The sequence below is a fragment of the Streptomyces sp. NPDC002232 genome, assembly GCF_042890295.1.
Taxonomy (GTDB): domain Bacteria; phylum Actinomycetota; class Actinomycetes; order Streptomycetales; family Streptomycetaceae; genus Streptomyces.
Window position 1 is genome coordinate 224,314 of sequence record NZ_JBIARV010000008.1, and the last position, 55,244, is coordinate 279,557.

At 73.1% G+C, this 55,244-nt stretch carries 49 protein-coding genes and 1 tRNA gene (2 of these 50 only partly in view); 25 read left to right on the forward strand and 25 right to left on the reverse strand.

Going from position 1 to position 55,244, the window contains the following annotated elements:
* The 3 genes from galE to ACFYXU_RS34905 form a co-directional block, all read left to right on the forward strand.
* On the forward strand, window positions 1-296 hold the final stretch of the coding sequence (galE, locus tag ACFYXU_RS34895) for a UDP-glucose 4-epimerase GalE (RefSeq protein WP_389408808.1). 694 nt of this gene lie to the left of the window's left edge; 296 of the gene's 990 nt are visible here — the last part of the coding sequence; its start codon lies off the left edge, out of view; the stop codon is at window positions 294-296.
* Window positions 293-1,432, forward strand: coding sequence for a galactokinase (galK, locus tag ACFYXU_RS34900; RefSeq protein ID WP_389408807.1), 1,140 nt, complete (start codon window positions 293-295; stop codon window positions 1,430-1,432). Before galE ends, galK begins: the two co-directional genes overlap by 4 nt.
* Window positions 1,433-1,672: 240 nt before the next feature.
* Window positions 1,673-2,446: a LuxR C-terminal-related transcriptional regulator gene (locus ACFYXU_RS34905; RefSeq protein ID WP_376508278.1), complete on the forward strand. Its 774-nt coding sequence runs from the start codon at window positions 1,673-1,675 to the stop codon at window positions 2,444-2,446.
* Here ACFYXU_RS34905 and ACFYXU_RS34910 read toward each other — a convergent pair.
* Window positions 2,405-2,902, reverse strand: coding sequence for a MarR family transcriptional regulator (locus ACFYXU_RS34910; protein WP_329853265.1), 498 nt, complete (start codon window positions 2,900-2,902; stop codon window positions 2,405-2,407). The genes ACFYXU_RS34905 and ACFYXU_RS34910 overlap by 42 nt on opposite strands.
* Window positions 2,903-3,065: 163 nt before the next feature.
* Here ACFYXU_RS34910 and ACFYXU_RS34915 point away from each other — a divergent pair, with 163 nt between their 5' ends.
* The gene (locus tag ACFYXU_RS34915; protein WP_389461617.1) at window positions 3,066-3,899 is read left to right on the forward strand and encodes a trans-aconitate 2-methyltransferase; all 834 of its coding nucleotides are present in this window, start codon (window positions 3,066-3,068) and stop codon (window positions 3,897-3,899) included.
* Between the two features lie 59 nt (window positions 3,900-3,958).
* On the opposite strand, the gene ACFYXU_RS34920 is transcribed toward ACFYXU_RS34915, so the two are convergent.
* The 4 genes from ACFYXU_RS34920 to ACFYXU_RS34935 form a co-directional block, all read right to left on the reverse strand.
* A complete protein-coding gene (locus ACFYXU_RS34920) occupies window positions 3,959-5,659 on the reverse strand; it encodes a VCBS repeat-containing protein (protein ID WP_329853268.1) in 1,701 nt (566 codons plus the stop codon).
* 208 nt (window positions 5,660-5,867) lie between these two features.
* The gene (locus ACFYXU_RS34925; RefSeq protein WP_376513480.1) at window positions 5,868-7,586 is read right to left on the reverse strand and encodes an FG-GAP repeat domain-containing protein; all 1,719 of its coding nucleotides are present in this window, start codon (window positions 7,584-7,586) and stop codon (window positions 5,868-5,870) included.
* A gap of 198 nt (window positions 7,587-7,784) precedes the next feature.
* Entirely contained in the window at window positions 7,785-8,474 is a 690-nt protein-coding gene (locus tag ACFYXU_RS34930) for a TetR/AcrR family transcriptional regulator (protein ID WP_329853409.1), read from the reverse strand.
* On the reverse strand, window positions 8,474-9,457 hold the full coding sequence (locus ACFYXU_RS34935; RefSeq protein WP_361394816.1) for a fatty acid desaturase: 984 nt from the start codon (window positions 9,455-9,457) through the stop codon (window positions 8,474-8,476). Before ACFYXU_RS34935 ends, ACFYXU_RS34930 begins: the two co-directional genes overlap by 1 nt.
* A gap of 238 nt (window positions 9,458-9,695) precedes the next feature.
* Here ACFYXU_RS34935 and ppc point away from each other — a divergent pair, with 238 nt between their 5' ends.
* Entirely contained in the window at window positions 9,696-12,425 is a 2,730-nt protein-coding gene (ppc, locus tag ACFYXU_RS34940; protein ID WP_329853272.1) for a phosphoenolpyruvate carboxylase, read from the forward strand.
* Window positions 12,426-12,488: 63 nt separating this feature from the next.
* Here the strand turns inward: ppc and ACFYXU_RS34945 are convergent, their stop codons facing one another.
* The 7 genes from ACFYXU_RS34945 to ACFYXU_RS34975 all read right to left on the reverse strand — a co-directional run bounded on the left by ACFYXU_RS34945 (window position 12,489) and on the right by ACFYXU_RS34975 (window position 17,933).
* The gene (locus ACFYXU_RS34945; protein ID WP_376513477.1) at window positions 12,489-12,932 is read right to left on the reverse strand and encodes a hypothetical protein; all 444 of its coding nucleotides are present in this window, start codon (window positions 12,930-12,932) and stop codon (window positions 12,489-12,491) included.
* A gap of 40 nt (window positions 12,933-12,972) precedes the next feature.
* Window positions 12,973-13,569: an aminoacyl-tRNA hydrolase gene (gene pth / locus ACFYXU_RS34950; protein ID WP_329853275.1), complete on the reverse strand. Its 597-nt coding sequence runs from the start codon at window positions 13,567-13,569 to the stop codon at window positions 12,973-12,975.
* Window positions 13,570-13,668: 99 nt separating this feature from the next.
* Entirely contained in the window at window positions 13,669-14,262 is a 594-nt protein-coding gene (locus ACFYXU_RS34955) for a 50S ribosomal protein L25/general stress protein Ctc (RefSeq protein ID WP_376513475.1), read from the reverse strand.
* A 238-nt stretch (window positions 14,263-14,500) separates the two neighbouring features.
* Window positions 14,501-15,475: a ribose-phosphate diphosphokinase gene (locus ACFYXU_RS34960; protein WP_141302919.1), complete on the reverse strand. Its 975-nt coding sequence runs from the start codon at window positions 15,473-15,475 to the stop codon at window positions 14,501-14,503.
* Window positions 15,476-15,596: 121 nt separating this feature from the next.
* Window positions 15,597-17,042: a bifunctional UDP-N-acetylglucosamine diphosphorylase/glucosamine-1-phosphate N-acetyltransferase GlmU gene (gene glmU / locus ACFYXU_RS34965; protein WP_361394826.1), complete on the reverse strand. Its 1,446-nt coding sequence runs from the start codon at window positions 17,040-17,042 to the stop codon at window positions 15,597-15,599.
* A 106-nt stretch (window positions 17,043-17,148) separates the two neighbouring features.
* Window positions 17,149-17,223 (reverse strand) — tRNA-Gln (locus ACFYXU_RS34970).
* A gap of 29 nt (window positions 17,224-17,252) precedes the next feature.
* Entirely contained in the window at window positions 17,253-17,933 is a 681-nt protein-coding gene (locus ACFYXU_RS34975; protein WP_389461620.1) for a hypothetical protein, read from the reverse strand.
* A 115-nt stretch (window positions 17,934-18,048) separates the two neighbouring features.
* Here ACFYXU_RS34975 and ACFYXU_RS34980 point away from each other — a divergent pair, with 115 nt between their 5' ends.
* Window positions 18,049-19,359: a sensor histidine kinase gene (locus tag ACFYXU_RS34980; RefSeq protein ID WP_389461622.1), complete on the forward strand. Its 1,311-nt coding sequence runs from the start codon at window positions 18,049-18,051 to the stop codon at window positions 19,357-19,359.
* 97 nt (window positions 19,360-19,456) lie between these two features.
* Here ACFYXU_RS34980 and ACFYXU_RS34985 read toward each other — a convergent pair whose 3' ends face one another.
* Both ACFYXU_RS34985 and ACFYXU_RS34990 read right to left on the reverse strand, forming a co-directional pair.
* Window positions 19,457-19,948: an SUKH-3 domain-containing protein gene (locus ACFYXU_RS34985; RefSeq protein ID WP_376513470.1), complete on the reverse strand. Its 492-nt coding sequence runs from the start codon at window positions 19,946-19,948 to the stop codon at window positions 19,457-19,459.
* 10 nt (window positions 19,949-19,958) lie between these two features.
* Window positions 19,959-20,471, reverse strand: coding sequence for a YwqJ-related putative deaminase (locus tag ACFYXU_RS34990; protein ID WP_376513468.1), 513 nt, complete (start codon window positions 20,469-20,471; stop codon window positions 19,959-19,961).
* Between the two features lie 270 nt (window positions 20,472-20,741).
* On the opposite strand from ACFYXU_RS34990, the gene ACFYXU_RS34995 reads away from it, so the two are divergent.
* The 5 genes from ACFYXU_RS34995 (at window position 20,742) to ACFYXU_RS35015 (ending at window position 28,178) form a co-directional block, all read left to right on the forward strand.
* The gene (locus ACFYXU_RS34995; protein WP_384570747.1) at window positions 20,742-21,740 is read left to right on the forward strand and encodes an SMI1/KNR4 family protein; all 999 of its coding nucleotides are present in this window, start codon (window positions 20,742-20,744) and stop codon (window positions 21,738-21,740) included.
* 7 nt (window positions 21,741-21,747) lie between these two features.
* A complete protein-coding gene (locus ACFYXU_RS35000) occupies window positions 21,748-24,318 on the forward strand; it encodes an SUKH-4 family immunity protein (protein WP_389461624.1) in 2,571 nt (856 codons plus the stop codon).
* A 116-nt stretch (window positions 24,319-24,434) separates the two neighbouring features.
* Window positions 24,435-25,442, forward strand: a complete 1,008-nt coding sequence (locus ACFYXU_RS35005; RefSeq protein ID WP_389461626.1) for a cellulose-binding protein — start codon at window positions 24,435-24,437, stop codon at window positions 25,440-25,442.
* A 10-nt stretch (window positions 25,443-25,452) separates the two neighbouring features.
* Window positions 25,453-25,827, forward strand: coding sequence for a VOC family protein (locus ACFYXU_RS35010; RefSeq protein ID WP_389461628.1), 375 nt, complete (start codon window positions 25,453-25,455; stop codon window positions 25,825-25,827).
* Between the two features lie 68 nt (window positions 25,828-25,895).
* Window positions 25,896-28,178, forward strand: coding sequence for an FG-GAP repeat domain-containing protein (locus tag ACFYXU_RS35015; RefSeq protein WP_389461630.1), 2,283 nt, complete (start codon window positions 25,896-25,898; stop codon window positions 28,176-28,178).
* Window positions 28,179-28,187: 9 nt separating this feature from the next.
* On the opposite strand, the gene ACFYXU_RS35020 is transcribed toward ACFYXU_RS35015, so the two are convergent.
* Window positions 28,188-28,670 carry an ATP-binding protein gene (locus ACFYXU_RS35020; protein ID WP_389408800.1) on the reverse strand — a complete coding sequence of 161 codons (483 nt, stop codon included), beginning with the start codon at window positions 28,668-28,670 and terminating at the stop codon, window positions 28,188-28,190.
* 103 nt (window positions 28,671-28,773) lie between these two features.
* Between ACFYXU_RS35020 and ACFYXU_RS35025 the strand changes: the two genes are divergently transcribed.
* Together ACFYXU_RS35025 and ACFYXU_RS35030 are read left to right on the forward strand one after the other, a co-directional pair.
* The gene (locus ACFYXU_RS35025; protein WP_384570763.1) at window positions 28,774-29,622 is read left to right on the forward strand and encodes a helix-turn-helix domain-containing protein; all 849 of its coding nucleotides are present in this window, start codon (window positions 28,774-28,776) and stop codon (window positions 29,620-29,622) included.
* Window positions 29,619-29,867, forward strand: coding sequence for a DUF397 domain-containing protein (locus ACFYXU_RS35030; protein ID WP_389461632.1), 249 nt, complete (start codon window positions 29,619-29,621; stop codon window positions 29,865-29,867). The genes ACFYXU_RS35025 and ACFYXU_RS35030 overlap by 4 nt, the downstream gene beginning before the upstream one ends.
* Before the next feature lie 22 nt (window positions 29,868-29,889).
* On the opposite strand, the gene ACFYXU_RS35035 is transcribed toward ACFYXU_RS35030, so the two are convergent.
* Complete coding sequence (locus ACFYXU_RS35035; protein ID WP_389461634.1) at window positions 29,890-31,413, reverse strand: MFS transporter; 1,524 nt, start codon at window positions 31,411-31,413, stop codon at window positions 29,890-29,892.
* Between the two features lie 192 nt (window positions 31,414-31,605).
* Between ACFYXU_RS35035 and ACFYXU_RS35040 the strand changes: the two genes are divergently transcribed.
* Together ACFYXU_RS35040 and ACFYXU_RS35045 are read left to right on the forward strand one after the other, a co-directional pair.
* The gene (locus tag ACFYXU_RS35040) at window positions 31,606-32,394 is read left to right on the forward strand and encodes an ABC transporter ATP-binding protein (protein ID WP_329853296.1); all 789 of its coding nucleotides are present in this window, start codon (window positions 31,606-31,608) and stop codon (window positions 32,392-32,394) included.
* Window positions 32,391-34,964 carry an ABC transporter permease gene (locus ACFYXU_RS35045; RefSeq protein ID WP_389408796.1) on the forward strand — a complete coding sequence of 858 codons (2,574 nt, stop codon included), beginning with the start codon at window positions 32,391-32,393 and terminating at the stop codon, window positions 34,962-34,964. The genes ACFYXU_RS35040 and ACFYXU_RS35045 overlap by 4 nt, the downstream gene beginning before the upstream one ends.
* A gap of 89 nt (window positions 34,965-35,053) precedes the next feature.
* On the opposite strand, the gene ACFYXU_RS35050 is transcribed toward ACFYXU_RS35045, so the two are convergent.
* Together ACFYXU_RS35050 and ACFYXU_RS35055 are read right to left on the reverse strand one after the other, a co-directional pair.
* A complete protein-coding gene (locus ACFYXU_RS35050; protein WP_329853299.1) occupies window positions 35,054-35,428 on the reverse strand; it encodes a type II toxin-antitoxin system VapC family toxin in 375 nt (124 codons plus the stop codon).
* On the reverse strand, window positions 35,425-35,691 hold the full coding sequence (locus ACFYXU_RS35055) for a type II toxin-antitoxin system prevent-host-death family antitoxin (protein ID WP_329853300.1): 267 nt from the start codon (window positions 35,689-35,691) through the stop codon (window positions 35,425-35,427). The genes ACFYXU_RS35050 and ACFYXU_RS35055 overlap by 4 nt, the downstream gene beginning before the upstream one ends.
* A 248-nt stretch (window positions 35,692-35,939) precedes the next feature.
* Here ACFYXU_RS35055 and mfd point away from each other — a divergent pair, with 248 nt between their 5' ends.
* The gene (gene mfd / locus ACFYXU_RS35060) at window positions 35,940-39,473 is read left to right on the forward strand and encodes a transcription-repair coupling factor (protein ID WP_376513447.1); all 3,534 of its coding nucleotides are present in this window, start codon (window positions 35,940-35,942) and stop codon (window positions 39,471-39,473) included.
* A 47-nt stretch (window positions 39,474-39,520) separates the two neighbouring features.
* Here mfd and ACFYXU_RS35065 read toward each other — a convergent pair whose 3' ends face one another.
* Together ACFYXU_RS35065 and ACFYXU_RS35070 are read right to left on the reverse strand one after the other, a co-directional pair.
* A complete protein-coding gene (locus ACFYXU_RS35065) occupies window positions 39,521-40,810 on the reverse strand; it encodes an SGNH/GDSL hydrolase family protein (protein ID WP_389461636.1) in 1,290 nt (429 codons plus the stop codon).
* 28 nt (window positions 40,811-40,838) lie between these two features.
* On the reverse strand, window positions 40,839-41,420 hold the full coding sequence (locus ACFYXU_RS35070; protein ID WP_389408794.1) for a TetR/AcrR family transcriptional regulator: 582 nt from the start codon (window positions 41,418-41,420) through the stop codon (window positions 40,839-40,841).
* 148 nt (window positions 41,421-41,568) lie between these two features.
* On the opposite strand from ACFYXU_RS35070, the gene ACFYXU_RS35075 reads away from it, so the two are divergent.
* The 3 genes from ACFYXU_RS35075 to ACFYXU_RS35085 all read left to right on the forward strand — a co-directional run bounded on the left by ACFYXU_RS35075 (window position 41,569) and on the right by ACFYXU_RS35085 (window position 44,079).
* Entirely contained in the window at window positions 41,569-42,408 is an 840-nt protein-coding gene (locus ACFYXU_RS35075) for a hypothetical protein (protein ID WP_389461702.1), read from the forward strand.
* A gap of 92 nt (window positions 42,409-42,500) precedes the next feature.
* Window positions 42,501-43,187: an HNH endonuclease family protein gene (locus tag ACFYXU_RS35080; protein ID WP_376513441.1), complete on the forward strand. Its 687-nt coding sequence runs from the start codon at window positions 42,501-42,503 to the stop codon at window positions 43,185-43,187.
* A gap of 145 nt (window positions 43,188-43,332) precedes the next feature.
* A complete protein-coding gene (locus ACFYXU_RS35085; RefSeq protein WP_389408793.1) occupies window positions 43,333-44,079 on the forward strand; it encodes an N-acetyltransferase in 747 nt (248 codons plus the stop codon).
* Between the two features lie 181 nt (window positions 44,080-44,260).
* Here the strand turns inward: ACFYXU_RS35085 and ACFYXU_RS35090 are convergent, their stop codons facing one another.
* Both ACFYXU_RS35090 and ACFYXU_RS35095 read right to left on the reverse strand, forming a co-directional pair.
* On the reverse strand, window positions 44,261-45,016 hold the full coding sequence (locus ACFYXU_RS35090; protein ID WP_389461638.1) for a hypothetical protein: 756 nt from the start codon (window positions 45,014-45,016) through the stop codon (window positions 44,261-44,263).
* Window positions 45,017-45,145: 129 nt separating this feature from the next.
* Window positions 45,146-45,895, reverse strand: a complete 750-nt coding sequence (locus tag ACFYXU_RS35095) for a DUF4190 domain-containing protein (RefSeq protein WP_389461640.1) — start codon at window positions 45,893-45,895, stop codon at window positions 45,146-45,148.
* 278 nt (window positions 45,896-46,173) lie between these two features.
* Between ACFYXU_RS35095 and ACFYXU_RS35100 the strand changes: the two genes are divergently transcribed.
* The 4 genes from ACFYXU_RS35100 to ACFYXU_RS35115 all read left to right on the forward strand — a co-directional run bounded on the left by ACFYXU_RS35100 (window position 46,174) and on the right by ACFYXU_RS35115 (window position 51,081).
* A complete protein-coding gene (locus tag ACFYXU_RS35100) occupies window positions 46,174-48,231 on the forward strand; it encodes an N-6 DNA methylase (RefSeq protein WP_389461704.1) in 2,058 nt (685 codons plus the stop codon).
* Window positions 48,232-48,342: 111 nt separating this feature from the next.
* On the forward strand, window positions 48,343-48,972 hold the full coding sequence (locus ACFYXU_RS35105) for a hypothetical protein (RefSeq protein ID WP_389408790.1): 630 nt from the start codon (window positions 48,343-48,345) through the stop codon (window positions 48,970-48,972).
* On the forward strand, window positions 48,969-50,540 hold the full coding sequence (locus ACFYXU_RS35110; protein WP_389461642.1) for a protein kinase: 1,572 nt from the start codon (window positions 48,969-48,971) through the stop codon (window positions 50,538-50,540). The genes ACFYXU_RS35105 and ACFYXU_RS35110 overlap by 4 nt, the downstream gene beginning before the upstream one ends.
* 154 nt (window positions 50,541-50,694) lie before the next feature.
* Entirely contained in the window at window positions 50,695-51,081 is a 387-nt protein-coding gene (locus ACFYXU_RS35115; protein WP_329853310.1) for a hypothetical protein, read from the forward strand.
* A 61-nt stretch (window positions 51,082-51,142) separates the two neighbouring features.
* On the opposite strand, the gene ACFYXU_RS35120 is transcribed toward ACFYXU_RS35115, so the two are convergent.
* The 3 genes from ACFYXU_RS35120 to ACFYXU_RS35130 form a co-directional block, all read right to left on the reverse strand.
* Complete coding sequence (locus tag ACFYXU_RS35120; RefSeq protein ID WP_376513432.1) at window positions 51,143-51,475, reverse strand: hypothetical protein; 333 nt, start codon at window positions 51,473-51,475, stop codon at window positions 51,143-51,145.
* Complete coding sequence (locus tag ACFYXU_RS35125; protein ID WP_389408788.1) at window positions 51,472-52,116, reverse strand: RNA polymerase sigma factor; 645 nt, start codon at window positions 52,114-52,116, stop codon at window positions 51,472-51,474. The genes ACFYXU_RS35120 and ACFYXU_RS35125 overlap by 4 nt, the downstream gene beginning before the upstream one ends.
* Before the next feature lie 103 nt (window positions 52,117-52,219).
* A complete protein-coding gene (locus ACFYXU_RS35130) occupies window positions 52,220-52,690 on the reverse strand; it encodes a hypothetical protein (RefSeq protein ID WP_376514313.1) in 471 nt (156 codons plus the stop codon).
* Between the two features lie 298 nt (window positions 52,691-52,988).
* Between ACFYXU_RS35130 and helR the strand changes: the two genes are divergently transcribed.
* Both helR and ACFYXU_RS35140 read left to right on the forward strand, forming a co-directional pair.
* On the forward strand, window positions 52,989-55,136 hold the full coding sequence (helR, locus tag ACFYXU_RS35135) for an RNA polymerase recycling motor ATPase HelR (RefSeq protein WP_376514315.1): 2,148 nt from the start codon (window positions 52,989-52,991) through the stop codon (window positions 55,134-55,136).
* Window positions 55,137-55,190: 54 nt separating this feature from the next.
* On the forward strand, window positions 55,191-55,244 hold the 5' end (the start) of the coding sequence (locus ACFYXU_RS35140; RefSeq protein ID WP_389461645.1) for a VOC family protein. Its footprint extends 381 nt past the window's final position; 54 of the gene's 435 nt are visible here — the first part of the coding sequence; it begins with the start codon at window positions 55,191-55,193; its stop codon lies beyond the right edge, outside the window.

The window sequence follows — 55,244 nt, forward strand, 5'->3', positions numbered from 1 at the left end:
CCCTCGACGCCATGACCCCCGGCGAGCACCTGATCTGCAACCTCGGCAACGGCAACGGCTTCTCCGTCCGCGAGGTCGTCGAGACCGTCCGCAAGGTCACCGGCCACCCGGTCCCCGAGGTCACCGCCCCCCGCCGCCCCGGCGACCCCGCCGTCCTGGTCGCCTCCGCCGAGGCCGCCCGCGAGCGCCTCGGCTGGACGCCGTCCCGCCCCGACCTGGCCGGCGTCGTCGCCGACGCCTGGGCGTTCGCCCGCCTCCGGAGCACCCGTCAGGAAGAAGAGGAGAGAGGCGCATGAGCGTCGCCGCCGGCTTCGAGGCGCTCTACGGCGCCGCGCCCGAGGGCGTCTGGGCCGCCCCCGGACGGGTCAACCTCATCGGGGAGTACACCGACTTCAACGACGGCTTCGTGCTGCCGCTCGCCCTGCCGCACACCGCCGTCGCCGCCGTCTCCCGCCGGGACGACGGCGTCCTGCGCCTGCACTCCGCCGACGTCGACGGCGGGGTCGTCCAGCTGGCCGTCGACGCCCTGGAGCCGCTCTCCGGCGGCGGCTGGGCCGCCTACCCGGCCGGTGTCGTCTGGGCGCTGCGCGCGGCCGGGCACCCGGTCACCGGGGCCGACGTCCACCTCGCCTCGACCGTGCCGACCGGCGCGGGGCTGTCCTCCTCGGCGGCCCTGGAGGTCGTCACCGCGCTCGCCCTGAACGACCTGTTCGGACTCGGGCTCTCCCGCCCCGAGCTGGCCCGGATCGCCCAGCGCGCCGAGAACGCCTTCGTCGGCGTGCCCTGCGGTGTCATGGACCAGATGGCCTCCGCGTGCGCGCAGGAGGGGCACGCCCTCCACCTGGACACCCGGGACCTCTCGTACCGTCAGGTGCCCTTCGACCTGGCGCGCGAGGGGCTGCGGCTGCTCGTCGTCGACACCCGGGTGAAGCACGCGCTCGGAGACGGCGCGTACGCCGAGCGGCGCGCCGGGTGCGAAGCGGGTGCGCGGGCGCTCGGTGTCCGCACCCTGCGCGAGGTGAGCGCCGCGCACCTGCCCGCGTCCCTCGCCCGCCTGAGCGACGGGACGGTCCTGCGGTACGTGCGGCACGTCGTCTCGGACAACGCCCGGGTCGAGCGGACCCTCGCCCTGCTCGACGCCGGCGACACCCGGGCCGTCGGCCCGGTCCTCACCGAGGGGCACGCCTCCCTCCGGGACGACCTCCGGGTCTCCTGCCCCGAGCTGGACCTCGTCGTGGAGACGGCGAACGCGGCCGGGGCGCTCGGCGCCCGGATGACCGGCGGCGGCTTCGGCGGCTCCGCCGTCGTCCTCGTCGACGCCGAGCGGGCCGGGGCGGTGTCCGCCGCCGTGGAGAAGGCCTTCGCCACGGCCGGACACACGGCCCCCGGGATCTTCCCGGCCGTGCCGGCGGCGGGCGCGCGCCGCCTCTGAACCACGCCGCGTCCGCGCACCGCTTCGGACAGTTCCGCGAATCGGCCCCCACCGGGGCGCCCCGCCCCTACGCTGAGGGGCAGCGCCGGTGGGGGCCGGTGCTGTTCAGGGGGCGTGACCCGTCGGGTACGGCGTCCGGAGCGGGGTAAATGTCAACGCACGGCGGCGGCCGTGCCTTCGGCGGACCCGCCCCCGGCGCCGTACCCGCGTCGGTCCGTTCCTCGACACTTGGGAGTGTCCGTGGCACGCATCCGCGTCCTGGTGGTGGACGACCACCGCATCTTCGCCGAGTCGCTGGCCGCCGCCCTCGCGGCGGAGCCGGACGTCGACGTGGCCGCCGCCGGCAGCGGCCCGGCGGCCCTGCGCTGCCTGGAGCGCGGCGCGGCGGAGGGCCGCCGGTTCGACGTGCTGCTCGTCGACGCCGAGCTGGGCGCGGGCCCGTCCGGACCGGCGGCGCGCCCGGCGCCCGACGACGCCGAGGCCGCCGTGGACGGGATCTCGCTGGTCACGGGCGTACGGCGGATGCAGCCCGGCCTCCGCACGGTCGTCCTCGCGGAGAAGGACGACCCGCGCAGAGCCGCGCTGGCGCTCCAGGCGGGGGCCTCCGGCTGGGTCGCGAAGGACTGCTCGCTCCAGCGGCTGCTCGCGGTGGTACGGGGCGTGCTGCGGGACGAGACGCACCTGCCGCCCGCGCTGCTCACGGGCGTCCTGCGGGAGCTGACGGAGGTCCGAAGACACCGGACGGACAGCGAGCGGCTGGTGGAGTCCCTGACGCCGCGCGAGCGGGAGGTGCTGCGCTGCATGGTGGCCGGCCTGGGCCGCAAGGCGGTCGCCGAGCGGCTCTTCCTGTCCCCGCACACCGTCCGCACGCACATGCAGAACGTGCTGGGGAAGCTGGGAGTGCACTCGACGCTGGCGGCGGTGGCGCTGGCGCGCCGGGCGGGCGTGGGGCCCGCGGAGCCGCTGCCGGTGCTATCCGGGGATGTTGTCGAACGGGGCGGTCAGCCGGCGTAGCAGCGCCGCCAGCTCGCCCCGCTGGCCCCGGGAGAGCTGCGCCAGGATGGCGCGCTCCTGGGCGAGGAGGCCGGCGAGCGCCTCGTCGGCGCGGTCGCGGCCCTCGGGGGTGAGGCGGACCAGGACCCCGCGCCGGTCGCTGGGGTCGGGGAGCCGCTCGACGAGGCCCTTCTTGGTGAGCCGGTCGATGCGGTTGGTCATGGTGCCCGAGGTGACCAGGGTCTGGGTGAGGAGCTGGCCGGGGGAGAGCTGGTACGGCGCCCCGGCGCGGCGCAGGGAGGTGAGGACGTCGAACTCCCACGGCTCCAGCTGGTGCTCGGAGAAGGCGAGCCGGCGGGCGCGGTCGAGGTGACGGGCGAGCCGTGAGACGCGACTGAGCACCTCGAGCGGTTCCACGTCGAGGTCGGGGCGCTCGCGGCGCCATGCTGCGACCAGTCGGTCGACCTCGTCCTCCATGTCGATCAGTGTAGAGGGTCTGTTGACATAAAGTCTCTTGTGTTCGAGTATCTCGAAGTCAAGTATCTTGGAATCGAGATATATTTCCCGGGAGTGCGGGGAAGGGACCCCGCCGGAACGCCGTTCCGCTTCGGCAACTCGCGCCAGCAAGGGGGCTTCGAACATGCATTCCGCACACTCGGCCGTACCGACCTGGGATCCCCGGCAGTACCTGCGTCACTCCGGCCACCGCACCCGCCCGTTCCTCGACCTGCTCGCCCGAATACCCCAGCTGCCGACCCAGGGCGCGCCCGCCCGCATCGCCGACCTCGGCTGCGGCCCCGGCAACGTGACGGTCCTCCTCGCCGACCGGTGGACCGACGCGCACATCACCGGGTTCGACCTCTCCGCCGAGATGCTGGAGCACGCGGAGAAGGACTGGGCGGGCACCACCCTGGGCGGCGGCTGGCTCGACTTCCGGCGCGCCGACGCGGCCCACTGGACCCCCGACGAACCGTACGACCTGATCGTCTCCAACGCCGCCCTCCAGTGGGTGCCCAACCATCCGGAGTCCTTCGCCGCCTGGATCGCGGGACTGCGCCCCGGCGGCACCCTGGCCTTCCAGGTCCCGGGCAACTTCACCTCGCCCAGCCACGCCCTGCTCGGCGAGCTGTGCGACACCCCCGAGTGGCGGGGCCGCCTCGGCGACCAGGGCCGCCGCTTCGTCCACGTCCTCGACACCGGCGACTACCTCGCCCGCCTCGCCGACCTCGACTGCGAGACGGACGTCTGGGAGACCACCTACTGCCAGCTGCTCCAGGGCGAGGACCCCGTCCTCGACTGGGTCAAGGGCACCGCCCTGCGGCCGGTCCTCACCGCCCTGGGCGAGGACCGGGAGGCGGTCGACGCCTTCCTCGCGGCCTACCGGGACCTCCTGCGCGAGGCCTACCCGCCCGGCCGGTACGGCACGGTCTTCCCCTTCCGCCGCATCTTCGCCGTCGCCCGCAAGAGGCTCTGAACGCGCGGGTGCCCCGCACCGGAGGTCCGGTGCGGGGCACCCGCGCTGCCCTCGGGCCGTCACTGGGCGGCGTTGTAGATCCCGTAGCCCGTGCCGATCCGGACGCGCGAGGTGAACGCGCCGGGGGAGGTGTTGAGGTAGCGGTAGAGGTCGCCGTTGGAGGCGATGCCGAGGAGGTCGGCCTTGCCGTCGGCGTTCAGGTCACCGGGGGCGATGATCTTCGTGTACGTGTTCCAGCCGGTGCCGATCCGCACCCGCGTCTTGAAGGGGGCGGAGGCGACACCGGTGCCGGCGTAGAGGTACAGGTCGCCGTTGGGCGTGCGGGCCACCAGGTCGGTGCGGCCGTCGCCGGTGTGGTCGCCGGCGCCGACGAGCCGGTCGTACGCGCCCCAGCCGCTGCCCACCTTGACGCGTCCGGCCACCGCGGTGCCCGAGCCGTTGCCCTGGTAGAGGTAGAGGACGCCGGAGCGGTCGCGGGCCAGCAGGTCGCCCCTGCCGTCGCCGGACAGGTCGCCCGGGCCCACGATCGTGTCGTAGATGTCCCAGCCGCCGCCGATCAGGGCGCCGTCGATGTACAGGCGGCCCTGGTAGATCTCCGCGATGTCCGAGGAGGCGTCCGCGTCCATCGACGACAGGTGCGCGAAGTTCGCGCCCAGCCACGCGGCCGAGCCGCCGAACTGGCCCCGGGCGGAGAGCAGGCCGCTGGTCGTGGCGCCGTACCAGAACATGGTGCCGCGCGTGTCGCGGGCGAACATGCCCTCCTTCTCGCCGCCGACCGGGATGTTGCCCGCGCCGCCGAACTGCGGCACCCAGTTCCAGTCGCCCGGGTCGCCGAGCTGCTGGCGGGGCGCCAGGGTGCCGTCGCCCCGGCCCGTGTAGTACCAGAGCGTGCCGTTCAGGTCGCGGGCGATCAGCTCGCCGTTGCCGTCGCCGTTGTCGTCGCCGACGGGGAAGATCTGGTTGTAGATGCCCCAGCCGGTGCCGATCGCCCTGCGGGCCGCGAACGGCTGGGCCTTGTCGCCCGTGCCGGCGTAGAACCACAGCGTGCCGCCGGGGTCGCGGGCGATCAGGTCCGCCCAGCCGTCGCCGTTGTCGTCGCCGATGCCGAGCAGCTGGTCGTAGACGTTCCAGCCGCCACCCAGCCGCACCCGCGCGGAGAACGGCGCGGTGCGCTGCCCGGTGGCGTAGTACAGCCACAGGACGCCCTCGCGGTCGCGGGCGACCAGGTCCGCCCGGCCGTCGTCGTTCACGTCGCCGGGCGCGACGATCTTGCTGTAGACGTTCCAGCCGTTGCCCTGCCAGACGAGGCTGCCGCCGCTCGGCGTGGCGTCCGCGTACATGCTGAGCGTGCCCCGGGCCGACAGCGTCAGGACCTCGGGACCGCTGGCGTTCCCGTCCTGGTTGCCGATCGGGACGACGTCCTTCGGAGGCTCCGCGAAGGAGCCGAACTGCGCGCTCGCGGTGGAGGTCGAGGCCGTCCGGACCGTGCCGTCCCAGACGCGGTAGATCAGGTCGGCCGCTCCGTCGCCGTCGAAGTCCGACAGCTGAGGAGAGGCGCCGACACCGGCGGCCGCGGCGGCCCCCAGGCGCAGCGTGCCGCTGCCGGGGCGCGCCGGGGACGGCGGAGCGGAGCGGACCGACGGCTTCTCGGCGACGGGGTGCGGCGCGGGCGCGCCGGCGGAGGCCGGGCTCGCGAGGAGCATGCCGGCGGCGAGGGCGAGCGCGGTGCACGCGCCGAGGCGCGCGCGCGTGGAGTGCACAGTACGCAAGAGATCCCCCCCAGGGATCAGAGAGTCTTCGGGCCGGGGCGCGGGCCCGCGGCGCCTCGCCGTGGCGGCGGGCGCGTACGGAGGGCGGCCCCCCGGGTGTGGGGGGAGCATACCGCCCGTCCATGACAAGACCCCGGGCACGGGGACGCCCCGCACCGGAGAACCGGTGCGGGGCGTCCCCGTCGAGTGCGCGGTCCGACTAGTACAGACCGTTGAAGATCTGGTAGCCGGTGCCGATCGAGGCGCGCGGCGCGAAGGGGTGGCCCGCCTGGCCGGTGCCGCTGTAGCGGAACAGCTCGCCGCCCGCGTTCACCGCGAGCAGGTCGCCCTGGCCGTCGCCGGTGATGTCACCGGGCGCCACCAGCTTCGTGTACGCGTTCCAGCCGCCGCCGATCTTCACGCGCGGCTTGAACGGGTAACCGGCCTGGCCGGTGCCCTGGTAGAGGTAGAGCGTGCCGTCCTTGGCCCGGGCCACCAGGTCGTTCAGACCGTCGCTGGTGTAGTCGCCCGATCCGACGATCTGGCTGTACGCGTTCCAGCCGCTGCCGATCTTCACGCGGGCGTGCAGGGCGTTGCCGTCGACGTTGCTGCGGTACAGCCACAGGACGCCGTCGCGGTCACGGGCGACGAAGTCACCGGTGCCGTCGCCGTTCAGGTCGCCGGGGCCGGCGATCAGGTTGATCGAGCCCCAGCCGCCGCCGAAGTCCGTCTCGTTGCCGAGGAGGTGGCCCCGGAAGATCTCCAGCGTGTCGGAGACCGCGTCCCGGCCCAGCGAGTTGACCTCGAAGAGCGTCGCACCGGCCCAGCCGCCCGGGCTGCTGATCTGGACGCGGCCCGCGAGCCGGCCGTTGTTCAGACCCTGGTACCAGAAGAGCGTGCCCGCCTTGGTGCGGGCCACCGTGCCGCCCTTGCCGTGCGCCGCCATGGCGCCCGTGCCGGAGAACTGCTCCACGTTCTTCCACGCACCGGCCGAGCCGACCTGCCGGCGGGCGGTGAAGTGACCGCTGCCGGTGCCGAAGTAGCGGTACAGCGTGCCGTCGACGCCGCGCGCGAGGACGTCGGGGATCCCGTTGCCGTTGTCGTCGTCGATGCCGATGATCTGGTTGTACTGCTGCCAGCCCTGGCCGACCTGCTTGGCGGGCTTCACCGAGTACGGGCTGCCGGTGCTCCCGTAGTAGAAGAGACCGCCCGAGGGCGTCCGGGCGAGGAAGTCGCCCCGGCCGTCGCCGTCGCTGTCACCGAGGCCGATCAGCTGGTCGTACGCGCCCCAGCCGTTGCCGACCTTCACGCGGGCGTGGAACGGCGCGCCGGGCGTGCCGGTCGACACGTAGACGTACAGCTCGCCCGCGGGCGTGCGCGCCAGGACGTCGGCGCGGCCGTCACCGCTGATGTCGCCGGGCGAGAACACCTTGTTGTAGATCTGCCAGCCCGCGCCGGACCAGCGGTAGCCGCCGTAGGTCGGGGTGGAGTCGCCGTACAGGGTCGCCAGGCCGTACTTCGAGAACGTCAGGATCTCCGGACGGCTGCCGTTCCTGTCCTGGTCGCCGATCGGGACGACGTCCTCGATGAACTCCGTGTTGCCGTCGCCGCGCTGGAACTCGCCGCCGTCGGAGGCGGTGGTCGCCGTCAGCAGTGAGTTGCCGATGCGCAGGACCAGGTCGCTGTGACCGTCGCCGTCGAGGTCCGAGCGGGACGGCGGACGCTCCGCCGTGACGCCGGCGGCTCCGGCGCGCGCGCCGTCGGCCTCCGGGACGATCCGCTTCGACGGCGCGACGGGCGCCGTCGAGGGCTTCTCCGCGGCCGGACGCGGCGCGGGCGAGTCGGCGGAGGCCGGGCTCGCGAGGACCATGCCCGCGGACAGGGCCAGAGCCGTGCAGCCCGTGAGGCGACGGGCACGCTGGGAACGCGTGAAGAACAAGAAGATCCCCCCCAGGGATCAGAGGTTCGACAGAACCACACAGGGGGGCTCGCACGACGTCGAACGGCGTCCGCGCAGCGCAGGGCATGCGGGACGGCCTCGTTCGAGGGCCGGAACACCCCCCCGGATGTTGAACACGAGTCTACTCACGGGCGAGCGGATGACCAGATCTTTACCCCGCCGAATCCGACCGTCCGGTCAGTTCTTGCGGTGCCCTATCAACCGGGGCTTCTGCTCCAGACCGTCCAGACCGTGCCACGCCAGGTTCACCAGATGCGCCGCGACCTCCGCCTTCTTCGGCCTGCGGACGTCCAGCCACCACTGGCCCGTCAGCGCCACGCTCCCCACCAGCGCCTGCGCGTACAGCGGCGCCAGCTTCGGATCGAAGCCCCGGGCCTTGAACTCCAGCCCCAGGATGTCCTCCACCTGCGTCGCGATGTCGCTGATCAGCGAGGCGAACGTGCCCGTCGACTGCGCCACCGGCGAATCCCGCACCAGGATCCGGAAGCCGTCCGTGTAGTTCTCGATGTAGTCCAGCAGCGCGAACGCGGCCTGCTCCAGGAGCTCCCGCGGATGCCCCGCCGTCAGCGCCCCCGTCACCCCGTCCAGGAGCTGCCGCATCTCCCGGTCGACGACGACCGCGTACAGCCCCTCCTTGCCCCCGAAGTGCTCGTACACCACCGGCTTCGACACCCCGGCCTTCGCCGCGATCTCCTCCACCGACGTGCCCTCGAAGCCCTTCTCCGCGAAGAGCGTGCGACCGATGTCGAGCAGCTGCTCCCGGCGCTCCGCGCCGGTCATCCGCACCCGGCGGCCCCGCCGGGGTTTCTGCTCTCCACCGCTGCCGCCGGTACCGCCGGTCCTGCCCTCGATCGCCACGTCTTCCATCATGCCGCGTCTGCGGACGCGCTCTGGCGGCGGGCTTCGATGCGCGCCTTCGCCGGCCACCGCACGTCCGTCGCCCACCCCAGCTGCTCGAACCAGCGGATCAGCCGCGCACTGGAGTCGACCTGCCCGCGCAGCACCCCGTGCCGGGCCGACGTCGGGTCCGCGTGGTGCAGGTTGTGCCAGGACTCGCCGCACGACAGCACCGCCAGCCACCACACGTTGCCCGACCGGTCCCGCGACTTGAACGGACGCTTGCCCACCGCGTGACAGATCGAGTTGATCGACCACGTCACGTGGTGCAGCAGCGCCACCCGCACCAGCGAGCCCCAGAAGAACGCCGTGAAAGCGCCCCACCACGACATCGTCACCAGACCGCCCACCAGCGGCGGGACCGCCAGCGACACGATCGTCCACAGCACGAACTGCCGCGAGATCGCCCGGATCGCCGGATCCTTGATCAGATCGGGGGCGTACTTCTGCTGCGGCGTCTGCTCCTCGTCGAACATCCAGCCGATGTGCGCCCACCACAGGCCCTTCATCAGCGCCGGAACCGTCTCGCCGAACCGCCACGGCGAATGCGGGTCGCCCTCCGCGTCCGAGAACTTGTGGTGCTTGCGGTGATCCGCCACCCAGCGCACCAGCGGACCCTCCACCGCCAGCGACCCCATGATCGCCAGCGCGATCCGCAGCGGCCGCTTCGCCTTGAAGGAACCGTGCGTGAAGTACCGGTGGAAACCGATCGTGATCCCGTGGCAGCCGATGTAGTACATGACCACCAGCAGCCCCAGATCCAGCCAGCTCACCCCCCAGCCCCACGCCAGCGGCACCGCCGCGAGCAGCGCCAGGAACGGCACCGCGATGAACAGCAGCAGGGTGATCTGCTCGATCGACCGCTTGCTGTCCCCGCCCAGCGTGGCGGAGGGCAGGGCCGCGGCGCCGTCCGGCGCCGCGGACGCCGACGTCATCTCGGGGCTCATGGTCATGGGTGTCCCTGGGGGGTGAAGAGGAAGGAAACGCGTCGCAGCACGAAGCCGTGGCTACGCTTCCGTAACCTACGGCGTCGTAAGTATGGCAGCGCCGTGGCGCGCGGCAAGAGGGCACAAAGAGGGGGCTGCCCGCCGCCCACCATGTGGACACCTATCCTGGTGGCGTCGGACAGCGCGGTCCGCAAGCCTCCAGAACCCCTCCAGACGTGCTCAAACACTGCAAGGAGCCGCACCTGTGAGCAGTGCCGACCAGACCCCCACCGCCAGCACCGAGCTGCGCGCCGACATCCGCCGACTGGGCGATCTCCTCGGCGAGACCCTCGTGCGCCAGGAAGGCCACGAACTCCTCGACCTCGTCGAAAGGGTCCGCAGCCTCACCCGCGAGGACGGCGAGGCCGCCGCCGAGCTGCTCCGAGGCGTCGAACTCGAGACGGCCGCCAAGCTCGTGCGCGCCTTCTCCACCTACTTCCACCTCGCGAACGTCACCGAGCAGGTCCACCGCGGCCGCGAGCTGCGCGAGAAGCGCGCCGCCGAGGGCAGCCTCCTCGCCCGCACCGTCGACATGCTCAAGGACGGCGACGCCGAGCACGTCCGCGAGACCGTCAAGAACCTCAACGTACGGCCCGTCTTCACCGCGCACCCCACCGAAGCCGCCCGCCGCTCCGTCCTCAACAAGCTCCGCCGCATCGCCGCCCTCCTGGAGACGCCGGTCAGCCAGGTCGAGCGCCGCCGCACGGACCTGCGCCTCGCCGAGAACATCGACCTCATCTGGCAGACCGACGAGCTCCGGGTCACCCGCCCCGAGCCCGCCGACGAGGCCCGCAACGCCATCTACTACCTCGACGAACTCCACGCCAACGCCGTCGGCGACGTCCTGGAGGACCTCGCCGCCGAACTGGAGCGCGTCGGCGTCGAACTGCCCTCCGGCACCCGCCCGCTCACCTTCGGCACCTGGATCGGCGGCGACCGCGACGGCAACCCCAACGTCACCCCCCAGGTGACCTGGGACGTCCTGATCCTCCAGCACGAGCACGGCATCACCGACGCCCTCGAACTCGTCGACTTCCTCCGCGGACTGCTCTCCAACTCCATCCGCTACACCGGAGCCACCCAGGAGCTCCTGGACTCCCTCCAGCGGGACCTCGACCTCCTCCCCGAGATCAGCCCCCGCTACAAGCGCCTCAACGCCGAGGAGCCGTACCGCCTCAAGGCCACCTGCATCCGGCAGAAGCTCGTCAACACCCGCGAGCGCCTCGCGCACGGCACCCCGCACCAGGACGGCCGCGACTACCTCGGCACCGCCGAACTCATCCGCGACCTCACCCTCATCCAGACCTCGCTGCGCGAACACCGCGGCGCGCTCTTCGCCGACGGCCGCATGGACCGGGTCATCCGCACCCTCTCCGCCTTCGGCCTCCAGCTCGCCACCATGGACGTCCGCGAGCACGCCGAGGCCCACCACCACACCCTCGGCCAGCTCTTCGACCGCCTCGGCGAGGAGTCCTGGCGGTACGCCGACATGCCGCGCGACTACCGGCAGAAGCTCCTCGCCAAGGAACTGCGCTCGCGCCGCCCCCTCGCCCCCACCCCGGCCCCGCTGGACGCCGCCGGCGAGAAGACCCTCGGCGTCTTCCACACCATCAAGGAGGCCTTCGAGCGCTTCGGCCCGGAGGTCATCGAGTCCTACATCATCTCGATGTGCCAGGGCGCCGACGACGTCTTCGCCGCCGCCGTCCTCGCCCGCGAGGCCGGCCTCGTCGACCTGCACGGCGGCTGGGCCAAGATCGGCATCGTGCCGCTCCTGGAGACCACCGACGAGCTCAAGGCCGCCGACGTCATCCTCGACGCAATGCTCGCCGACCCCTCCTACCGGCGCCTCGTCTCGCTCCGCGGCGACGTCCAGGAGGTCATGCTCGGCTACTCCGACTCCTCCAAGTTCGGCGGCATCACCACCTCCCAGTGGGAGATCCACCGCGCCCAGCGCAGGCTCCGCGACGTCGCCCACCGCTACGGCGTCCGCCTCCGGCTCTTCCACGGCCGGGGCGGCACCGTCGGCCGAGGCGGCGGCCCCTCGCACGACGCCATCCTCGCCCAGCCCTGGGGCACCCTGGAGGGCGAGATCAAGGTGACCGAGCAGGGCGAGGTCATCTCCGACAAGTACCTGATCCCGTCCCTCGCCCGCGAGAACCTCGAACTGACCGTCGCCGCCACCCTCCAGGCCTCCGCCCTGCACACCGCGCCGCGCCAGTCCGACGACGCCCTCGCCCGCTGGGACGCCGCCATGGACACCGTCTCGGAAGCAGCCCACACCGCCTACCGCAAGCTCGTCGAGGACCCCGGCCTGCCGGCGTACTTCCTCGCCTCCACCCCCGTCGACCAGCTCGCCGACCTGCACCTGGGCTCGCGGCCCGCCCGCCGCCCCGGCTCGGGCGTCTCCCTCGACGGACTCCGCGCCATCCCCTGGGTGTTCGGCTGGACCCAGTCCCGCCAGATCGTGCCCGGCTGGTTCGGCGTCGGCTCCGGCCTCAAGGCCCTGCGCGAGGCCGGCCTCGACCCCGTCCTCGGCGAGATGTACGACCGCTGGCACTTCTTCCGCAACTTCCTCGCCAACGTCGAGATGACGCTCGCGAAGACCGACCTGCGGATCGCCCGCCACTACGTCGACACCCTCGTCCCCGACGACCTCAAGCACATCTTCGCCGCCATCGAGGCCGAACACGCGCTGACCGTCGCCGAGGTCCTCAAGATCACCGGCGGCGAGCAGCTCCTCGACTCCAACCCCGTCCTCCAGCAGACCTTCGCCATCCGCGACGCCTACCTGGACCCGATCTCCTACCTCCAGGTCGCCCTCCTCGCCCGCCAGCGCGCGGCCGCCGAGAGCGGCGAGGACCCGGACCCGCTCCTCGCGCGGGCCCTGCTCCTCACCGTCAACGGCGTCGCGGCGGGCCTCCGCAACACCGGCTGACCCCGCGCACACGACGAAGCCCCCGCCGGAACCCGTCCGGCGGGGGCTTCCCCGTACCGCCCGTCACAGCGCGAAGAACGCCGCCACCAGCACCGCACCGCCGGCACCCGCCAGCGACCACGCCGTCCGGGGCAGCCGCATCCCGCCCCCCACCAGCGGCGCCGCCAGCACCAGCGCACCGCCGAGCGGCAGCCAGGCGTGCAGCCCACCGCCCCAGCCCGTCCGCACGCCCTCGTCCGTACCCGGCTTCACCACCACCGGGATCGTCGCGCCCTTCTCCGCCGCCACCGACCGCGCGATCGACAGCGTCCGGCGCGACGACGCGGGATCCTCCGGGACGAAACGGCCGCTGCACGTCTCGTCCCCGCAGGCGGTCACCGTCAGCGTCCCGTGCTCACGACCCTTCGCGAGCAGGACGTGCTGGGCCGAGTTCCACGAGGTCCAGGCCCCCGCGACGAGAAGGAGGAGGGCGACCAGGGCCATGGCGGCGGTACGGACGTGCGTCATGACCCGCGATCGTACAGTCGTACCGCCCGCGCGCCAGAGCCTAGGAGTTGTACGCCGACTGGGCCCGCTCCAGACCCTCCGCCACCAGACACTCCACCGCGTCCGCCGCCCGGTCCACGAACCAGTCCAGGTCCTTGCGCTCCGCCGACGAGAAGTCCTTCAGCACGAAGTCCGCCACCTGCATCCGGCCCGGCGGACGCCCGATCCCGCACCGCACCCTGTGGTACTCCGCCCCCATCGCCTTCGTCATCGACTTCAGACCGTTGTGCCCGTTGTCCCCGCCGCCCAGCTTCAGCCGCAGCACCCCGTAATCGATGTCCAGCTCGTCGTGGACCGCCACGACCCGCGCCGTCGGCACCTTGTAGAAGTCCCGCAGCGCCGTCACCGGACCGCCCGACAGATTCATGTACGACATCGGCTTCGCGAGGATCACCCGGCGGTTCGCGGGCCCCACCGGCCCCATCCGCCCCTCCACGACCTGCGCCTGCGCCTTCTGCGCCCGCTTGAACGAGCCGCGCATCCGCTCCGCGAGCAGGTCCACCGTCATGAAGCCGATGTTGTGCCGGTTGGCCGCGTACTCGGGCCCCGGATTGCCGAGACCGACGATCAGCCAGGGGGCGTTCGCGTCGTCCGTCATGTGCGTCAGCTCTTCTCGTATCCGCGTGTCCGTACAAGAGAAACGGGGTGACGGGCCCGTACGGCCCGTCACCCCGTCACGTCAGGCAGAGCCTACGGCTCAGGCCTCGTCGCCCTCGGTGGCCTCGGCCTCGCCCTCGGCGGCCGGCTCCTCGGCCTGCGCGGCCAGGACCTGAAGCACGGTGGCGTCGGCGTCGGTCACCAGGGTCGCGCCCTTCGGGAGGGTGATGTCCTTGGCGAGGACGGAGGCACCGGCCTCCAGGCCCTCCACGGAGACCGTGACGGACTCGGGGAGGTGGGTGGCCTCGGCCTCGACGGACAGGGTGGAGAGCACGTGCTCCAGCAGGTTGCCGCCGGCGGCCAGCTCACCCTCGGCCTGGACCGGGATCTCGACCGTGACCTTCTCGCCGCGCTTGACGAGCAGCAGGTCGACGTGGATCAGGAAGCCCTTGATGGCGTCACGCTGGACGGCCTTCGGGATCGCCAGCTCGTTCTTGCCGTCGATGTCCAGGGAGAGCAGGACGTTCGGCGTACGGAGCGCGAGACCGAGCTCGTGGGCCGGAAGGGTGATGTGGGCCGGCTCCGAGCCGTGACCGTAGACGACGGCCGGAACCTGGGAGTCGCGGCGGATCGAACGGGCGGCGCCCTTGCCGAACTCGGTACGGACGGCAGCGGCGAGCTTGACCTCGGACATGGTGCACTCCTCGTAGAAAGGTGACGAAAAACGTGGTCACCCGGCCACGACTGGCGATGGCCTGCTACGAAGAGCGCGTCGATAACGGACCGCCGGACCCTCACGGGCCGGCCTCCCTCGCCGAGCAACTACGGCAGTCTACCCGCCGCCCCCGGACCGCCCAAATGGATCAGCCCCGGACAGCCGGAAGGGCCCTCCCCCGGTGGGGAAGGGCCCTCCTCGGTCACCGCCTAAGGGCTCAGTGCTCCTCGAAGAGGCTCGTCACCGAACCGTCCTCGAAGACCTCGCGCACCGCGCGCGCGATCGTCGGCGCGATCGACAGCACCGTGATCTTGTCCAGCTCCAGGGCACCCGGCACCGGCAGCGTGTCCGTGAACACGAACTCGCTCACCTTCGAGTTCTTCAGACGGTCCGCCGCCGGACCCGACAGGATGCCGTGCGTGGCCGTCACGATGACGTCCTCCGCGCCGTGCGCGAACAGGGCGTCCGCGGCGGCGCAGATGGTGCCGCCCGTGTCGACCATGTCGTCGACCAGGACACACACGCGGCCCTTCACGTCACCGACGACCTCGTGCACGGTGACCTGGTTGGCGACGTCCTTGTCACGGCGCTTGTGCACGATCGCCAGCGGCGCGTCCAGACGGTCGCACCAGCGGTCGGCGACCCGCACGCGGCCCGCGTCCGGGGAGACGATCGTCAGCTTGGCGCGGTCGACCTTCGCACCCACGTAGTCCGCGAGGACCGGAAGGGCCGACAGGTGGTCCACCGGACCGTCGAAGAAGCCCTGGATCTGGTCCGTGTGCAGGTCCACGGTCAGGATGCGGTCGGCACCCGCCGTCTTCAGCAGGTCCGCCACCAGACGCGCCGAGATCGGCTCGCGGCCGCGGTGCTTCTTGTCCTGACGGGCGTAGCCGTACGACGGGATGATCACGGTGATGCTCCGGGCCGAGGCCCGCTTCAGCGCATCGATCATGATCAGCTGCTCCATGATCCACTTGTTGATCGGAGCCGTGTGGCTCTGGATCAGGAAGCAGTCCGCGCCGCGCGCCGACTCCTGGAAGCGGACGTAGATCTCACCGTTGGCGAAGTCGAACGCCTTGGTCGGAACGAGACCGACGCCCAGCTGGTGCGCGACCTCCTCGGCCAGCTCGGGGTGGGCGCGGCCGGAGAAGAGCATCAGCTTCTTCTCGCCGGTCGTCTTGATCCCGGTCACAGCACTGTCTCCTCAGACGTGTTCTCTGGCCGCGGACCCGCGCCTGTCGAGCGCATGTGCGTGCCAGCCGAATTTGTGTGCACGTATCACGGTACGCCGAGTTCGACGTACCTGTTTCCGGTCAGCTTTCGCCGGCGGACTCCTCAGAGGAGGCCTGGGCGGCCTGCGCGGCGGCGCTGCCGGGCCGCTTCCTGGCCACCCAACCCTCGATATTCCGCTGCTGGCCCCGGGCCACGGCGAGCGAACCGGCCGGCACGTCCTTCGTGATCACGGACCCCGCGGCGGTGTAGGCCCCGTCCCCGATGGTGATGGGAGCCACAAACATGTTGTCCGAACCCGTACGGCAGTGGGAGCCGATCGTGGTGTGGTGCTTCGCCTCGCCGTCGTAGTTCACGAAGACGCTCGCGGCGCCGATGTTCGTGTACTCGCCGATCGTCGCGTCGCCCACGTACGACAGGTGCGGGACCTTCGTGCCCTCGCCGACCGTCGCGTTCTTCATCTCGACGTACGTGCCGGCCTTTGACTTCTTCCCGAGGTTCGTCCCCGGACGGAGGTACGCGAACGGGCCCACCGAAGCGCTCTCGCCGACCACGGCGGAGAACGCGACCGTGTTGTCCACCCGGGCGCCCTTGCCCACCGTCACGTCCGTCAGGCGCGTGTTCGGGCCCACCACGGCGTCCTCGCCGATGTGCGTGGCGCCGTACAGCTGCGTACCCGGCAGGATCACCGCGTCGGCCTCGAAGGTCACCGTCACGTCCACCAGCACGGACGCGGGATCCACGACCGTCACACCGGCCATCATCGCCCGCTCCAGGAGCCGCCCGTTCAACAGGCCGCGGGCCTCGGCCAGCTGGACCCGGTTGTTGATGCCCAGGATCTCGCGGTGGTCGCCCGCCAGCGACGCCCCGACCCGGTGCCCGGCCTCGCGCAGGATCGACAGCACGTCGGTGAGGTACTCCTCGCCCTGACTGTTGTCCGTGCGCACCTGCGTCAGCGCCTCGGCGAGCAGCTTCCCGTCGAACGCGAACACACCGGAGTTGATCTCCCGGATCGCGAGCTGCGCGGCGGAGGCGTCCTTGTGCTCCACGATCTCCGTCACGGCGCCGTCCGCGTCCCGCACGATCCGGCCGTACCCGGTGGAGTCCGGGACCTCGGCGGTCAGCACGGTCACGGCGTTGCCGTCGGCGGCGTGCGTGCCGGCCAGCGCCCGCAGCGTCTCGCCGGACAGCAGCGGGGTGTCGCCGCACACCACGACGACGGTCCCCTCGGGGCCCTCGCCGAGCTCCTCCAGGGCGATCCGCACGGCGTGGCCGGTGCCGTTCTGCTGCTCCTGGACGGCGGTGCGGGTCCCGGCGTAGTGCTCGGCCAGGTGGCCCCTGACCTGCTCGCGGGCGTGCCCGACGACCACGACGAGGTGCTCGGGCTCCAGCTCCCGGGCGGCGGACACGACGTGCCCGACGAGCGAACGTCCGGCGATCTCGTGCAGGACCTTGGGGGTCTTCGACTTCATGCGGGTGCCCTCACCCGCTGCGAGGACGACGACGGCTGCCGGGCGGTTGGCGCTCACGGGTATGCCCTTCGGCTTTGGGTGGTGGACCCACGAAGGATACCGGGGGGCAAGCGGGCGGACATGAGTGCGGGTCCCGACCTGAACGGTCGGGACCCGCTTCGCGTGGCTCCCCTGCCAGGACTCGAACCCGGACATAGGACTCCAAAGGTCCCAGTGCTGCCGATTACACCACAGGGGATTGTTTATAGGATCAAAACGGACATCCCGTCAGTCTTGATCCCCGGCGGCCCCCACTATGCCGTACCAGGTGCCTTCCATGCGACGGTACAGCTCCGCGCTCCGCGTGACGTAGACGACGAGGCAGCCGCGGTAGGTCCCGGCGGTGTTCTTCCGGACGGTCCGGGGGTTGTGGCGCTTCAGCGTGGCCCGCTGGAACGCCGAGGGCTCGACTCCCGCCAGCTCCGCCCAGAACCGCTCGGCCCCGGCGACGTCGGCGCTCTCGTGGATGCTGACGCGGAAGCGCAGACGGTCCCGCTCGACGCCGAGGAGGTCCAGCCACCGCAGATAGAGGGTGATGACCCCCGGGTCGCTGTTGATGAACTGAAGCGACTCGCTCCTTCTGTACGGCTTGTCCTTGGAGCCCTCGGCCCAGTACAGCGCGACGCCCGCGACGAGCAGCTCCCGGTCGGACAGCGAGCCGACGGACTCCCGCGCCAGGCGCTTGGTCTCCCGCCGTTCCTCGTCCCGGTCCGCGTGGAAGCGCGCGAGCCCGGCGTTCATCCGGGCCATGCGCTCCTCCTCGCTGTGCCGGGGTGGCGGCCCGGGCAGGTCCCGCACCCACAGCGAGACCGAGCTCTTCGAGCAGCCCAGTTCCGCCCGGATCTCGTCGTAGGTCCAGCCCCGCAGGCGGAGGTCCCGGGCGCGCTCGCGGAGGTCGCTCTTCGTCATGGGGCCACGATCGTCCGGAATCCGGACGTCCGGATCGAATGTGCGGTCGATTCAACAGTTCGAGGGACGGGTTCGTCAGGAGTTGACGTGGGGGCCCACCCGTAGGGTGGTGGGTATGACCACAACGGGGGCAGACCGGGACGCCGACGGCGTCGGGACTTGGTGGTGGTGGGGGAGACGGCGCGGCGCCGTCCTGGACGTCGGGCTCGCGCTCGTGTCCGCGCTGGAGTGTGCCGTCGAGGGCGTCGGCTTCGCCGAGAAGGCCTCGCTGCCCGTGCCCGTCGGGGTGCTGTTCGGGCTGGTCGTGGGCTCGACCCTGGTCGTCCGGCGCCGCTGGCCCATCGCCGTCGTCCTCGTGTCGATCGCCGTCGCGCCCGCCGAGATGGGCTTCCTCATGGGGATCGTCGGGCTCTACTCGCTCGCCGCCTCCGACGTGCCCCGGCGGACCACCGCCGTCCTCGCCGGCATGTCGACGCTCGCCGTCTTCGTCGTGACCTTCGTCCGGATGCGGCAGGACGTCGCCCAGGTCGACTCCGGTCCGCCGGACATCGACCCGAGCGGCTGGTACGTGCCGAGCGTGGCGCTCTTCATGACCCTCGGGCTGAACGCGCCCCCGGTCCTCTTCGGCCTCTACATAGGGGCGCGCCGCCGCCTCATGGAGAGTCTCCGGGAGCGCGCGGACTCCCTGGAGCAGGAGCTGTCGCTGCTCGCCGACCGGGCGGAGCAGCGGGCGCAGTGGGCGCGGCAGGAGGAGCGGACGCGCATCGCCCGGGAGATGCACGACGTGGTGGCGCACCGGGTGTCGTTGATGGTGGTGCACGCGGCGGCGTTGCAGGCGGTGGCGTTGAAGGATCCGCAGAAGGCCGTGCGGAACGCGGCGCTGGTGGGTGACATGGGGCGGCAGGCCCTGACGGAGCTGCGGGAGATGCTGGGGGTGCTCCGGGAGGAGGCCGTTCCCGCGGCTCCCGCCGTCGTGCCGCTGGCCGCGGTGGGGCGGGCGGCCGCCGCGGCGGCGGAGGCGGCGGCCGACGACGGGCCGTGTCTGGACGCCGTGGAGGCGCTGTGCGAGCAGTCGCGGATGGCGGGCACGGTGGTGGAGCTGGTGGTGATAGGGGAGGCGCGTCCGTACGCCCCCGAGGTGGAGCGGACGGCGTTCCGGGTGGTGCAGGAGGCGCTGACGAACGTCCACAAGCACGCGGGGGGCGCGAAGGTCGTGGTGCGGCTCGCGCACCGGGGTGCGGAGGTCGCGATGCAGGTGGAGAACGGTCCTTCGGACGTGGCGGTGGCCGATGTGGGGCTGCCGAGCGGGGGGAACGGTCTGGTGGGGATGCGGGAGCGGGTGCTGCGGCTGGGAGGCGTGTTCGTGTCGGGGCCGACCGACGCGGGGGGCTTCAAGGTGTCGGCGGTGCTGCCGACGGGCCTGTAGGTCCGCCACGGCTGCCGGGCTCGGCCGGTCACGCGGCGGGTCGGCCGGGCTCCGGTGCTCGGCCGGTCGTGTGGTGGGTGGGCGGAAGCCGCAGGGCTCAGCCGGTCGTGAGGCGGGTCGGCTGGGCTCCGGTGATCAGGGTCGACAGGGCGGCGTCGATGTCCTTGCCGAGGTACCAGTCGCCGGCGTGGTCGAGGCTGTAGACGCGGCCTTCGGCGTCCATGGCGAGGACGGCCTGGTGCTCGCCCTCCTCGCCGAGCGGGGCGAGCTCGGTGTCGAGGGCGCGGCCGAGGTCGGCGAGCGTACGGGAGAGGTGCAGTCCGGCGAGGGGGTCGAAGCGGACGGCGGCGGGCGCTATCTGCCGGCCGTGGCCGGGCGCGGCGATCCGGAGTCCGCCGAATTCGGCCCAGGCCTCGACGGCGGCGGGGAAGACGCTGTGCCGGTGTCCGGCGGGGGAGACGTGGGCGCGCAGGGTGTCGGCCCATTCCTCGGCGAGCTTGATGTCCCAGCGGCCGGGCTGCCAGCCGGCCTCGCGGAGGGCGGCGTCGACGTTGACGGGGAAGCGGGTGGTGCTGAGGTGGTCGGGCATGGGGGTGCGGTCAGCCGTTCTCGACAGGCGGGGTGGGGTCGACGGTGCGGACGCCGAAGTGGGCGAGCATCGCCGTACAGGAGCGGCAGGGTGCCGCGTAACTGCCGTGGAGGGGGTCGCCGTCCTCGCGGATGCGCCGGGCGGTGAGCTTGGCGTGTTTGAGGGAGCGGCGGGCCTCGCCGTGGGTGAGCGGCTTGCGCTGGGCGCGCCTGGAGCGGGTGTTCTCGGTGGCGGTGAGGTGCCGGGAGAGCAGGATCGCCTCGGGGCAGCGGCCGGTGAAGCGTTCCCGCTGGCTGCTGGTGAGGGTGTCCAGGAAGTCCTGGACGAGGGCGTGCAGGGCGGGGGGCCGGTCGCCGCGGCCCGCGGTGCACGTGAGGGTTTCGCCGCGGACGGAGAGGGCGGCTCCGACGGTGGGGAGGATTCCGTCGCGGCGGTGACGCAGTAAGGGTGCGCGGGTCGCCTCGGCGCTGCTGCTCCAGTTGAGGCGTGGGTCACCCTGTGTGGGCGTCGGTGCTGTGTGCATGGTGCTGGTCTTCCCCTCCTGCAATCCCCCGAGTTGCGTGGACAGCCTGCCAAATAGGGAGCCATATGGGGAAGCTGGGGCGGCGAAACACGTCCTCGGTGTGTCGGAATCATGGTGCACCTGTCATGGCGTCGTGACAGTTGGTCACGGTCGGTGGCCAGGGGTTCGGGTCCGGTTCGGGCTCTTGTGGCAGCGCATAGGCTGTGCGGGATCAGGCTGTGGAATCAGCCGGTAGCAGCAGTCAGCGACGCCATGCAGGGGGCAACCGCCATGACGACAGGTCGGCTCGGGCAGGACACCGCGCCACCGAACGCGGCCTACGCCGGGCAGGTCGTGCATTTCCCGGATCCGGTGCGTGCCTCTCGTCACCCCCGGGGGGTACGGGTGGACGAGCACGGTCACCCGGACTTCTCGCCGTACGCGCGGGCCGCGGCGGAGATCGCGGATCCGCCGGAGGGTTTCGGCGTCGACGAGCTGCGTCTCACGGACTACGTGTCGGCGAACGCGGCGATGGCGGCGACGGGTCATGAGCTGTGGGACACGATTCCGTCGGTGGCGACGCCGCACGGCTGGACCTGGCACCACGTGGCGCGGTCGCGGCGGATGGAGCTGGTCCCGGTCGAGGTGAAGGCGCTGCTGCGTCATCACGGCGGGGTGGCGACGGCCGCGGTGGACCACACGAAGCGGGGGACGCGTCCGCTTCAGGAGACCCGGCCGGTGCACTTCGGGCTGCCGAAGGGGCTCGTGTCGGTGTCGGAGCAGCAGTTGCAGGGGGTCGAGGAGGATCTCGGCTACCGGCTGCCGGGGGCGTACCGCTCGTTCCTGAGGGCGGCGGGCGGGTGTGCTCCGGTGGGGGCGGCGCTGGACGCGGAGCTGGGGCTCCTGGTCGACCAGCCGTTCTTCACGGTGCGGGAGGAGGCGGGGATCAATGACCTCGTCTACGTCAACAAGTGTCTGCGTGACCATCTGACGAAGGACTATCTGGGCGTGGCGTTCGTCCAGGGCGGTCTGGTCGCGCTGAAGGTCCGGGGTGCGGCGGTCGGTTCGGTGTGGTTCTGCGCGTACGACGACGCGCGGGACTCCGGCGAGGTGGCGGCCGGCTGGACGGTGAACGAGCGGGTGGAGCGGTTGCTGCTGCCGTGCGGTGAGGATTTCGACGCGTTCCTCGGGCGTCTGGCGGGCAATCCGCCGGAGCTGGAGACGGTGGCGAACCTGATGGTGGACGGTGGCTTCGCGCGTGCGGTGCCCGTGGTCCCGGTGGGGGAGTGAGCTGGCTGTGGTGACGTTCGCGCAGGCGCAGGAGCGCGCCGAGGAGTGGATCAACGGTGACCTGCCGGCGTACCAGCACCGTGAGGTGCGGGTGCGTGAGTTCGGTCTGGGGTTCGTGGTGTGGGCGGAGGACCGCGAGGGCGGCCCGACGTCGGACGGCGGGCGCCAGCGGCTGGTGATCGCGCGGGACAGCGGTGAGGCGACGTTGTGGCCGAGTCTGCCGGTGGGTGAGGTGATCCGGCGGTACGAGGAGGAGTACGGGGCGACGGACGAGGTTCCGGCGCAGGCGGCGGTGCCGGCGGCGCGGATCGATCTGAACCAGACGTCGTTCCTGCTGAGTCCGCCGGAGTGGTTGCAGGACGCGGCGGACAAGATCGGGCTGCCCCGGGAGGAGTCGCACGCCTCGCAGGAGAGCGCGAGCGCGTCCGGTCCGGTGGACGACGCGTCGGACGCGGTGGGGGTGGGGGTGTCGGGGCCTTCGGCCTCGGTGGCGTCGTCGGCGTCTTCGTCCGCTTCGTCTGCTTCGTCCTCGTCGTCCTCTTCTTCTTCGTCCTCTTCCTCTTCCTCCCCTTCGCCTTCCTCCCCTTCTTCTTCCTCGTCCTCCGAGGCGGCGACGGCTCCGGTCCCGGGTGCGCCCGCGGCTCCCGTGGGCGAGGCCGACGAGGCGTACGAGCCGACGGCGATGGACGGGGTGCCGGCCTCCACACCGGACTCGACCCCGGCCGCCACGCCCGCTCCCGCTCCCGCGCCGGCCGTGTCCGCGCCCAGCAGTCCGTGGGTGGACGCGAACGCGAGTTCCGGGGGTGCGGACGGCGCGGTGCCGCTGCCCGCGACCGTCTTCGCCCCGGCGCTGTCGGGGACGGACGACGAGGACACCCCGCCGCTCTCGGTGGGCGCGGACGCGCCGACCGCGCTGATGCACGGGGGCAGCGCGCTGCCCCCGACCGCCGTTTCCCCGCGCCTCGACCCGGCGGCCCCGGCCCCGGGTCCCGGGCCCGTTCCGCAGGCCGCCCCGGCTCCGGCTCCGGCCCCGCAGGCTCCGCCCGCCCCGCCCGTGCCGCCCGCGCCCGCCGGGCCGGGGGCCGGGGACATCGCGGACGCCGCGACGAGCAAGGCCTCGGTGTCGCCGCAGGCCGGGCGCGGTCCGACGCCGCCTCCGCCGCCGGGCGTGCCCGGCGTGCCGGGTGCTTCGCAGGGCTCGAACGCCTACATCCCGACGCAGCTGGTGTCGCAGCTCGGTCCGGAGGGGCTCCAGCCGCCCGCGCGGCCGGGGCCGCCCGGTCCGCCGCCCCCGCCGTCCGCTCCGGGCCCGGTGACGCCTCCGCAGCCGGTGCACCACGCGGCGACGATGCTGGCGCATCCGAACCAGGGCGGTCCGGGCGCGCCTCCGCCGCCCCCGCCGCCGCCGGGCGTGCCCGGCACGCCGCCGGGCGGTGTCGCGCACGCGGCGACGATGCTGGCGCACCCGGGTCCGGGCGGGGTGGGCGCTCCGCCGCCCCCGCCCGCTCCGGCGCCGCCGGTCGGCGGGCACACGCCGCCGCCCGCGCCCGGTCCGGTGCCTCCGGGTCCCGTGCCCCCGGCGTACGGCTATCCGCAGCCGACGGGTCAGCCGACGGTCGGTCCCGGTTACCAGGCGGTGCTGCGCTATCGGGCGCCCGACGGTTCCGAGGCGCAGATCATCCGGCGTTCCGCGCCGGGCACGCCGCATCCGGAGTGGCAGATCCTGCACGAGCTGCGCGCGATGAACGTGCCGCCGCAGCAGGTGCTGGAGCTGCACACGGAGCTGGAGTCCTGTGAGCTGCCGGGCGGCTACTGCGCGCGGATGATCCGGGAGACGTGGCCGCAGGCGCGGATCACCAGCATCGCCCCCTACGGCCGTGATCACGCGGGCCGGCAGCAGGGCATGGGGCAGCTCCTGACCCATCAGGGCGAGCTGCACCAGGTCGCGGACGGTCCGGCGCGGCCGGCTCCGGTGCGGGCGCCGCTGCCGCAGGTGCAGCCGGCGCCGCCGATCCCCCCGGAGGGGATCGCGCAGGAGCTGGCGGGGGCGTTCGGTCCGGGCGTGCTCCGGTTCGACCAGCGGGCGGTGTCGCGGCAGGGCGTGCCGGAGATCGTGGCGCGCACGCTGGTGTGGGCGGGGCTTCCGGCGGACTTCGGTCCGTTCTTCTGGGCGCAGCCCGCCGTCCCGGTGGTGCCGACGCTCGCGGAGCTGGCGGCGCAGCGGCAGGTCGCGGCGGCGCCGGACGCGAGCTCGTACCTGGTGCTCGGTTCGGACTTCGGGCGGGCGATCTGTGTCCAGTACGGGACCGCGCACATCGTGGCGGTGCCGGTGGAGGCCGGTCCGGGCGGGCAGTCGGTGCCGCCGCAGTTCGTGAACACGGGGCTGCCGGAGTTCACGCGGTCGATGGCGCTGCTGGGCCGGATGTGGCGGCTGCGGTTCGGTCTGAACCCGGAGCAGGCGGGCCGGTGGACGGTCGACTTCCAGGCGCAGCTGGCGATGCTGGACCCGGCGGCGCTGGCGTCGCCGGAGAACTGGTGGTCGGTGCTGCTGGAGCAGATGTGGGACGGCCTCCTGTAGGCCCGTCCTGATCGGATGTGATGAAAGGCGCTCGACGTGCGTGCACGTGGGGCGCCTTTTGTCCGTTCTGATGACGCATCCTGGTTGTTCGAGACCAGAGGGAAGGGGCGTCAAGGATGGCTTTCGCTGTCGGACGGGGGCGCGCGTACCGCCCCGAGCAGGTCGACCGGTTCCTCGCCGAGCTCTCCGCCGAGCGGGACGGTGCCTGGGAGCGGGCGGCACGGCTGACCGTGCTCGCCAAGGAGAAGGAGAAGGAGGCCGCCGGGCTCCGGCTGGCCGTCACCCAGCTCGCACCGCAACGGTACGAGTCGTTGAGCGGGGCGGCGCGGCAGATCCTGAGCCTGGCCGAGTCGGAGGACGAGCGGCTCGTGCGGGCCGCCGAGGCCGACGCGCAGGGCCTCGCCGAGTCGGCGGACGCGGCGGCCCGGGAGGCGGAGGAGTCGGCGCGGGCCTACGCGGAGGGTCTCCGCGCGGCGGCCGACGCGGCGGCCCTCGCGGTTCTGGAGTCGGCGAGCGAGCGGGCCGAGGAGATGACCACGATCGCGCTGCGGGACGCGGAGGGGGCCCGTACGGCGGCCGCCGAGGCCTTCGCGGAGACCGAGCGCCGCGCGGTGCGGCTCCTGGCGGACCAGCGCGCCGAGCAGACCGCCGCGCGGGACGAGGCGGAGCGCACGGCGGAGGGCCTCGCGTCCGCCCTGGACGCCCGGCACGGCGAACAGGTCGCGGCGGCGGAGGCCGGGCTCGCGGAGCGGCGGCGGGCCCTGGCCGAGACCGAGGAGCAGGCCCGGCACGGCCAGGAGGACGCCGAGGCCCGCGCGGAGGAACTGCTCGCCGAGGCCCGGATGAAGGCGGAGCGGGTGGAGCGCGCGACGGAGCGGGTGCTGCGCGAGCACGCGGAGGCCCGGGACGAGATCCACTCCCACATGGAGCACATCCGCAGCTCGCTCGCGGCGCTGACGGGACGGCCGAACGAGCCGGAGCCGTCACCCGCGCCCGCGCCCGCACCACCCGAGCCCGAACCGGCGCCCGCGCCCGCGCGCGAAGCCGCACCCGAACCCGTGCGCCAACCCGTGCGCGAGCAGCGGGACTTGGGCGGCAGGGCGACGTCCGGGGGCACCGCCTAGGCTCGGGACCATGCTGATGCGACTGACGGCGGTCACCCTCGACTGCGCCGACCCCCTGGCCCTGGCGGAGTTCTACCGGCGGGCGACCGGGATCCCGCTCGCGGAGAAGTCCGACGACGAGTTCGCGGGCCTGCGGGGCGCGGACGGCCTCTTCCTCGGCTTCCAGCGCGTCGAGGGCTACCGGCCGCCGGTCTGGCCGGGCCAGGAGGTCCCGCAGCAGCTGCACCTCGACTTCGACGTCGAGGACCTGGAGGCGGCGGCGGCCCAGCTGGTCGAGTGGGGCGCGACCGTCCCCGCCGAGCAGCCGCGCCCCGACCTGTGGCGGGTGGTCCTGGACCCGGCGGGCCACCCCTTCTGCCTGACGATCCCGCGCGGGACGGTCTAGGGCCGGGGTGGTGGCGGGGTGACCTGCGGGGACGGTTAACGTCGTCCCTTCAGGGAGGGAACCCGTACATGATCCACGCACGCGTGCGCGGCCGCAGACTCGCGGCCGCCGCCGTCACCGTCGTCCTCGCCGCCACGGGCGGCACGCTCACCGCACTCCCGGCCTCGGCCGCCCCGGCCGCGACGGGGGAGGCACAGCAGACCTCTGTGCCCTTCCCGCGCAACGCGGACGTCGTCGGCGCCGGCCCCGCCGGCTTCCTGTCGAAGACCCGGGGCACCACGCCGGAGTTCCGCTGGACCTGGTACGCGGACGGCTCGTCCGTCGTGCTGCCGGGCGCCACCGACGCCTCCGCCGGCGGTGCGGACCTCGTCGTCACCGTCGACCGGTCCGCCCCGGTCGCCGGCCGGGTGGTCCGGGTCTACGACCTGGCGAAGCCCACCGCCGCCCCGGTCCCCCGGGAGGTGAGCCTCGACGCCCTCGGCGACGGCTTCTACTTCGAGGGCGTCGCCGGTACCACCATGCTCCTCGGGCAGTACGTGGCCGGCAGCCCGCAGAAGCAGTACGCCGTCACCCTCGACGGCAACCCGCCCAAGGCCCGCGCGGTGGCCGGAGGCGCCGGAATCGACTGCGCCGAAGGCAGCGAGGGCTGGACCGACACCGCCTCCGCGCTCTACGAGTGCGGCCTCGACGCGACCGGGGCGACCGTCAAGGTCCTCGTCGACCTCGCCTCGGGCACCTCGAAGTGGTACCTCCAGTTCGACGACCAGTGGACCCGGGAGGGCGCCGTCTCCGGCACCCACGTGGCCTGGCGCGAGGCCCGGATGTCCGGCAGCCGGGCCGTCCACGGGATCGTCGCCTTCGCGCGCGACAGCACCACCGAGCGGTGGATCCCGTCGGACGACGACCTCAGCGATCCGCTGTACCTGGTCGGCGGCTGGGTGGCGTCCGGCAGCAAGGCCCGCATCGATTCGTCCACCTCGGCGCCCGGCCTGCCCCGCCCGACGGTGCGGCCGTTCACGGCCCAGTCCGTCGCGACCGGGGAGAAGGTCCAGCTCCTCACCGCCTTCTCGTCCGCCGTCGCGGGCCCCGACGGCAGCCTCCTCGTGCGCGGCGGCACCCCCGAGCACGGCGAGGGCCTCTACCGGATCTCGCCGCGCTCCGACGGCGGCCGTCCGGACGTCGCACTCGTCGCGTCCACCGGGCAGTCGACCGTGCTTGCCGTCACCCGTTCCGTCGCACCGAAGACCCTGTCCGACGAACAGCTCGAGCGGGGGGTCGACTTCGCCTGGGACCTGTCCCGGGCGGACAGCGACGTGTGGCTGACCCTGACCCATGTGGGCAGCCGCAAGACGCTGACCACCCAGCTGCATGTCAAAGATCCCGTCGGCCCGGGCCTGCCGGGCCGGTTCGCCTGGCACTGGAACACCAGGGACCTTGAGGGCTCCGGGTGGCAGACCCCGGCCCGCAACGGCGTGTACGAGTGGCGGCTCACCGCCCGCCCCGACGAGGGCATCGGCCCCGACGTCGTCTCCACCGGCCGGTTCACCGTGACCCGGCCCCCCGCCCCGCACGACTTCGACGACGACGGCACGGCCGACCTCCTCGTCCGTGACCTCGACGGCGTGCTGTGGCGCTTCGGCACCCGGCCCGGCGCCCCGGGCGACGTCCCGACGGAGGCCGGCGAGCATCGGGTGGGCGGCGGCTGGCAGATCTACGACCGGCTGGAGACCGTCGGGAACGTCGCGGGCTCGACCGCGCCCGACGTGATCGCCCGGGACAAGACCGGCGTCCTCTGGCTCTACCAGGGCACGGGCGACCGGAACAAGCCGCTCGCGGCCCGCACGAGGATCGGGTCCGGCTGGCAGACGTACACCGAGCTCGCGGGCGGCGGCGACCTGACCGGCGACGGCCGCGCCGACCTCGTCGCCACGGACAAGACCGGCGCTCTGTGGCTGTACAAGGGCACGGGCTCGGCCACCGCCCCGTTCGCGGCGCGGAAGCAGATCGGCCACGGCTGGGGCGTCTACAACCAGCTGGCGGCCACCGGCAACCTCGCCGGCGGCCCGGCCGGGGACCTCGTCGCCCGCGACAAGGACGGCGTCCTCTGGCTGTACCTCGGCAAGGGTGACGGCACCTTCGCCGCCCGCACCAGGGTGGGCGGCGGGTGGGGCAGGTTCACCGGACTCACCGCCGTCGGCGACGCCAACGGCGACGGACGGGCCGACCTGGTCGCCCCGGACGACGCCGGCGTCGAGACCTTCTACTCCGGTACGGGCGGCCAGGCGGCGCCCTTCAAGAGCGGCGCCGCCGTCTCCCTCACCCAGGGGACGGCGTACAACGCCGTCTTCTAGAAGGGCCGTTCAGGGGAGGGCGCACTCCGCCCACACCGTCTTCCCCGGCGCGCCGACCCTGGGGTACCAGCCCCAGCGGTCCGCGAGCCGCTCCACGAGCAGCAGTCCCCGTCCCCCGTCCGCGAGTTCGCCCTCCGGACGGGGGCCGGGGCGCACCGGCAGCCGTTCGCCCCGGGTGTCGCCGACCTCGATCCGCGCGACCGCCGGGACCCCGTGCAGCAGACGCAGGAGGAGCTGGAAGTCCCGCCCCGGCACGTGCCCGTGCCGCACCGCGTTCGCCGTCAGCTCGGCGGCGACGAGGACCACGGCGTCGTGCGCGGGGGTGCCGAACGGCACGCCCCACTCGTCCAGCCGCACGCCGACCAGCCGCCGGGCGAGCCTGGCTCCGCGGGCGGTCGAGGTGAAGCGGAGGGTGAAGACCCCACGATCCAAGTAAGGCGAGACACCGGTGGGTTGGGTGGTGTCCGTGGGGTTGTCGATGTTGCTCGTCATGCCCTCCACGCTCCTCTCGGTCGCGTAGCGTGACCAGAGGTGACGCACCGACGCCATGGCCTTGTACGCCGTGTGCCGGTGCCGGTACGAGGGGCAGGGCGCGATGACGGAAGAGCAGCCGGGGACGGCTCCGGAACCCGCAGCGGCGGACAGGTCCGGGCAGGGCGTGGTGGCGGCGTTCGGGCAGAGCCTGAAGACGCTGCGGGTGCGGGCGAAGATGGAACGGGAGGAGCTGGGCAGGCGCCTGGGCTACTCGGCGTCCACGATCGCCTCCTTCGAACAGGGCCGGAGGATCCCGCCACCGAGGGCGATCGACCGGTCGGACGAGGTGCTGGACGCGGGCGGACTGCTGACGGTCTGGAAGGAGCAGCTGGAGCGGGCGCAGTATCCGGCGTTCTTCCAGGGGATGGCGCAGCTGGAGAAGCAGGCCATAGAGCTGTTGATGTACGACACGATGGTGGTCAACGGTCTCCTTCAGACGGAGGAGTACCTGCGGGCTCTGCTGGCCATGAGGCGCCCACCGTTGGATCAGGAGACGATCGAGCAGCGGGTGACGGCCCGACTGGCTCGCCAGGACATCTTCGACCGGCGCCCGGCTCCTCTGCTGAGCTTCGTCATGGACGAGTCGGTGATCCGGCACAGGTACGGCGGCGCGCAGATTCTTCGTGGCCAGCTGGAGCACCTTCTCCTGATCGGCCAGCGGCGGAACGTCGAGCTCCAGATCATGCCCACCGACTGCGAGGACAACGCGGGCGTGAATGGCCCCTTCACGGTTGTCACACGCAAGGACGGCAAGAAATTCCTCTACGTCGAGGCGCAGAACACCAGCTCCATGGCAACGGACCCTGAGCAGACCGTTCTTGCCGCAGCCCGCTATGGGATCATCCGGTCGCAGGCTCTCACCCCGCGAGAGTCGCTGGCGTTCATCGAGAAGTTGCTGGGAGAGCTATGAACAACACGGAATCCCTCGTCTGGTTCAAGAGCAGCTACAGCGGAACCGAGGGTGGCCAGTGCATCGAGGTCGCGGCGAGCTGGGTCAAGAGCAGCTACAGCGGCGGCGAGGGCGGCCAGTGCGTCGAGGTCGCCGCCCGTGCGGGAGCCGTGCACGTGCGGGACTCCAAGGACGTCACCCGGCCGGGTCTGAGCGTCTCGCCCGAGGCCTGGGCCGGGTTCGTCGGGCTCGCGTCGGCGGAGTAGTACAACCCCCGCCTGTACGCGCTCAGCGCTCCGCCCCGCCCCCCGTCGCCTCCTCCAGTACCGGGAAGCGGCGGGGGGCCAGCGTGAGCAGGGCCAGCAGGGCGAGCGCCGCCGCGGCCGCCGCGCCCAGGTAGACCCAGTCGACGGCCGCGTCGACCGCCCGCCGGATGCCGTCCGTGCTGCCGAGGGAGCCGGCCAGGGAGTCGAGGTCCGTGCCGGTGCCGAGCCGGGCCGCGAGGACGCCGTTGGCGATCGCGCCGAAGAGCGCGGCGCCGACGCTCTGGCCGACCTGGCGGCAGAAGAGGACCGACGCGGTGGTCGTGCCACGCTCCCCGTACGGGACGGTCGACTGCACCCCGACGATCAGCGGCAGCTGGAAGAGGCCGAGGGACCCGCCGAGCAGCAGCATCAGGAGGGCGGGCTGCCAGGGTTCGCCGGGGAACGGCAGGAACGGGAACGCGAGCAGCAGGAGCAGGGCGAGCGAGATCCCGAGGACGGCGGTGAGCCGGAAGCCGATGCGGGTGTAGACCCGGTTGGACAGCGCGGCCGTGATGGGCCAGCTCAGCGTCCACGAGGACAGGACGAAACCGGCGGCGATCGGGCCCAGGCCGAGGACGGACTGCGCGTACGTGGGCAGGAAGACCGTCGGGGCGACCATGAGCAGGCCGAGGGCGCCCAGGGAGAGGTTCACGGCGGCGATCGTGCGGCGCCGCCACACCCAGCCGGGGATGATCGGTTCGGCCGCGCGCCGCTCGATGGCGACGGTGAGCGCGGCGAGGACGGCGGCCGCGCCGAGGAGGCCGAGGGACGGGGCCGAGAACCAGGGCCAGGCCACCCCGCCCTGGACGAGCGCGGTGATGAGGACGGCCCCGGTGGCGAAGATGGCGAGGGCGCCCGCCCAGTCGATGCGCACGCGCGCGCGGGGCGCGGTGCGGGCGGGTTCGCGCAGGTGGCGGGCGACGAGCCAGAGGGCGACCAGGCCGACGGGCAGGTTGATGAGGAAGATCCAGCGCCAGTCGGCGTAGCCCGCGAGGAGACCGCCGAGGGCCGGTCCCGCGATGGAGGACGTGGCCCACACGGACGACAGCTTCGCCTGGATCCTGGGGCGTTCCTTCAGCGGGTAGAGGTCGGCGGCGATCGTCTGGACCGTGCCCTGGAGGGCGCCGCCGCCGAGGCCCTGGACGACGCGGAAGGCGATCAGGGAGGCCATGTTCCAGGCGGCGGCGCAGAGCAGGGAGCCGACGAGGAAGAGGACGGTCCCGGCGATGAGGACGGGCTTGCGGCCGAAGGTGTCGCTGAGCTTGCCGTACACGGGCAGGGTGACGGTGACGGCGAGCAGATAGCCGGCGAACAGCCAGGAGAAGACGGAGAGGCCGCCGAGGTCGCCGACGATCTGGGGCACGGCGGTGGACACGATGGTCCCGTCGAGCGCGGCGAGCCCCATGGCGAGCATCAGGGCGGCGACGACGGGGCCCCGGCGGGCGGTGGTGGCGGCGGCGGGGGACGCCGGAGCGGCTCCGGCCCGGGTCGTCGACGGCTCGGTCACCGCACACCCTTCCTTTCTTCGTACACCTAAATGTGCGGGAGTCAGGGTCTCACTAGACCTCGGGGTGGGGAACCCCTAGGGGCGTCTCCCCCATGCGGCCCAGGGGCCGGTCGTACCGGCGGAGGAGGTGAAGTCGGTTTCCCCGTCCTTAACTTGAACCTACAAACCCACCCACGCTCCTAGGAGAGACACGTGACTTCGGCTGTGACCATCCCCAGGCACGGGGGTACTGGAGGGCTTACGGCCGTGGCCGCGCGGGCGCGTCAGGTCGTCAAGGCGTACGGGGCGGGGGAGACGCGGGTCGTCGCCCTGGACTCCGTCGACGTGGACATCGCCCGGGGCCGCTTCACCGCGATCATGGGGCCCTCGGGCTCCGGCAAGTCGACCCTGATGCACTGCCTCGCCGGGCTGGACACCGTCACCAGCGGTCAGATCTTCCTCGACGAGACCGAGATCACCGGCCTCAAGGACAAGAAGCTCACCCAGCTGCGCCGGGACCGGATCGGCTTCATCTTCCAGGCGTTCAACCTGCTGCCGACCCTGAACGCCCTGGAGAACATCACGCTGCCCATGGACATCGCCGGGCGGCGCCCCGACGCCGAGTGGCTGCGCCGGGTGGTCGACACCGTCGGTCTCTCCGAGCGGCTGAAGCACCGGCCGAACCAGCTCTCCGGCGGGCAGCAGCAGCGCGTCGCCGTGGCCCGCGCGCTCGCCGCCCGGCCCGAGATCATCTTCGGCGACGAGCCGACCGGAAACCTCGACTCGCGGGCCGGCGCCGAGGTCCTCGGCTTCCTCCGCTCGTCCGTCGACGAGCTGGGCCAGACCATCGTCATGGTCACCCACGACCCCGTCGCCGCCTCCTACGCGGACCGGGTCCTCTACCTCGCCGACGGGCGGATCGTGGACGAGATGGAGCGGCCCACCGCCGACGCCGTCCTCGACCGGATGAAGGACTTCGACGCGCGCGGGCGGACGTCGTGACCGTCCTCAAGACCTCGCTGCGCAACTTCCTTGCGCACAAGGGCCGCATGGCGCTCTCCGCCGTCGCCGTCCTGCTCTCCGTCGCCTTCGTCAGTGGGACGCTCGTCTTCACCGACACCATGAACACCACGTTCGACAAGCTCTTCGCCTCCACCGCGTCCGACGTCACCGTCAGCCCGAAGGCCGCCTCGGCCGACGACGAGAACCCGCAGAACGGCCGCCCCGAGACCCTCCCCGCCTCGCTCGTCGAGCAGGTCAGGAAGGTCCAGGGCGTCAAGGACGCGCAGGGCTCGGTCGCCTCGACGAGCGTCACCGTCGTCGACGCGAGGAACAAGAACGTCGGTCCGACCGGCGGCGCCCCGACCATCGCGGTCAACTGGACGCCCAACGAGCTGCGTTCCGTGGAGATCGCCTCCGGCCACGAGCCGCGCGGCCCCACCGAGGTCGTCGTCGACGGCGCCACCGCCGACAAGCACGGCCTGAAGCTCGGCGACGAGCTGCGGACCATCGCCGTCACCGGCGACTTCACCGCGAAGATCGCCGGCATCGTCGACTTCAAGGTCACCAACCCGGGCGCCACCCTCGTCTACTTCGACACGGCCACCGCCCAGCGCGAACTCCTCGGCAAGGAAGGCCTGTTCACGCAGGTCACCGTCGACGCGAAGCCCGGTGTCACCGACGACGCGCTGAAGAAGGACATCGCCGCCGCCCTCGGCGGGGGCTACAAGCTCCAGACCGCCGCCGAGGCCGCCGACGCGGGCCGCGAGGACGTCGCCGGATTCCTCGACGTCATGAAGTACGCCATGCTCGGCTTCGCCGGGATCGCCTTCCTCGTCGGCATCTTCCTCATCGTCAACACCTTCTCCATGCTGGTCGCCCAGCGCACCCGCGAGATCGGCCTCATGCGGGCCATCGGCTCCAGCCGCAAGCAGGTCAACCGCTCCGTCCTCGTGGAGGCGCTCCTCCTCGGCCTCGTCGGCTCCGTCGCCGGTGTCGCCGCGGGCGTCGGCCTCGCCGTCGGCCTGATGAAGCTCATGTCCGCGATGGGCATGGAGCTCTCCACCCGCGACCTCACCGTCGCGTGGACGACGCCCGCCGTCGGTCTCGCCCTCGGCATCGTCGTCACCGTCCTCGCCGCGTACATCCCCGCCCGCCGGGCCGGCAAGGTCTCCCCGATGGCGGCGCTCCGCGACGCGGGCACCCCCGCCGACGGCAGGGCCGGACGGGTGCGGGGCCTCCTCGGGATCGTCCTCACCGGCGCCGGAGCGGCCGCCCTCGTCGCCGCGGCCCGCGCCGCGGAGGCCGGACCCGGCTCCCTCTGGCTCGGCCTCGGCGTCGTCCTCAGCCTCCTCGGCTTCATCGTCGTCGGCCCGCTCCTCGCGGGCGGCGTCGTCCGCGCCCTCGGCGTCGTCGTCCTGCGGATCTTCGGCCCCGTCGGCCGGATGGCCGAGCGCAACGCGCTCCGCAACCCGCGCCGGACCGGCGCCACCGCCGCCGCCCTCATGATCGGCCTCGCGCTCGTCGCCGGCCTCTCCGTGGTCGGCTCCTCGATGGTCGCCTCGGCCACCGAGGAACTGGACCGCTCCGTCGGCGCCGACTTCATCGTCCAGTCCGGCACGGGCCAGCCGATCGTGCCGCAGGCCCAGGCCGCCGTGGCGAAGGCGCCCGGCCTGGACCACGTCACCGCGTACAAGTGGGTCGACGCGAAGGTCACCGATCCGCGCGGCAAGGTCACCACGGCCGACCTGGCCGCGACCGACCCGACGTACGTGAAGGACCTGCGCCGCGAGACCACCGCCGGCACGCTCACCGAGGCGTACGGCGAGGGCGCCATGTCCGTCGGCAGCGACTACGCCACCGAGCACGGCGTGAAGGTCGGCGACGTCCTCACCCTGGCCTTCAAGGGCGGCGACACCGCGAAGCTGAAGGTCGCGGCGATCACGGCCGACACCGGCCAGGTCGACAAGGGCGCGATGTACACGAGCATCGCCACCGTCGCCCGCCACCTGCCGGCCGACCGGATGCCGAACAGCCTGCTCGTCCTCGCCAGCGCGAAGGACGGCCAGGAGACCCAGGCCTACCAGGCCCTCAAGGACGCGCTCGCGCCCTACCCGCAGTACAAGGTGAGCAACCAGGCCGACTACAAGGAGGAGCTCCAGAACCAGGTCGGGCAGCTGCTCAACATCGTGTACGGGCTGCTCGCGCTGGCGATCGTCGTCGCGGTCCTCGGCGTCGTGAACACCCTCGCGCTGTCGGTCGTCGAGCGGACCCGCGAGATCGGCCTCATGCGGGCGATCGGCCTCTCCCGCCGTCAGCTGCGCCGCATGATCCGCCTGGAGTCGGTGGTCATCGCCCTCTTCGGCGCGCTCCTGGGCCTGGGCCTGGGCATGGGCTGGGGCACGGCCGCGCAGAAGCTCCTCGCCCTCGAAGGCCTCGGGGTGCTGGAGATCCCCTGGCCGACGATCGTGACGGTCTTCGTGGGCTCGGCCTTCGTGGGCCTGTTCGCGGCGCTGGTCCCGGCGTTCCGGGCGGGGCGGATGAACGTCCTGAACGCGATCGCGAGCGAGTGATCGCCTAGCGGTCGCGTGAGGGAACGGGGGAGCGACGGGGGTGTGTGGCCCCGGCGGACCACACAGGTCCGCCGGGGCCACACGGCTGCTCAGACGGTGAGTACCGGCACGTCGTAGCGGGGGATGTGCTTGTCCCGCGTCACGAGGGTGAGTCCCTCGGTCTGCGCCTGGGCGATCAGTATCCGGTCGAAGGGATCGCGGTGGTGGGGCGGGAGCCGACCGGCGCGGAGGCCGTGCAGGCCGGTGATCTGGAGGGGCTTGAGCTGGCAGTCGCGTGCCAGCTCGGGTAGCTCGGCCGGTCCGTCGAGCTTGCCGAGGGCTTGCTTGACGGAGAGTTCCCACGGGGTGACGGCGCTGACGTACGCGTGTTCCTCCGTGTCGAGCAGATCCTTGACGTCGCTGGAGAGCTGCTGGGAGTCGAGCAGCCACCAGATGACGACGTGTGTGTCGATCAGCAGTCTCATTCCGCGGGGTCCTCTTCGCCGAGCCCGAAGGCCTCGGCGAAGCCGGGGTCGTTCGAGAGGTCGTCGAAGTCGTCGTGGAAGACGACGGGCTCGGTGAGGGACCCCCGGGCCGTGCGCCGTACCTTCCCCCGGAGGGGGATCACCTTCGCGACCGGCTCCCCGGACTTGCTGATGATCACCTCCTCGCCGGTCGCGACCGCCTCCAGGATCTTGGAGAAGTGGGTCTTCGCCTCGTGGACGTTGTACTGCCGGGCTGCTTCCATCGCGGCCTCTCACAGCTAGGTGGAGCTAGGGTGGACTAGGTACTGGACTAAGCGTAGTCGTACAAGCGGCCCGGGAGCCAGCCGCTTCACCCTCGCGAGTGGCCGCCTTCCTTCGGGCGAGTGACAGTGGCACGTCGTAGGCTGGGGGACGCACCGGGCGGCTGTAGGCGTCCGGGACCACCCCGGCCCGTCTCACGTGTCGGGCCGTTCGCGTTGCCCCGAACCGTACGAACCCGGGATGGAAGTCCATGAGCCTGCACGGTCTGCTCGATGTCGTCGTCAAGGACGCCGCCCTCGCCGAGGCGGTGAAGGCCGCCACGGACGGCAACCGCCCGCACGTGGACCTGGTCGGCCCCGCCGCCGCCCGCCCCTTCGCGGTGGCCGCGCTGGCCCGGGACTCGGGGCGGCCGGTGCTCGCGGTGACCGCGACCGGCCGGGAGGCCGAGGACCTCGCCGCCGCGCTGCGGTCCCTCCTGGACCCGGACCGGGTCGTCGAGTACCCCTCCTGGGAGACGCTGCCGCACGAGCGGCTCTCCCCCCGCTCGGACACCGTCGGCCGCCGGCTCGCCGTGCTGCGGCGCCTCGCGCACCCGAGGGACGACGACCCGGCCGCCGGCCCGGTGAGCGTGGTCGTCGCCCCCATCCGTTCCGTACTCCAGCCGCAGGTCAAGGGCCTGGGGGACCTGGAGCCGGTGGCGCTGCGGTCCGGGCAGACCGCCGATCTGAACGAGATCGTGGAGGGGCTCGCGGCCGCCGCGTACTCCCGGGTGGAGCTGGTCGAGAAGCGCGGTGAGTTCGCCGTGCGCGGCGGCATCCTGGACGTGTTCCCGCCGACCGAGGAGCATCCGCTCCGGATCGAGTTCTGGGGCGACGACGTCGAGGAGATCCGTTACTTCAAGGTCGCCGACCAGCGGTCCCTGGAGGTCGCCGAGCACGGACTGTGGGCGCCGCCCTGCCGGGAGCTGCTGCTGACGGACCAGGTGCGGGAGCGGGCGGCGGCACTGGCCCAGGCCCACCCCGAGCTGGCCGAGCTGCTCGACAAGATCGCGGAGGGGATCGCGGTGGAGGGCATGGAGTCCCTCGCGCCGGTCCTCGTCGACGACATGGAGCTGCTGCTCGACGTGCTGCCCGAGGGCTCGATGGCCGTGGTCTGCGACCCGGAGCGGGTGCGGACCCGGGCCGCCGACCTGGTCGCCACGAGCCAGGAGTTCCTCCAGGCGTCCTGGGCGGCGACCGCGGGCGGCGGGGAGGCGCCGATCGACGTCGGCGCGGCCTCCCTGCGGGGGATCGCGGACGTCCGGGACCGGGCGCGCGAGCTGGGCATGGCCTGGTGGTCGGTGTCGCCGTTCGCGGCGGACGCGGCCGACGCCGACGGGGACACGCTGGCGCTGGGGATGCGGGCCCCCGAGTCGTACCGGGGCGACACCGCCCGCGCGCTCGCCGACACCAAGGGCTGGCTGGCCGACGGCTGGCGGACGGTGTACGTGACGGAGGCGCACGGTCCGGCGTCCCGCACGGTCGAGGTCCTCGGCGGCGAGGGCATCGCCGCCCGGCTGGACGCGGACCTGGCGGAGATCTCGCCGTCCGTGGTGCACGTGGCGACCGGCTCCATCGACTACGGCTTCGTCGACCCGGCGCTGCGGCTGGCGGTGCTGACGGAGACCGACCTGTCGGGGCAGAAGGCGGCCGGCAAGGACGGGCAGCGGATGCCCGCCAAGCGCCGCAAGACGATCGACCCGCTGACGCTGGAGGTCGGCGACTACATCGTGCACGAGCAGCACGGCGTCGGCCGCTACCTGGAGATGGTGCAGCGGACCGTGCAGGGCGCGACCCGCGAGTACCTCCTGGTGGAGTACGCGCCCGCGAAGCGCGGCCAGCCCGGGGACCGGCTGTACATCCCGACGGACCAGCTGGAGCAGGTCACCAAGTACGTGGGCGGCGAGGCGCCGACCTTGCACCGGCTCGGCGGCGCGGACTGGACGAAGACGAAGCAGCGCGCGAAGAAGGCCGTGAAGGAGATCGCGGCCGACCTGATCAAGCTGTACTCGGCGCGGATGGCGGCCCCCGGCCACGCCTTCGGCCAGGACACCCCGTGGCAGCGCGAGCTGGAGGACGCCTTCCCGTACGCGGAGACGCCCGACCAGCTGTCCACCATCGCCGAGGTGAAGGAGGACATGGAGAAGACGGTTCCCATGGACCGTCTGATCTGCGGCGACGTCGGCTACGGCAAGACGGAGATCGCGGTCCGCGCGGCCTTCAAGGCCGTCCAGGACGGCAAGCAGGTCGCGGTCCTGGTGCCGACGACGCTGCTGGTGCAGCAGCACTTCGGCACGTTCAGCGAGCGGTACTCGCAGTTCCCGGTGAAGGTGCGGGCGCTGTCCCGGTTCCAGACGGAGACCGAGTCGAAGGCGACGATGGAGGGGCTGCGGGAGGGTTCGGTGGACGTCGTCATCGGCACCCACCGCCTCTTCTCGTCCGAGACGAAGTTCAAGGACCTGGGCCTGGTCATCGTCGACGAGGAGCAGCGCTTCGGCGTGGAGCACAAGGAGCAGCTGAAGAAGCTCCGGGCGAACGTCGACGTGCTGACGATGTCGGCGACCCCGATCCCGCGCACCCTGGAGATGGCGGTGACGGGCATCCGCGAGATGTCGACGATCACCACCCCGCCGGAGGAGCGGCACCCGGTCCTCACCTTCGTCGGCCCGTACGAGGAGAAGCAGATCGGCGCGGCGATCCGACGCGAGCTGCTGCGCGAGGGCCAGGTCTTCTACATCCACAACCGGGTCGACTCGATCGACCGGGCGGCGGCGCGGCTGCGCGAGATCGTGCCGGAGGCGCGGATCGCGACGGCGCACGGGCAGATGTCCGAGCAGGCCCTGGAGCAGGTCGTGGTGGACTTCTGGGAGAAGAAGTTCGACGTGCTGGTGTCGACGACGATCGTCGAGTCCGGCATCGACATCTCCAACGCCAACACGCTGATCGTCGAGCGCGGCGACAACTTCGGCCTGAGCCAGCTGCACCAGCTGCGCGGCCGGGTCGGCCGAGGCCGCGAGCGGGGCTACGCGTACTTCCTGTACCCGCCGGAGAAGCCGCTCACCGAGACCGCGCACGAGCGGCTCGCGACGATCGCCCAGCACACCGAGATGGGCGCGGGCATGTACGTGGCGATGAAGGACCTGGAGATCCGGGGCGCGGGCAATCTCCTCGGCGGCGAGCAGTCGGGTCACATCGCGGGCGTCGGCTTCGACCTGTACGTGCGGATGGTCGGCGAGGCCGTCGCGGACTACCGGGCGCAGATGGAGGGCGGCGCCGAGGAGGAGGCCCCGCTGGAGGTGAAGATCGAGCTGCCGGTCGACGCGCACATGCCGCACGACTACGCGCCGGGGGAGCGGCTGCGGCTCCAGGCGTACCGCTCGATCGCCTCGGCGAACTCGGAGGAGGACATCAGGGCCGTACGCGAGGAGCTGACCGACCGGTACGGCAAGCTGCCCGAGCCGGTGGAGAACCTGCTCCTGGTGGCGGGCCTGCGGATGCTGGCGCGGGCGTGCGGGGTCGGCGAGATCGTCCTCCAGGGCTCCAACATCCGTTTCGCGCCGGTGGAGTTGCGCGAGTCCCAGGAGCTGAGGCTGAAGCGCCTCCACCCGCGCACGGTGATCAAGCCGGCCGTCCACCAGATCCTGGTGCCGCGCCCCACGTCCGGGAAGATCGGCGGGAAGCCGGTGGTGGGCCGCGAACTCCTCGCCTGGACGGGCGAGTTCCTGACGACGATCCTCGGGGGCTGAGCTCCCGGTGCGGCGCCCCTCGCGCGGGGGCGCCGCACGGCGGGGTGCTACAGCTCGTCGAGGTCCAGGGCGCCGGCCATCGCGGTGTATCCGGCGTCGTTGGGGTGCAGGGCGTCACCGGAGTCGTACGCGGGGAGCATGCGGTCCGGGTCGGCCGGGTCGGCGACGGCGCGGTCGAAGTCGACGACGGCGTCGTAGGCGCCGGAGGTGCGGATCCAGTGGTTGACCGCGTCCCGCTTGGCCTCGTTGGCCGGGGTGAAGTAGGCGGAGCCCTCGATCGGGGTGAGGGTGGCGCCGACGGCCTTGAGGCCCTTGGCGTGGGCCTCGCGGATCAGGGCGCGGTGGCCGGCGATCAGCTTCTCGACGGAGACCTCGGGGGTGGGGGCGGGGCCGCCGGGGAAGGCCCCGCTGCCGCCGATGTCGTTGATGCCTTCGAGGATGACGACGGTTCGCACGCCGGGCTCGGTGAGGACGTCCTTGCGGAAGCGGCTGAGGGCCTTCTCGCCCGCCCAGGTGGTGTCGTTGACGACCTGGTTGCCGGCGATGCCGTGGTTGAGGACGGCGCGCGGCCGGCCGGCCGCCGCGAGGCGTTCGGCGAGCTCGTCGGGGTAGCGGTGGTCGGCGTCCGTCGTGGAGCCGACGCCGTCGGTGATGGAGTCGCCGAAGGTGACGACGCCGTCGCGGCGGCCCGTGTCGCGCCCGCCGGTGACCTCGACGCCGGAGAGGAAGTACCAGGAGGCGCTGGTGTCGCGGAAGGCGGCGCCGGAGAGGTCGGCGCGGTGGTCGCCCTCGGCGCGGTAGCTGGTGGCCGAGGAGAAGGAGTGGAAGGTCGCCGGGCCGGTCGCGTCGGCGAGGTAGAGGGTGACGGTCAGCGACTCGAAGGCGCGGACGGGCAGGTTCACGGCGTCGCTGAGGAGGGTCTCGCCGGCCGGGATCGTCACGGACGGCCGGTGGCCGAAGCGGAGCGTGCGGACGGAGCCGGGCTCGACCGCGCTCCGGGCGGCGGCGGTGTCCCCGGCGGCGGTGCGGGCGACGGTCGCGCCGGTGATCCGCAGCGGACCGGTGCCGTAGCGGTTGGTCAGCTCGACGCGGGTCCGGGTGCCGGTGGCGGTGACGCGGACGACCTGGCGGACGGTCTGCTTCTCGAAGCCGCGCTGCGACCAGTTGGGGCCGAAGGGCGCGCTCGCGGCCTGCGGCGACGCGGCCCAGGCGCCGCGCCACGCGGTGCCGTCGGTGCCGTGCCGGCCGGTGTCGGCGAGCGCGGTGGGGGCCAGGGCGAGCGTGGCCGTGGTGAGCAGGGCCAGCGCGGAGCGGCGGAGCGTGTTCGTGGTTCGCATGCTCTCGTCAATTACGCGCCCACGCGGGCTATTCCCCTTCCCCGGTGGCCAGTTGCTCCGCGAAGAGCAGTCCGGTGAGCGAGCGGAAGTACTCCTCGGGGTCGCGGTCCCCCAGGGCCTCCCGCACGTTGTGGGTGAGGAGCAGCGTCGCGAAGCCGTGGGCGAGCGACCAGGCGGCGATGCCGGCCGTGCGGGGCTCGGGGACGCCGGTCAGGCCGGCGACGCCGGTGCGGAGTTCGGCGGAGGCGCGCTCCTTCGCGGCGAGCAGGTCGGGATCGTCGGCGCGCAGCAGCTCGGGCTGGAACATGACCTGGAAGTGCGCCGGGTGGTCCACCGCGAAGCGGACGTAGCGCACCCCGCGCTCGCGGAGCCCGGGCGCGTCCGCGAGTCCGGCGGCGAGGAGGTCGTACCCCTCGGTGGCGATCGCGGTCAGCAGGCCCGTGCGGTCCTTGAAGTGGTGGGCGGGGGCGGCGTGCGAGACGCCCGCGCGGCGGGCGAGGTCGCGCAGGCTGAGGGCGCCCGGGCCCTCGGCCGCGATCACGTCGAGTGCGGCGGCGAGGACGGCCTGCCGCAGCTCGCCGTGGTGGTAGGTGCTCCGGCTCGTCGTCATGGCAGCAGCCTAGCCGCCATCTAGTCATTGACAAGTTCTCGCTCCGACGGCAATCTTGTCACTGACAAGTTCCCGCTCGGCCGGGAACTCCGTCAGGGACAGGTTGTGGACGAGGGAGGACGCCGTGGACACCGCTCGCGTACGACAGATGTGGCACCTGCTCGAACCCCTGCACGCCGTGCTCTACTACGCCCCCGAGGCCTTCGAGGAGGCCGCCGCCCTCGGCTACGCGACGGACGGGCGCTGGCCCTCCTACTTCGCGTGGCGGGCCGCCCCCCTCGGCCCCGTCGGGCCGGTCCGGGTCGCCTCCGCCTTCTACAGCTTCAGCCCGGCGATGGTCGCCGAGCACGTCGCCGGCGCCTGGGAGACCGCCGCCCCCGCCGACGTCCTCGCCGCCCGGCTCCGTGCCGTCGACCGGACCTACCGCGCCCTCCTCGGCGACGACGTGGTCACCGGCCCCGCGCTCGCCGAGGCGGCCGCGCTCGCCCGCCGCGCCGCGCGGGCGGCCGGTCCCGAGGGCCGCCCGCTCGCCGCCGCCCAGGCCGAACTGCCCTGGCCCGAGGCCCCGCACCTGGTCCTCTGGCAGGCCGCGACGATCCTGCGCGAGCACCGCGGCGACGGCCATCTCGCCGCCCTCCTCGCCGCCGGGCTCGACCCGGCCGAGTCGCTCGTCTCCTTCGCCGCGATCGGCGCCGCGCCCGGGCCCGTCTTCGAGAGCCGGGGCTGGAGCGCGGCGGAGTGGGCCGCCGCCCGCGCCCGCCTGACCGCCCGCGGCCTCCTGGAGCCGGACGGCACGGCCACCGACGCCGGACGCGCGCTGCGCGCCGAGGTCGAGCGGCGCACCGACGAGCTGGCCGCCGCCCCCTGGGAGGCCCTCGGCCCCGAGGACACCGCGCGGCTCGCCGACCTGCTCGGCGGCCCGTGGCTGACCGTCATCGGCTCCGGCCTGCTCCCGTCGGTCAACACCCTGGGCATCGGGAAGGTGTGACGCCCTGGCGGTCTCCGCACGGAGCCATGGTCCCGCCCGTTTCGGAACCATCGTTACGAAGGTGATGTAACGGACAGGCCTAGGATTCCAGGGTGCTGACGTATCGAAGGACCTTCGCCGCCTCGACGCTCGCCGTCGCCGCCCTCCTCACCTCCGCCTGCACCCCGGGGAGCGACACTCCAGGGGAGGGCGGCGGCGCGGCCGGGAGACCCGCCGCGCACGGCACGGCGCTCGCCGCCGTGGACACCCTCGCCGTCAAGGGCCGCGCCCCGAAGACCGGCTACGAACGGGACAAGTTCGGCCGCGCCTGGGTGGACGTCGACAAGAACGGCTGCGGCACCCGCGACGACATACTCAAGCGCGACCTGAACGGCGTCCGCTTCACGGACGGCCACTGCAAGGTCGCCTCCGGGACCCTCACCGACGACCCGTACACCGGCACCACCGTCCGCTACGTGCGGGGCCGCTCCAAGGTCGACATCGACCACGTCGTCGCGCTCTCCGACGCCTGGCAGAAGGGCGCGCAGAAGTGGGACGACGAGACCCGGCGCCGCTTCGCCAACGACCCCCTCAACCTCCTCGCCGTCGACGCCGCGACCAACCGGGGCAAGTCCGACGGCGACGCCGCCACCTGGCTGCCGCCGAACCGGTCCTACCGCTGCACCTACGTGGCCCGGCAGGTCGCGGTGAAGAAGAAGTACGGGGTGTGGGTGACGGCGGGGGAGCGGGACGCGATGAAGCGGGTCCTCGGCGACTGCCCGCAGCAGAAGCTCCCGTAGCGCCTGACCGCAGCAGAGGCTCCCTCAGGGTCCGACCGCAGCAGAAGGCCCCGTGGCGCGTGCCCGCAGCAGAAGCTCCCGCAGGGCCCGGCCTGCGGCGAAAAAACGTTTGGGCGGCGCCGTGAACGATCTTTAACCTGGCGCCATGGACCTGAACGTATCGACCCTCGCCGCACGACCCGAGCTCGAAGGGGCGATGTGGTCCATGAAGGACCTCTGGCCCGAGTTCATGATGTACGACCCGGTCGGCTGGGCCAACATGGGCCGGATCGCGCGGGAGTTCCCCGAGTTCGTGCTCGTGGCCACCGACGCCGCGGGCGCGGTCGTCGCCCGGGGCTTCAGCGTGCCCTTCCGGCTGGACGCGGAGGGCCGCCGCGAGCTGCCCGACCGGGGCTGGGACGAGGTCCTCAACTGGGCCTTCTCCGACCTGCGGCACGGCCGGACGCCGGACACCGTGAGCGCGATCGAGATCACCGTCGGCCTCGACCACCTCGGCAAGGGCGTCTCGCACACGATGCTCGCCGCCCTGCGGGAGAACGCGGGCGCGCGCGGCTTCGCCGAGCTGGTCGCCCCGGTCCGTCCCAACGGCAAGCACCTGGAGGCCTCGGCCTCCCTCCACGAGTACGCCTTCCGCACGCGGGAGGAGGACGGCCTGCCGGCCGACCCGTGGCTCCGCGTCCACGTGCGCGCGGGCGGGGTGATCGAGGCGGTGGCCCCGGCCTCGATGACGGTCTCCGGCTCCGTCGAGCAGTGGCGCACGTGGACCGGCCTCCCCTTCGACGCGGACGGACCGGTCGAGGTCCCGGGAGCCCTGGTCCCGGTCCACTGCGAGGCCACGCGCGGCTACGCGGTCTACGTCGAGCCCAACGTGTGGGTCCGGCACCGGATCTGAGGCCCGGGGCGGGGCGCGGACGCCCGTGCGGTGCGCGGGGGCGGAGGCCGCTCGGCCTGCGGATCCGTGCGGGGCGCGCGTGCGGGATGAATCGTCCGTCCGGCGCCTCCGTGAAGCAGGCGTGAGGGGGGTCGTTCCCCGGTGACGGCCCCCCTCACGCGTGTCCCGTCGCGCCCGGCGGTCAGTCGGTGTCGACGACGTCCTTCGCCGCGGGGGCCTTCGCCCCGACCGGCTTGCCGTACTTCGAGAAGGTGAGCGTCCCGGGCTGGTCGCCGCCCTTCGTGACGATCCTCAGCACGTACGGCGTGCCCTGCGTGGCCACGTAGACCGTGCTCTTCTCGCCCCCCTCGCCCGGCTCCGTCAGGGCGAGCGCCCGCTGCCCGCCGACGGTGGTCTCGGCGCCCTTCACGATGCCGCTCGCCCCCGTCTCGAAGTCGCTGAGCAGCTCCTTCAGGTCGCAGAGCGCCAGCATGTCCTTGTTGTCGGGGTCGGTGAGGGGCGACTTCATCCAGCGGCCCCTGAGGGCGTCCAGGGTGGCCTCCTGCGTCTCCGGGTCCTCGTCCTTGACCTGCTTGCGCAGGAAGGCCTCGTCGAAGCGCAGGTAGACGTTCTTGTCGTCGGCCTTGACCAGTTCGGCGGTGTCGACCGCGCCCATGGTCAGGGTGCCCGCGCACGTGCCCCGGTCGTCGAGCGCGAGGTGGCCCTTCACCGGATCGGCGGAGGCGCTCAGGTCGATGTCGACGGTCAGGGACTTCGCGCTCTTCGTCGCGGCGAAGGCCTTGTCGACGATCTGCGAACCGGTCAGCTCGCCGAAGGGGCCGGCGGGCTTCGGGGAGTCGGCCGGGGAGCTGCCGCAGGCGGTGGCGCCGAGGAGGGCCGCGGCGGTCAGGAGGGCGGCGGCGACGGCGGTCCGGCGGTGGCGGGGGGCGGCGTGCATGGTGGAGTCTCCGGGAGGCGGGAGGCGGGAGGCGGGAGGCGGGAGGCGGGAGGCGGGAGGCGGGAGGGCGGGGTGTACGGGCGGTGGGGCCCCGAAGGGCCCCGTCCGCGAGGTGTTCGTCCGGCCGGGTCAGCCGACCTTGAGCTCCCACTGGGAGGCGTTGTAGTCGAAGCCCGGGTTGACCTCGACGGTCAGGTTCTTGGCGTCCTTCGGGGTGTCGAAGGCGATGGTGACGGTGGCCTTCTTGCCGGGCAGGACGCTGCCCTGGAAGCCCGTGCCGACCTTCTCGTCGAAGATCTGCTCGGCGGTGACGCCGTTCTTGCCGGCGCGCCCGGTCAGGGTGACGAGCGCGGCGTCGAACTTCTTCTTGCCGCCGTTCTCGATGACCACGGTCACCTGGTAGGCCTTGTTGCCCTGGGTGTGGCCGACCGCGAACTCGCTCGGGGAGTAGGCCTTCGGGTCCGAGACCGTCACCTTGAGGTCGTCGTCGTAGACCGAGGTGTCGCCGTCCGCGAGGTTCTTGGCGGCCGGGTCCTTCGGAGCCGTGTCCTTGATCGTCTTGTCGATCTCGTCGACCGCGTCCTTGACGGCCGTGAAGGTGATGACCGCGCCGACGACCGACAGGATCAGGGCCGCGAGGCCCAGGATCGCGCCCGTGACCGCCACGCCCTTGTTGTTCGCCTCACGGCGCTTCACCCGGCCCTTGGCGACGAGACTCAGGATCAGGGCGATCAGGCCGAGGATGCCGGCCAGCCAGAAGAGGAGCGGGACGAGACCGGAGAGCGTGCCGATGATGCCGAGGATCAGGGCCGCGGTGCCGAGGCCGTTGCGCATGACCTGCGGGGCGGCGGCAGGCGGGACCTGGGTGTCGTACGACATGGGTGTGTCCTCCCGGACGATGACGATGTCTGGCGCGATGGGTCAATCACAGCAGAGCCTGTGAACCGAGTCAACACTGTTCACGAAAAACAGATCGACTCACACTGTGAAGTGGTGCCGTCCGCGTTCGTCGCTAGGATTGGTGCCACAGCCAGAGCGGCGAGTCAGGGGAGTTGGGTCACGTGCCGGAGAACGCAGCAGAGGCGGGTGCGGAGCACGCGGGCGGTGCGACGGACGGCGCGGACACCCCGGCGCGGAGCGCCGCCGGCACCGCCGAGGTGACCGCCGCCGGGATCGCCCGGCTCGCCGGGGTGGGCCGCGCCGCCGTCAGCAACTGGCGTCGCCGCCACGCCGACTTCCCCCGGCCCGTCGGCGGCACGGAGTCCAGCCCCTCCTTCGCCCTCGCGGACGTCGAGCGGTGGCTCCGCGCCCAGGGCAAGCTCGCCGAGGTCCCGCTCAGGGAGCGCGTCTGGCAGCAGATCGCGGGCCACCCCGCCGGCGCCGTCACCGCCCTCGTCCACGCGGGCTGCGCCCTCCTCCTCGTACGGGACCGCTCCGCGGCCTGGCCCGCGCTGGCCGAGCTGCCCGACGAGAGGCTCGCGGAGGTCCTGCCCGTCGCCCTGGAGGAGACGCTCACCGAGCGGCTCGGCCCGGAGCGGGCCGTCCTCACCCCCACCGGTGCCGCGCTCGCCGCCTCCGTCCCGCTCCTGCGCGGAGCCGCCGACCTCGCCGCCGAGACCGGGGTCCGCCCGGCCTTCGAATTCCTCCTCGGCCGCCACCTCGACGCCAACCCCCGGCAGTACACGCTCACCCCGCCCGGCCCCGCCGCCCTCATGGCGGCGCTCGCCGCCGCCCCGCGCACCGGACGCGGCGGCGTCCCGCTCACCGTCCTCGACCCCGCGTCCGGGACCGGCGGCCTGCTGAGCGCCGTCGAGCGGCCCGGCGCCGTCTGCGGCCAGGACGCCGACCCCGACCTCGCCGCGCTCACCGCCCTGCGGCTCGCGCTCGCCACCGACGCCGACATCCGCGTCCGCTCCGGCGACAGCCTGCGCGCCGACGCCTTCCCGACGCTCGCCGCGGACGCGGTCCTCTGCCACCCCCCGTTCAACGAGCGGAACTGGGGCCACGACGAACTGGCCTACGACCCGCGCTGGGAGTACGGCTTCCCGGCCCGCACGGAGTCCGAACTCGCCTGGGTCCAGCACGCCCTGGCCCGGCTGCGCCCCGGCGGCACCGCCGTCCTCCTCATGCCGCCCGCCGCCGCCTCCCGCCGCTCCGGCCGCCGCATCCGCGCCGACCTGCTGCGCCGCGGCGCGCTCCGCGCGGTCGTCGCCCTCCCCGCCGGGGCCGCGCCGCCCTACGGCGTCCCGCTCCACCTCTGGGTGCTGCGCCGCCCCGACCAGAGCGGGCGCCCCGCCGCCGAACTGCTCCTCGTCGACACCGCGTCCGAGCAGTCGGGGCCCGGGCGGGAAGGCCGCGACCGGCTGGACTGGCCGGCCGTCCACTCCGCCGTGCTCGACGCCTGGACGCCCTTCGACCGGGACGGGACCCTCGCCGGGACACCCGGCGCGAGCCGCTCCGTGCCGGTCATCGAGCTCCTCGACGACGACGTCGACCTCGCCCCCGCCCGGCACCTCCCGCCGCCCGCCGCCGCCGAGGGCGCGGCCCAGCTGGCCGGCGTGCGCGAGCGGCTCACCGAGACCCTGCACCGGACCCGCGAACTGACCCCGCCGCCGGTCACCGACCCGGCCTCCGGCACCACCGGACCCGGCCGGCCCACGACCACCGTCGGCGAACTCGCCCGCGCCGGAGCCCTGGTCCTGCGCGCGGGCGGCGCGGGCACCGCCCCCACCTCCGCACCGGTCGCCGTCCTCACCGACCACGACGTCCTCGCCGCCCAGCCGCCCTCCGGCGCGCTGCCCGACGGCCCGCCCGAGGCACCGGTCCTCGTCGCCGCCGGGGACGTCGTCGTCCCGGTCCTCGGCGGCGTCACGGCCGTGCGGGTCGTCGACGCGTCCGCCGAAGGCGCCGCGCTCGGCCGCAACCTCCAGCTGCTCCGCCCCGATCCGGCGGCCCTCGACCCCTGGTTCCTGGCCGGATTCCTGCGGGCCACCGCCAACACCCGGCAGGCCAGCAGCTACGCCTCCACCGCGACCCGGCTCGACGTGCGCCGCCTCCAGCTGCCGCGCCTGCCCCTGGCCGAACAGCGGAGGTTCGGCGAGCGGTTCCGGGCCCTCGCCGAGTTCGAGGAGTCGCTGCGCCTGGCCGCCCGTCTCGGCGACCAGCTGGTCCAGGGTCTGTACGACGGCCTGGCGGACGGCACCGTCGCTCCGTAGGCGTCCCGCTCCTGATCTGTTCGACAACGGTTCCGGGTATCCCGGAACCGTTGTCCGCATCGGTGTATACGCTCGTCTCCGCACCCGATCCTTCCGAGCAGGAGCAGCAGGATGTACGGCCCTCCGCAGGCCCCGCAGGTTCCGCAGTCGCCGAAGAGCCCCCTCACCGGTGGCCGGGTCGCGCTGCTCGTCCTCTTCTGCGCGCTCGCGCTGCTCAGCTGTGGCTTCCTGGCCTGGGCCCCGATGCTGCGCGTCGCGGTCCTCACCCGCCGGGTGCGGGACTGGGCCCTGTTCGGCGCGACGTTCGCGGTCGCGGCGGGCCTCTTCACGTACGCGGGCGTCACCGGTGACCAGGAGGCCACCACCGCGGAGTCCTTCGTCGCCGTCGGCATCATGATGGTCCTGGTGGCGGGCCCGGTCGCGTACTACCTGGTGACGGAGCTCCGCCGCCTGGACCGGGGCGGCGCGCCGGGCGCGTACCGCCCGCCGGGGTACGGACACCCCTCCGCCGTGACGGTCCCGAGCGCGATCGGGAACCAGATCCCGAACCCGTACGCGGGCCCGGCCGTCCCGCCGCCCGGCGTTCCCGTGCCGCAGCCGCAGCCGCAGCCGCAGCCGCCTGTCTCCTCCGGGCCCCGGATCGACCAGGTCCGCGCCGAGCTCGACGAGCTGAGCGACCTGCTCCGGAAGGACCCCGGAAGCAACGGGAGCAACGGAAGCGCCGGGGAAGGCGGCCGGTGAACGGGCGTGTCATCGGCGGGCGTTACGAGCTCGCCACCGTCATCGGCCAGGGCGGGATGGGCCAGGTCTGGACGGCCTACGACGGACGCCTCGACCGCCGGGTCGCGGTGAAGCTGCTCCGGCCCGCCACCATGACCGGGCCCGCCACCGCCGCCGAGGAGCTGCGCCGCCGCTTCGTGCGCGAGTGCCGGGTCACCGCGCAGGTCGACCACCCCGGCCTGGTGACCGTGCACGACGCGGGCAGCGACGGCGACGACCTCTATCTCGTCATGCAGTACGTGGAGGGCGCCGACCTCGCCGACCACCTGGCCGAGCACGACCCCTACCCCTGGGAGTGGGCGGTCTGCGTGGCCGCGCAGCTCTGCGCGGTGCTCGCCGCCGTGCACGCGGTGCCGATCGTGCACCGCGACCTCAAGCCGCGGAACGTGATGATCCGCCCGGACGGCGCGCTCACCGTGCTCGACCTGGGCGTCGCCTCGGTCCTGGACACCGACACCACCCGGCTCACCCAGACCGGTTCGCCCATCGGCAGCCCGGCGTACATGGCGCCGGAGCAGGCGATGGGCGGCGCCGTCGGCCCGTCGACCGACCTCTACGCGCTCGGCGTCCTGCTCCACGAACTCCTCAGCGGGAACGTGCCCTTCGCCGGATCCACCGCGCTCGGCGTGCTGCACCGGCACCTGTACGAGCCGCCCGCGCCGCTCCGCCAGCTGCGCCCGGAGATCCCCGAGGCCCTGGAGGCGCTGGTCCTGCGGCTGCTCGCCAAGGACCCGCAGGCACGCCCGTCCGGCGCGCACGAGGTGTACGAGCAGCTCCTGCCGCTGCTCCCCGCGCGCGGGGCCCCGGCGGGGCCGATGAACCCGACGCGGCCGTTCCTGCGCCCGCACGCGCCCTGGCCGGACCGGTCGGCGCCGAAGGCCGTGCACGTGCCCCCGCTCCCGCCGGTTCCGCCCGCCCGGAGTGCCGATCCCCGTACCGATCCCCGGGTGTACGTGCCCGGGACGCCGCCCGCGCGTCCCGACGTCGCCGCGGCCGTCGACGAGGTCAAGCGGCTGCTCGGGGAGGGCTCGCTCACTCAGGCCGTGGACCTGCTCGGCTCGATCCTGCCCGCCGCCGCGGCCGAGCACGGCGAGCGGTCGCCGGTCGTCCGCATCCTGCGCAAGCAGTTCGCGTCGACGCTGATGGACGACGGCCAGTACCGGCGCGCCCTGCCGGAGCTGCGCCGGCTCGCGGAGGACCGGGGTGCGGAGGCGGGCCCGGCGGACCCGCAGTTCCTCCAGTTCCGCTACGACGCGGCCCTGTGCCTGGAGCAGGTGGGGGAGACGGCCGCCGCGCTCGGGGAGTTCCGCGCGGTCCTGCCGTACTACGAGCGGGACCTGGCCCGGTCCTTCGACATCCGGCAGCGGATCGGGCTGCTGCTCCTGACGTCCGGCCAGCACGCGGCCGGGCGGGACCAGCTCCAGCGGCTGCTGTTCGACGCGGAGCGGGCGTACGGGCCGTACCACCCGCTTCCGGTGGAGCTGCGGCGCGCGCTGGACCACCAGCGGCAGATGGGGCCGCGTCCCTGAGGGGAACGGGAGCCTGAGGGAGCGTGACCCTGACGGGACGCCAGGGTCACGACTCGACAACTGATCACCTAGTGGATCTTCATGATCCTTTTTGACCGTTTTGGTGCATGTAATCTTCGCGTCTGATCATGTCCGCGTCCCCCAAGGAATCCCGATGACGACGCCTCCCGCTCCCTTCTCCCCCGAGCAGCAGCAGCCCGCCGCTCCCGCCAAGAAGGGCGGCGCCCTCCTCAAGAAGGTCGGCGGCGTCGTCGTGGCGATCGTCGTGGCCCTCGCGGTGAAGCTCGGCCTCCCGTACCTCACGGGCGACGCGCCGGTGCACGCCAAGGCCGGCGAGTGCGTCACGGTCACCGGTCCGGACAACGACCCGAAGGTCGACACCGTCGACTGCTCCTCGGGCAAGGCCGACCTCTTCAAGGTCGTCAAGGTCGTCGACGACACCTTCGACGTCAACAAGTGCGGTGAGCAGCTCTCGGCGCTCGCGCAGCAGCTGGACTCGGACAAGTTCGTCCTGTGCCTGGAAGAGGTCCCCGCCAAGTAGGCGCGCACCGCTCTCACGGGAAGGGCCGGAACCCATGGGGTTCCGGCCCTTCCCCGTATCCCTACGGCGCTCCCACCGGCCGGGGTGGCGTGACCGACGGGACCGCCGGCGGCTCCGGGGCCGGGGTGGGCACCACGGGCGCGTCCGTACGGGCCGGGGTGCGGGCGGGCCCCACCGGGTCCGGAGCCGTCCGCGCGCCCGGCAGCAGGGCCAGGACGCACACGGCGGCCACCGCGGCGGCCACCCCGAGGACCACGGACGCGACCGCGCGGATCCGGTGCGTCCCCCAGCGGCGCCCGCGCGGCGGATCGGCGCGGCGCAGGTCGCGGTGGCCGACGAGGGCGGCGCGGGCGGCCAGCGCTGCGCGCAGCCGTTCCTCCACGGGCGAGGTCATCGGTCCGCCTCCGCTCTCTTCTCCAGCTTCCGCTCCAGGGCGTCCAGGGCGCGGCTCGCGGTGGACTTCACCGTGCCGCGCGAGAGCCCGAGCGTCTGCGCGATCTGCTCCTCCGTCAGCTCCGACCAGTACCGCAGCACCAGCACCTCGCGCTGCCGGCGGGTCAGCTCCCCGAGGGCGTCGAGCACCTGCCGGTGCTCCTCGGCGAGCAGCAGTCCCTCGTCGACGGGAGTCCCGGAGCCCGGGTGGGGCGGGGTGTACGCGCGCGCGGTGCGGCGGCGGCGCAGCACGGAGCGGGCCGCGTTGACGACGGCGGTGTGCAGGTACGCCCGCGGGTCCTGGAGTCCGTCCAGGGACGTCCCGTAAGCGCGGCAGACGGCGGCGAACGCGTCCTGCACGACGTCCTCGGCGGTCGGCAGGTCGTCCACGAGGAAGAGCGCGAGCCGCACCATGTCGAGCCGCCGGGCCCGGTAGAGCTCGGTGAGGCCGGGCGCGGGCCCGTCGCCGCCGTACGGGGCGCCGACGACGCGCAGACGGCGTTCCCGTACCGGCACGCGCTCGTCCCGGGCCGCGCGGGAGACGCGCGCGAGCAGCCGCGACCACCAGGGCGGCTCCAGGGGCAGGGGCAGGGCGTACGGCATGGGCCTCGATCCGTCGGGTCGGGGTCGGGGTGGGGGCCCCGATCGGGGCCGGGTGAGCGAGCGGGCGGGTCCGGGGGCGGCCCCGCCCGCTCGCCCGGCGCGGCTACTTGCCGGGCGCGATCACGCGGGGCGCGTCACCGGCGGGCACGGGCGCCGGTACCGGCTTCGGCACGGCGGGCGCGGGAACCGGCTTCGGCGCGGCGGGCGCCGGGACGGGCTTCGCCACGGCCGGTGCCGGGACCGGCTTCGGCGCGGCAGCCGGCTTCGACGCGGGCACCGGCCGGGGCGCGACGACCTGCGGCGCGGCGGGCGCGGGGGCCGGGCGGGGTGCCCTGACCTCCGGCGCGGCGGGCCGGGCCACCGGCTCCGGGGCGGCCGCGGGCTCCGCGACGGCCACCGGCTCCGGCGCCGGGGGCACGGCGTCGGGGGCGGTCGGCGCGGCCGGCACCGGCTTCGGACCCGCGTCGGCGAAGGCCTGCGCGGCGAAGCCGCCGCCGAGGAGCAGCGCGGCACCGGCGACGGCGCCCAGGAGGCGGGGACGGGGGCGGAGGCTCCGCCTGGCGTGGCTGGACATGGTTCTCCCGAGGAAGTGTCGGAAACACGGTCTGGAACATCGGTCGAAGGGCGCCTTCAACCCACCAGACGTGCGGCACCGCCCGAGGTTGCGCACCGGGTCCGGGAAATCCCTCCGGCGACTCCCGCAGGCCCCGGCGGAGGAGACCGGTGGCCCCGGCAAAAAAAGAAGCGAGAGGGAACCCGCACCTCTCGCACTCTCAACGTATAGCGCACAGGGGGGCTTGCGGCAAGGCCCCCTCCGTGGCGCAGAATCGCACCTCGAAATCCAGAAGCAGAGAAAGCGGGAATTCCACCCCATGACGTCCCTCATTGCCGGCGTGTTCGACCTCTCCGGCAACCTCGCCCCCAAGGCCGCCCCGGCGCTCATCGGCGCGGACGAGCGGCACTTCGCTGCCATCGCCCGGTGCCTCGACGAGACGATCGCCGAACTGTCCGAGCGGCTGGACGCCGAGCGGCGGGCACCCGGCGGCGTCGGCCGGGAGGCGATGGACCGGGACGCGGAGATCCACCGGCTGAGCGGCCGGCTGCGGACCCTGCGCCGCTTCGGCCTGGACCTGTGCCTGGGACGCGTGGTCGGCCAGGACGACTCCGAGCCGGTGTACATCGGGCGCCTCGGCCTCACCGACAGCACCGGCCGCAGGCTGCTCATCGACTGGCGTTCCCCGGCGGCGGAGCCGTTCTTCGCGGCGACGCACGCGACCCCGATGGGCCTGGCGAGCCGCCGCCGGTACCGCTGGTCCGGCGGGCGGATCACCGACTACTGGGACGAGGTCTTCACCGCCGAGGGCCTCGAAGGGCACGCCGCGCTCGACGACCAGTCCGCGTTCATCGCGAGCCTGGGCGGCAACCGCTCGGCCCGGATGCGGGACGTGCTGGCGACGATCCAGTCCGACCAGGACGCGATCATCCGCGCCGGATCGAAGGGCGCGCTCGTCGTCGACGGCGGCCCGGGCACGGGAAAGACGGTCGTGGCGCTGCACCGCACCGCGCACCTCCTCTACGCGGACCCGCGGCTCGGGCACCGCAGGGGCGGCGTGCTGTTCGTCGGCCCCCACCAGCCGTACCTGAACTACGTCGCCGACGTCCTGCCCAGCCTGGGCGAGGAGGGCGTGCGGACCTGCACCGTCCGCGACCTGGTGGCCGAGGGCGCCAAGGCCCCGGCGGAGGCCGACCCGGAGGTCGCGCGCCTGAAGTCCTCGGCGGACATGGTGCGGGCGATCGAGAAGGCCGTGGCCTTCTACGAGGAGCCGCCCACCGAGGGCATGACCGTCTCGACCCACTGGTCGGACATCCCGCTGACCGCCGCCGACTGGGCGGAGGCCTTCGACGCGGCGGAGCCGGGGACCCCGCACAACGAGGCGCGCGAGCAGATCTGGGAGCACCTCGTCTCGCTGCTCTTCGACAAGTACGACGGCGAGGAGGTCCCGGAGGCGCAGTTCCGGAAGTCGCTGCGCCAGGACCGGGAGCTCACCGGGGCGCTGCACTCCGCCTGGCCGATGCTGGAGGCCGCCGACCTCGTCGGCGACCTGTGGACGGTCCCCGCGTACCTGCGGATGTGCGCGCCCCGGCTGACGCCCGACGAGGTGCGGGCGCTGCGGCGGACGGACGGCCAGGCGTGGACGGTCTCGGACCTGCCGCTGCTGGACGCGGCCCGGCAGCGGCTCGGCGACCCGAGGACGGCCCGGCTCAAGCTCCGGCGCAAGGCCACCGTCGCCGCCGAGCGCGAGCGGATGGCCGGGGTCATCGACAGCATCATCGCCGCGGACGCCGACGGCGAGGGCGCGGTCACGATGCTGCACGGCAAGGACCTCCAGGACAGCCTGATCGACGAGAACGCCCTGCCGACCGCCGAACGGGAGCCGCTGGACGGACCGTTCGCGCACATCGTGGTGGACGAGGCGCAGGAACTCACCGACGCGGAGTGGCAGATGCTGCTGCTGCGCTGCCCCTCCCGCAGCTTCACGATCGTCGGCGACCGGGCCCAGGCGCGGCACGGCTTCACCGAGTCGTGGCGGGAGCGCCTGGAGCGGGTCGGGTTCGACCGGATCGAGCTGACGTCCCTGAGCGTCAACTACCGCACGCCGGAAGAGGTCATGGCGGAGGCGGAGCCGGTCATCCGCGCCGCGCTGCCGGACGCGAACGTGCCCGTGTCGATCCGGGGCAACGGCGTCCCGGTCACCCACGCCCCGGTGGGGGACCTGGAGGAGATCCTCGGCGGCTGGCTCGACGAGAACGCCGAGGGCGTCGCGTGCGTCATCGGCGCGCCCGCCTTCCGCGAGCGTCCCCGGGTCCGGTCGCTGACCCCGTCCCTGTCGAAGGGCCTGGAGTTCGACCTGGTGATCCTGGTCGACCCGGACTCCTTCGGCGAGGGCGTCGCGGGCGCGGTCGACCGGTACGTGGCGATGACCCGCGCGACCCGGCGGCTGGTGGTCCTCACCTCCTGACGGGGGCGCGGAAAACCGGAGGAGCGGCGCGGGGCCCCTTGCTACGGTGACCGGATGGCAGCGATCAAGGAAATCCAGGTCACCATCGACGGCGCGGAGCCCGCGCGC

Excerpts from the sequence above, each read along its gene's own strand:
- galK (WP_389408807.1), top strand. The coding sequence starts at position 293 with ATGAGCGTCGCCGCCGGCTTCGAGGCGCTCTACGGCGCCGCGCCCGAG.
- ACFYXU_RS34910 (WP_329853265.1), bottom strand. The coding sequence starts at position 2,902 with ATGGAGGACGAGGTCGACCGACTGGTCGCAGCATGGCGCCGCGAGCGC.
- ACFYXU_RS34915 (WP_389461617.1), top strand. The coding sequence starts at position 3,066 with ATGCATTCCGCACACTCGGCCGTACCGACCTGGGATCCCCGGCAGTAC.
- ACFYXU_RS34930 (WP_329853409.1), bottom strand. The coding sequence starts at position 8,474 with ATGGAAGACGTGGCGATCGAGGGCAGGACCGGCGGTACCGGCGGCAGC.
- ACFYXU_RS34935 (WP_361394816.1), bottom strand. The coding sequence starts at position 9,457 with ATGACCATGAGCCCCGAGATGACGTCGGCGTCCGCGGCGCCGGACGGC.
- ACFYXU_RS34945 (WP_376513477.1), bottom strand. The coding sequence starts at position 12,932 with ATGACGCACGTCCGTACCGCCGCCATGGCCCTGGTCGCCCTCCTCCTT.
- pth (WP_329853275.1), bottom strand. The coding sequence starts at position 13,569 with ATGACGGACGACGCGAACGCCCCCTGGCTGATCGTCGGTCTCGGCAAT.
- ACFYXU_RS34955 (WP_376513475.1), bottom strand. The coding sequence starts at position 14,262 with ATGTCCGAGGTCAAGCTCGCCGCTGCCGTCCGTACCGAGTTCGGCAAG.
- ACFYXU_RS34975 (WP_389461620.1), bottom strand. The coding sequence starts at position 17,933 with ATGACGAAGAGCGACCTCCGCGAGCGCGCCCGGGACCTCCGCCTGCGG.
- ACFYXU_RS34980 (WP_389461622.1), top strand. The coding sequence starts at position 18,049 with ATGACCACAACGGGGGCAGACCGGGACGCCGACGGCGTCGGGACTTGG.
- ACFYXU_RS34985 (WP_376513470.1), bottom strand. The coding sequence starts at position 19,948 with ATGCCCGACCACCTCAGCACCACCCGCTTCCCCGTCAACGTCGACGCC.
- ACFYXU_RS34990 (WP_376513468.1), bottom strand. The coding sequence starts at position 20,471 with ATGCACACAGCACCGACGCCCACACAGGGTGACCCACGCCTCAACTGG.
- ACFYXU_RS34995 (WP_384570747.1), top strand. The coding sequence starts at position 20,742 with ATGACGACAGGTCGGCTCGGGCAGGACACCGCGCCACCGAACGCGGCC.
- ACFYXU_RS35005 (WP_389461626.1), top strand. The coding sequence starts at position 24,435 with ATGGCTTTCGCTGTCGGACGGGGGCGCGCGTACCGCCCCGAGCAGGTC.
- ACFYXU_RS35010 (WP_389461628.1), top strand. The coding sequence starts at position 25,453 with ATGCTGATGCGACTGACGGCGGTCACCCTCGACTGCGCCGACCCCCTG.
- ACFYXU_RS35015 (WP_389461630.1), top strand. The coding sequence starts at position 25,896 with ATGATCCACGCACGCGTGCGCGGCCGCAGACTCGCGGCCGCCGCCGTC.
- ACFYXU_RS35020 (WP_389408800.1), bottom strand. The coding sequence starts at position 28,670 with ATGACGAGCAACATCGACAACCCCACGGACACCACCCAACCCACCGGT.
- ACFYXU_RS35025 (WP_384570763.1), top strand. The coding sequence starts at position 28,774 with ATGACGGAAGAGCAGCCGGGGACGGCTCCGGAACCCGCAGCGGCGGAC.
- ACFYXU_RS35030 (WP_389461632.1), top strand. The coding sequence starts at position 29,619 with ATGAACAACACGGAATCCCTCGTCTGGTTCAAGAGCAGCTACAGCGGA.
- ACFYXU_RS35050 (WP_329853299.1), bottom strand. The coding sequence starts at position 35,428 with ATGAGACTGCTGATCGACACACACGTCGTCATCTGGTGGCTGCTCGAC.
- ACFYXU_RS35055 (WP_329853300.1), bottom strand. The coding sequence starts at position 35,691 with ATGGAAGCAGCCCGGCAGTACAACGTCCACGAGGCGAAGACCCACTTC.
- mfd (WP_376513447.1), top strand. The coding sequence starts at position 35,940 with ATGAGCCTGCACGGTCTGCTCGATGTCGTCGTCAAGGACGCCGCCCTC.
- ACFYXU_RS35065 (WP_389461636.1), bottom strand. The coding sequence starts at position 40,810 with ATGCGAACCACGAACACGCTCCGCCGCTCCGCGCTGGCCCTGCTCACC.
- ACFYXU_RS35070 (WP_389408794.1), bottom strand. The coding sequence starts at position 41,420 with ATGACGACGAGCCGGAGCACCTACCACCACGGCGAGCTGCGGCAGGCC.
- ACFYXU_RS35075 (WP_389461702.1), top strand. The coding sequence starts at position 41,569 with ATGTGGCACCTGCTCGAACCCCTGCACGCCGTGCTCTACTACGCCCCC.
- ACFYXU_RS35085 (WP_389408793.1), top strand. The coding sequence starts at position 43,333 with ATGGACCTGAACGTATCGACCCTCGCCGCACGACCCGAGCTCGAAGGG.
- ACFYXU_RS35090 (WP_389461638.1), bottom strand. The coding sequence starts at position 45,016 with ATGCACGCCGCCCCCCGCCACCGCCGGACCGCCGTCGCCGCCGCCCTC.
- ACFYXU_RS35095 (WP_389461640.1), bottom strand. The coding sequence starts at position 45,895 with ATGTCGTACGACACCCAGGTCCCGCCTGCCGCCGCCCCGCAGGTCATG.
- ACFYXU_RS35105 (WP_389408790.1), top strand. The coding sequence starts at position 48,343 with ATGTACGGCCCTCCGCAGGCCCCGCAGGTTCCGCAGTCGCCGAAGAGC.
- ACFYXU_RS35115 (WP_329853310.1), top strand. The coding sequence starts at position 50,695 with ATGACGACGCCTCCCGCTCCCTTCTCCCCCGAGCAGCAGCAGCCCGCC.
- ACFYXU_RS35120 (WP_376513432.1), bottom strand. The coding sequence starts at position 51,475 with ATGACCTCGCCCGTGGAGGAACGGCTGCGCGCAGCGCTGGCCGCCCGC.
- ACFYXU_RS35125 (WP_389408788.1), bottom strand. The coding sequence starts at position 52,116 with ATGCCGTACGCCCTGCCCCTGCCCCTGGAGCCGCCCTGGTGGTCGCGG.
- ACFYXU_RS35130 (WP_376514313.1), bottom strand. The coding sequence starts at position 52,690 with ATGTCCAGCCACGCCAGGCGGAGCCTCCGCCCCCGTCCCCGCCTCCTG.
- helR (WP_376514315.1), top strand. The coding sequence starts at position 52,989 with ATGACGTCCCTCATTGCCGGCGTGTTCGACCTCTCCGGCAACCTCGCC.